At 66.6% G+C, this 55,056-nt stretch carries 62 protein-coding genes and 1 pseudogene (1 of these 63 only partly in view); 28 read left to right on the top strand and 35 right to left on the bottom strand.

What is annotated here, in order from left to right; translation table 11 throughout:
* Window positions 1-2,410, top strand: the 3' portion of a protein-coding gene (locus ACFVAV_RS18230; protein ID WP_379036099.1) for an FHA domain-containing protein. Its footprint begins 53 nt before the window's first position; the window shows 2,410 of its 2,463 coding nt (coding positions 54-2,463); the start codon falls outside the window, past its left edge; it ends in the stop codon at window positions 2,408-2,410.
* Here ACFVAV_RS18230 and ACFVAV_RS18225 read toward each other — a convergent pair.
* Complete coding sequence (locus ACFVAV_RS18225; RefSeq protein WP_379036098.1) at window positions 2,324-2,851, bottom strand: winged helix-turn-helix domain-containing protein; 528 nt, start codon at window positions 2,849-2,851, stop codon at window positions 2,324-2,326. The two genes, ACFVAV_RS18230 and ACFVAV_RS18225, sit on opposite strands and share 87 nt — an antisense overlap.
* On the opposite strand from ACFVAV_RS18225, the gene ACFVAV_RS18220 reads away from it, so the two are divergent.
* From ACFVAV_RS18220 to ACFVAV_RS18210, 3 genes are all read left to right on the top strand, one after another.
* The gene (locus tag ACFVAV_RS18220; RefSeq protein ID WP_379036096.1) at window positions 2,760-4,283 is read left to right on the top strand and encodes an FAD-binding oxidoreductase; all 1,524 of its coding nucleotides are present in this window, start codon (window positions 2,760-2,762) and stop codon (window positions 4,281-4,283) included. The two genes, ACFVAV_RS18225 and ACFVAV_RS18220, sit on opposite strands and share 92 nt — an antisense overlap.
* 280 nt (window positions 4,284-4,563) lie before the next feature.
* Window positions 4,564-5,751, top strand: a complete 1,188-nt coding sequence (locus ACFVAV_RS18215) for a serine hydrolase domain-containing protein (RefSeq protein ID WP_379036095.1) — start codon at window positions 4,564-4,566, stop codon at window positions 5,749-5,751.
* Window positions 5,752-5,818: 67 nt separating this feature from the next.
* Window positions 5,819-7,330 (top strand): alpha/beta fold hydrolase, encoded by a 1,512-nt coding sequence (locus ACFVAV_RS18210; protein ID WP_379036094.1) that lies wholly within the window; start codon window positions 5,819-5,821, stop codon window positions 7,328-7,330.
* Between the two features lie 9 nt (window positions 7,331-7,339).
* On the opposite strand, the gene ACFVAV_RS18205 is transcribed toward ACFVAV_RS18210, so the two are convergent.
* The 3 genes from ACFVAV_RS18205 to ACFVAV_RS18195 form a co-directional block, all read right to left on the bottom strand.
* Window positions 7,340-7,984, bottom strand: a complete 645-nt coding sequence (locus ACFVAV_RS18205; RefSeq protein WP_379036093.1) for a response regulator — start codon at window positions 7,982-7,984, stop codon at window positions 7,340-7,342.
* A complete protein-coding gene (locus ACFVAV_RS18200; protein WP_379036091.1) occupies window positions 7,972-9,231 on the bottom strand; it encodes a sensor histidine kinase in 1,260 nt (419 codons plus the stop codon). Before ACFVAV_RS18200 ends, ACFVAV_RS18205 begins: the two co-directional genes overlap by 13 nt.
* 169 nt (window positions 9,232-9,400) lie before the next feature.
* Window positions 9,401-10,177, bottom strand: a complete 777-nt coding sequence (locus ACFVAV_RS18195; RefSeq protein WP_379036090.1) for a histidine phosphatase family protein — start codon at window positions 10,175-10,177, stop codon at window positions 9,401-9,403.
* Between the two features lie 346 nt (window positions 10,178-10,523).
* Between ACFVAV_RS18195 and ACFVAV_RS18190 the strand changes: the two genes are divergently transcribed.
* Entirely contained in the window at window positions 10,524-10,997 is a 474-nt protein-coding gene (locus ACFVAV_RS18190; protein WP_379036088.1) for a hypothetical protein, read from the top strand.
* A 306-nt stretch (window positions 10,998-11,303) separates the two neighbouring features.
* On the opposite strand, the gene ACFVAV_RS18185 is transcribed toward ACFVAV_RS18190, so the two are convergent.
* The 6 genes from ACFVAV_RS18185 to ACFVAV_RS18160 form a co-directional block, all read right to left on the bottom strand.
* Window positions 11,304-11,867 carry a hypothetical protein gene (locus ACFVAV_RS18185; RefSeq protein WP_379036087.1) on the bottom strand — a complete coding sequence of 188 codons (564 nt, stop codon included), beginning with the start codon at window positions 11,865-11,867 and terminating at the stop codon, window positions 11,304-11,306.
* Between the two features lie 129 nt (window positions 11,868-11,996).
* Window positions 11,997-13,202 (bottom strand): IS30 family transposase, encoded by a 1,206-nt coding sequence (locus ACFVAV_RS18180; protein WP_379036243.1) that lies wholly within the window; start codon window positions 13,200-13,202, stop codon window positions 11,997-11,999.
* 78 nt (window positions 13,203-13,280) lie between these two features.
* Entirely contained in the window at window positions 13,281-13,406 is a 126-nt protein-coding gene (locus ACFVAV_RS18175) for a hypothetical protein (RefSeq protein WP_379036086.1), read from the bottom strand.
* Window positions 13,407-13,771: 365 nt separating this feature from the next.
* Complete coding sequence (locus ACFVAV_RS18170) at window positions 13,772-14,281, bottom strand: hypothetical protein (protein ID WP_379036085.1); 510 nt, start codon at window positions 14,279-14,281, stop codon at window positions 13,772-13,774.
* A gap of 202 nt (window positions 14,282-14,483) precedes the next feature.
* A complete protein-coding gene (locus tag ACFVAV_RS18165) occupies window positions 14,484-15,692 on the bottom strand; it encodes an FAD-dependent oxidoreductase (RefSeq protein ID WP_379036084.1) in 1,209 nt (402 codons plus the stop codon).
* A 788-nt stretch (window positions 15,693-16,480) separates the two neighbouring features.
* Window positions 16,481-16,633 carry a hypothetical protein gene (locus ACFVAV_RS18160; protein ID WP_379036083.1) on the bottom strand — a complete coding sequence of 51 codons (153 nt, stop codon included), beginning with the start codon at window positions 16,631-16,633 and terminating at the stop codon, window positions 16,481-16,483.
* Between ACFVAV_RS18160 and ACFVAV_RS18155 the strand changes: the two genes are divergently transcribed.
* Window positions 16,626-17,195, top strand: coding sequence for a hypothetical protein (locus ACFVAV_RS18155; protein ID WP_379036082.1), 570 nt, complete (start codon window positions 16,626-16,628; stop codon window positions 17,193-17,195). The two genes, ACFVAV_RS18160 and ACFVAV_RS18155, sit on opposite strands and share 8 nt — an antisense overlap.
* Before the next feature lie 5 nt (window positions 17,196-17,200).
* Window positions 17,201-17,827, top strand: coding sequence for a class F sortase (locus ACFVAV_RS18150; protein WP_379036081.1), 627 nt, complete (start codon window positions 17,201-17,203; stop codon window positions 17,825-17,827).
* Between the two features lie 5 nt (window positions 17,828-17,832).
* On the opposite strand, the gene ACFVAV_RS18145 is transcribed toward ACFVAV_RS18150, so the two are convergent.
* Complete coding sequence (locus tag ACFVAV_RS18145; RefSeq protein ID WP_379036080.1) at window positions 17,833-20,658, bottom strand: AAA family ATPase; 2,826 nt, start codon at window positions 20,656-20,658, stop codon at window positions 17,833-17,835.
* 42 nt (window positions 20,659-20,700) lie between these two features.
* Window positions 20,701-21,066 (bottom strand): hypothetical protein, encoded by a 366-nt coding sequence (locus ACFVAV_RS18140; protein ID WP_379036079.1) that lies wholly within the window; start codon window positions 21,064-21,066, stop codon window positions 20,701-20,703.
* A 376-nt stretch (window positions 21,067-21,442) separates the two neighbouring features.
* Between ACFVAV_RS18140 and ACFVAV_RS18135 the strand changes: the two genes are divergently transcribed.
* From ACFVAV_RS18135 to ACFVAV_RS18120, 4 genes are all read left to right on the top strand, one after another.
* Complete coding sequence (locus tag ACFVAV_RS18135; RefSeq protein WP_379036078.1) at window positions 21,443-21,580, top strand: lasso RiPP family leader peptide-containing protein; 138 nt, start codon at window positions 21,443-21,445, stop codon at window positions 21,578-21,580.
* Window positions 21,581-21,729: 149 nt separating this feature from the next.
* Window positions 21,730-23,586 carry an asparagine synthase-related protein gene (locus ACFVAV_RS18130; RefSeq protein ID WP_379036242.1) on the top strand — a complete coding sequence of 619 codons (1,857 nt, stop codon included), beginning with the start codon at window positions 21,730-21,732 and terminating at the stop codon, window positions 23,584-23,586.
* Entirely contained in the window at window positions 23,567-23,827 is a 261-nt protein-coding gene (locus ACFVAV_RS18125) for a lasso peptide biosynthesis PqqD family chaperone (protein WP_379036077.1), read from the top strand. Before ACFVAV_RS18130 ends, ACFVAV_RS18125 begins: the two co-directional genes overlap by 20 nt.
* The gene (locus ACFVAV_RS18120; RefSeq protein WP_379036076.1) at window positions 23,824-24,234 is read left to right on the top strand and encodes a lasso peptide biosynthesis B2 protein; all 411 of its coding nucleotides are present in this window, start codon (window positions 23,824-23,826) and stop codon (window positions 24,232-24,234) included. The genes ACFVAV_RS18125 and ACFVAV_RS18120 overlap by 4 nt, the downstream gene beginning before the upstream one ends.
* A 132-nt stretch (window positions 24,235-24,366) precedes the next feature.
* On the opposite strand, the gene ACFVAV_RS18115 is transcribed toward ACFVAV_RS18120, so the two are convergent.
* Both ACFVAV_RS18115 and ACFVAV_RS18110 read right to left on the bottom strand, forming a co-directional pair.
* Window positions 24,367-24,834, bottom strand: a complete 468-nt coding sequence (locus ACFVAV_RS18115) for an NUDIX hydrolase (RefSeq protein WP_379036075.1) — start codon at window positions 24,832-24,834, stop codon at window positions 24,367-24,369.
* Between the two features lie 287 nt (window positions 24,835-25,121).
* The gene (locus ACFVAV_RS18110; RefSeq protein ID WP_379036074.1) at window positions 25,122-25,910 is read right to left on the bottom strand and encodes a helix-turn-helix transcriptional regulator; all 789 of its coding nucleotides are present in this window, start codon (window positions 25,908-25,910) and stop codon (window positions 25,122-25,124) included.
* 120 nt (window positions 25,911-26,030) lie between these two features.
* Here ACFVAV_RS18110 and ACFVAV_RS18105 point away from each other — a divergent pair, with 120 nt between their 5' ends.
* The 3 genes from ACFVAV_RS18105 to ACFVAV_RS18095 all read left to right on the top strand — a co-directional run bounded on the left by ACFVAV_RS18105 (window position 26,031) and on the right by ACFVAV_RS18095 (window position 27,333).
* The gene (locus tag ACFVAV_RS18105) at window positions 26,031-26,387 is read left to right on the top strand and encodes a VOC family protein (RefSeq protein ID WP_379036073.1); all 357 of its coding nucleotides are present in this window, start codon (window positions 26,031-26,033) and stop codon (window positions 26,385-26,387) included.
* Between the two features lie 13 nt (window positions 26,388-26,400).
* On the top strand, window positions 26,401-26,820 hold the full coding sequence (locus tag ACFVAV_RS18100; protein ID WP_379036072.1) for an SRPBCC family protein: 420 nt from the start codon (window positions 26,401-26,403) through the stop codon (window positions 26,818-26,820).
* A 198-nt stretch (window positions 26,821-27,018) separates the two neighbouring features.
* Entirely contained in the window at window positions 27,019-27,333 is a 315-nt protein-coding gene (locus ACFVAV_RS18095) for a hypothetical protein (RefSeq protein ID WP_379036071.1), read from the top strand.
* A 58-nt stretch (window positions 27,334-27,391) separates the two neighbouring features.
* Here ACFVAV_RS18095 and ACFVAV_RS18090 read toward each other — a convergent pair whose 3' ends face one another.
* Window positions 27,392-27,616, bottom strand: a complete 225-nt coding sequence (locus ACFVAV_RS18090) for a hypothetical protein (RefSeq protein WP_379036070.1) — start codon at window positions 27,614-27,616, stop codon at window positions 27,392-27,394.
* Between the two features lie 99 nt (window positions 27,617-27,715).
* Between ACFVAV_RS18090 and ACFVAV_RS18085 the strand changes: the two genes are divergently transcribed.
* Genes ACFVAV_RS18085 through ACFVAV_RS18075 form a run of 3 tightly spaced genes read left to right on the top strand, consistent with a single transcriptional unit; the run spans window position 27,716 to window position 29,119 of the window.
* Complete coding sequence (locus ACFVAV_RS18085) at window positions 27,716-28,198, top strand: fluoride efflux transporter FluC (RefSeq protein ID WP_379036069.1); 483 nt, start codon at window positions 27,716-27,718, stop codon at window positions 28,196-28,198.
* On the top strand, window positions 28,195-28,560 hold the full coding sequence (crcB, locus tag ACFVAV_RS18080) for a fluoride efflux transporter CrcB (RefSeq protein WP_379036068.1): 366 nt from the start codon (window positions 28,195-28,197) through the stop codon (window positions 28,558-28,560). The genes ACFVAV_RS18085 and crcB overlap by 4 nt, the downstream gene beginning before the upstream one ends.
* Window positions 28,561-28,570: 10 nt before the next feature.
* The gene (locus ACFVAV_RS18075; protein ID WP_379036067.1) at window positions 28,571-29,119 is read left to right on the top strand and encodes a universal stress protein; all 549 of its coding nucleotides are present in this window, start codon (window positions 28,571-28,573) and stop codon (window positions 29,117-29,119) included.
* Window positions 29,120-29,307: 188 nt separating this feature from the next.
* On the opposite strand, the gene ACFVAV_RS18070 is transcribed toward ACFVAV_RS18075, so the two are convergent.
* Window positions 29,308-29,616, bottom strand: coding sequence for a hypothetical protein (locus ACFVAV_RS18070; protein ID WP_379036065.1), 309 nt, complete (start codon window positions 29,614-29,616; stop codon window positions 29,308-29,310).
* Between the two features lie 182 nt (window positions 29,617-29,798).
* Between ACFVAV_RS18070 and ACFVAV_RS18065 the strand changes: the two genes are divergently transcribed.
* Window positions 29,799-30,539 carry a DUF6585 family protein gene (locus ACFVAV_RS18065; protein WP_379036064.1) on the top strand — a complete coding sequence of 247 codons (741 nt, stop codon included), beginning with the start codon at window positions 29,799-29,801 and terminating at the stop codon, window positions 30,537-30,539.
* 172 nt (window positions 30,540-30,711) lie between these two features.
* Here ACFVAV_RS18065 and ACFVAV_RS18060 read toward each other — a convergent pair whose 3' ends face one another.
* The 3 genes from ACFVAV_RS18060 to ACFVAV_RS18050 all read right to left on the bottom strand — a co-directional run bounded on the left by ACFVAV_RS18060 (window position 30,712) and on the right by ACFVAV_RS18050 (window position 33,082).
* A complete protein-coding gene (locus ACFVAV_RS18060) occupies window positions 30,712-30,915 on the bottom strand; it encodes a type II CAAX prenyl endopeptidase Rce1 family protein (RefSeq protein WP_379036063.1) in 204 nt (67 codons plus the stop codon).
* 374 nt (window positions 30,916-31,289) lie between these two features.
* A complete protein-coding gene (locus ACFVAV_RS18055) occupies window positions 31,290-31,946 on the bottom strand; it encodes a response regulator (protein ID WP_379036062.1) in 657 nt (218 codons plus the stop codon).
* Window positions 31,943-33,082, bottom strand: coding sequence for a sensor histidine kinase (locus tag ACFVAV_RS18050; RefSeq protein ID WP_379036061.1), 1,140 nt, complete (start codon window positions 33,080-33,082; stop codon window positions 31,943-31,945). Before ACFVAV_RS18050 ends, ACFVAV_RS18055 begins: the two co-directional genes overlap by 4 nt.
* Window positions 33,083-33,241: 159 nt before the next feature.
* On the opposite strand from ACFVAV_RS18050, the gene ACFVAV_RS18045 reads away from it, so the two are divergent.
* Window positions 33,242-33,730, top strand: a complete 489-nt coding sequence (locus ACFVAV_RS18045; RefSeq protein WP_379036060.1) for a DUF6326 family protein — start codon at window positions 33,242-33,244, stop codon at window positions 33,728-33,730.
* Between the two features lie 117 nt (window positions 33,731-33,847).
* On the opposite strand, the gene ACFVAV_RS18040 is transcribed toward ACFVAV_RS18045, so the two are convergent.
* Window positions 33,848-34,705 (bottom strand): alpha/beta hydrolase, encoded by an 858-nt coding sequence (locus ACFVAV_RS18040; RefSeq protein ID WP_379036059.1) that lies wholly within the window; start codon window positions 34,703-34,705, stop codon window positions 33,848-33,850.
* Window positions 34,706-34,770: 65 nt separating this feature from the next.
* Window positions 34,771-35,457 (bottom strand): helix-turn-helix transcriptional regulator, encoded by a 687-nt coding sequence (locus ACFVAV_RS18035; RefSeq protein WP_379036058.1) that lies wholly within the window; start codon window positions 35,455-35,457, stop codon window positions 34,771-34,773.
* A 593-nt stretch (window positions 35,458-36,050) separates the two neighbouring features.
* Between ACFVAV_RS18035 and ACFVAV_RS18030 the strand changes: the two genes are divergently transcribed.
* Entirely contained in the window at window positions 36,051-36,737 is a 687-nt protein-coding gene (locus tag ACFVAV_RS18030) for a recombinase family protein (protein WP_379036241.1), read from the top strand.
* On the opposite strand, the gene ACFVAV_RS18025 is transcribed toward ACFVAV_RS18030, so the two are convergent.
* Both ACFVAV_RS18025 and ACFVAV_RS18020 read right to left on the bottom strand, forming a co-directional pair.
* On the bottom strand, window positions 36,686-37,519 hold the full coding sequence (locus tag ACFVAV_RS18025) for an LLM class F420-dependent oxidoreductase (protein WP_379036057.1): 834 nt from the start codon (window positions 37,517-37,519) through the stop codon (window positions 36,686-36,688). The two genes, ACFVAV_RS18030 and ACFVAV_RS18025, sit on opposite strands and share 52 nt — an antisense overlap.
* A 356-nt stretch (window positions 37,520-37,875) precedes the next feature.
* Window positions 37,876-38,226: a DoxX family protein gene (locus tag ACFVAV_RS18020; RefSeq protein WP_379036056.1), complete on the bottom strand. Its 351-nt coding sequence runs from the start codon at window positions 38,224-38,226 to the stop codon at window positions 37,876-37,878.
* A gap of 337 nt (window positions 38,227-38,563) precedes the next feature.
* Between ACFVAV_RS18020 and ACFVAV_RS18015 the strand changes: the two genes are divergently transcribed.
* Complete coding sequence (locus ACFVAV_RS18015) at window positions 38,564-38,905, top strand: winged helix-turn-helix transcriptional regulator (protein WP_379036055.1); 342 nt, start codon at window positions 38,564-38,566, stop codon at window positions 38,903-38,905.
* Between the two features lie 243 nt (window positions 38,906-39,148).
* Here the strand turns inward: ACFVAV_RS18015 and ACFVAV_RS18010 are convergent, their stop codons facing one another.
* On the bottom strand, window positions 39,149-39,589 hold the full coding sequence (locus ACFVAV_RS18010) for a hypothetical protein (RefSeq protein ID WP_379036054.1): 441 nt from the start codon (window positions 39,587-39,589) through the stop codon (window positions 39,149-39,151).
* Here ACFVAV_RS18010 and ACFVAV_RS18005 point away from each other — a divergent pair.
* Both ACFVAV_RS18005 and ACFVAV_RS18000 read left to right on the top strand, forming a co-directional pair.
* Window positions 39,582-39,908: a hypothetical protein gene (locus ACFVAV_RS18005; RefSeq protein ID WP_379036053.1), complete on the top strand. Its 327-nt coding sequence runs from the start codon at window positions 39,582-39,584 to the stop codon at window positions 39,906-39,908. The two genes, ACFVAV_RS18010 and ACFVAV_RS18005, sit on opposite strands and share 8 nt — an antisense overlap.
* 440 nt (window positions 39,909-40,348) lie before the next feature.
* On the top strand, window positions 40,349-40,846 hold the full coding sequence (locus ACFVAV_RS18000; RefSeq protein WP_379036052.1) for a MarR family winged helix-turn-helix transcriptional regulator: 498 nt from the start codon (window positions 40,349-40,351) through the stop codon (window positions 40,844-40,846).
* Here ACFVAV_RS18000 and ACFVAV_RS17995 read toward each other — a convergent pair.
* The 6 genes from ACFVAV_RS17995 to ACFVAV_RS17970 form a co-directional block, all read right to left on the bottom strand.
* Window positions 40,773-41,789 carry a hypothetical protein gene (locus ACFVAV_RS17995; protein WP_379036051.1) on the bottom strand — a complete coding sequence of 339 codons (1,017 nt, stop codon included), beginning with the start codon at window positions 41,787-41,789 and terminating at the stop codon, window positions 40,773-40,775. The two genes, ACFVAV_RS18000 and ACFVAV_RS17995, sit on opposite strands and share 74 nt — an antisense overlap.
* 89 nt (window positions 41,790-41,878) lie before the next feature.
* Window positions 41,879-42,175, bottom strand: a complete 297-nt coding sequence (locus tag ACFVAV_RS17990) for a hypothetical protein (RefSeq protein WP_379036050.1) — start codon at window positions 42,173-42,175, stop codon at window positions 41,879-41,881.
* 50 nt (window positions 42,176-42,225) lie between these two features.
* Window positions 42,226-43,467, bottom strand: coding sequence for an oxygenase MpaB family protein (locus ACFVAV_RS17985; protein WP_379036049.1), 1,242 nt, complete (start codon window positions 43,465-43,467; stop codon window positions 42,226-42,228).
* A 541-nt stretch (window positions 43,468-44,008) separates the two neighbouring features.
* On the bottom strand, window positions 44,009-44,437 hold the full coding sequence (locus ACFVAV_RS17980; protein ID WP_379036048.1) for a nitroreductase/quinone reductase family protein: 429 nt from the start codon (window positions 44,435-44,437) through the stop codon (window positions 44,009-44,011).
* Window positions 44,438-44,515: 78 nt separating this feature from the next.
* Complete coding sequence (locus tag ACFVAV_RS17975) at window positions 44,516-45,421, bottom strand: hypothetical protein (RefSeq protein WP_379036047.1); 906 nt, start codon at window positions 45,419-45,421, stop codon at window positions 44,516-44,518.
* A gap of 529 nt (window positions 45,422-45,950) precedes the next feature.
* Window positions 45,951-46,367 (bottom strand): winged helix-turn-helix transcriptional regulator, encoded by a 417-nt coding sequence (locus ACFVAV_RS17970; protein ID WP_379036046.1) that lies wholly within the window; start codon window positions 46,365-46,367, stop codon window positions 45,951-45,953.
* A gap of 98 nt (window positions 46,368-46,465) precedes the next feature.
* Here ACFVAV_RS17970 and ACFVAV_RS17965 point away from each other — a divergent pair, with 98 nt between their 5' ends.
* Complete coding sequence (locus ACFVAV_RS17965; protein WP_379036044.1) at window positions 46,466-47,338, top strand: alpha/beta fold hydrolase; 873 nt, start codon at window positions 46,466-46,468, stop codon at window positions 47,336-47,338.
* Window positions 47,339-47,409: 71 nt separating this feature from the next.
* On the opposite strand, the gene ACFVAV_RS17960 is transcribed toward ACFVAV_RS17965, so the two are convergent.
* The gene (locus ACFVAV_RS17960; protein ID WP_379036043.1) at window positions 47,410-47,841 is read right to left on the bottom strand and encodes a carboxymuconolactone decarboxylase family protein; all 432 of its coding nucleotides are present in this window, start codon (window positions 47,839-47,841) and stop codon (window positions 47,410-47,412) included.
* A gap of 10 nt (window positions 47,842-47,851) precedes the next feature.
* On the bottom strand, window positions 47,852-48,784 hold the full coding sequence (locus tag ACFVAV_RS17955) for an MBL fold metallo-hydrolase (RefSeq protein ID WP_379036042.1): 933 nt from the start codon (window positions 48,782-48,784) through the stop codon (window positions 47,852-47,854).
* A 350-nt stretch (window positions 48,785-49,134) separates the two neighbouring features.
* On the opposite strand from ACFVAV_RS17955, the gene ACFVAV_RS17950 reads away from it, so the two are divergent.
* Both ACFVAV_RS17950 and ACFVAV_RS17945 read left to right on the top strand, forming a co-directional pair.
* Window positions 49,135-49,569 (top strand): Tn3 family transposase, encoded by a 435-nt coding sequence (locus tag ACFVAV_RS17950; protein ID WP_379036041.1) that lies wholly within the window; start codon window positions 49,135-49,137, stop codon window positions 49,567-49,569.
* A gap of 163 nt (window positions 49,570-49,732) precedes the next feature.
* Window positions 49,733-50,677: a CPBP family intramembrane glutamic endopeptidase gene (locus tag ACFVAV_RS17945; protein WP_379036040.1), complete on the top strand. Its 945-nt coding sequence runs from the start codon at window positions 49,733-49,735 to the stop codon at window positions 50,675-50,677.
* Window positions 50,678-50,827: 150 nt separating this feature from the next.
* Here the strand turns inward: ACFVAV_RS17945 and ACFVAV_RS17940 are convergent, their stop codons facing one another.
* A complete protein-coding gene (locus ACFVAV_RS17940) occupies window positions 50,828-51,856 on the bottom strand; it encodes a helix-turn-helix transcriptional regulator (RefSeq protein ID WP_379036038.1) in 1,029 nt (342 codons plus the stop codon).
* An 84-nt stretch (window positions 51,857-51,940) separates the two neighbouring features.
* Between ACFVAV_RS17940 and ACFVAV_RS17935 the strand changes: the two genes are divergently transcribed.
* Together ACFVAV_RS17935 and ACFVAV_RS17930 are read left to right on the top strand one after the other, a co-directional pair.
* Window positions 51,941-52,408 carry a VOC family protein gene (locus ACFVAV_RS17935; RefSeq protein ID WP_379036037.1) on the top strand — a complete coding sequence of 156 codons (468 nt, stop codon included), beginning with the start codon at window positions 51,941-51,943 and terminating at the stop codon, window positions 52,406-52,408.
* Between the two features lie 932 nt (window positions 52,409-53,340).
* Entirely contained in the window at window positions 53,341-53,898 is a 558-nt protein-coding gene (locus ACFVAV_RS17930; RefSeq protein WP_379036036.1) for a hypothetical protein, read from the top strand.
* 175 nt (window positions 53,899-54,073) lie between these two features.
* Here the strand turns inward: ACFVAV_RS17930 and ACFVAV_RS17925 are convergent.
* A pseudogene (locus ACFVAV_RS17925) lies at window positions 54,074-54,806 on the bottom strand (transposase).
* A partial coding sequence (locus ACFVAV_RS17920) for a hypothetical protein (protein ID WP_379036035.1) occupies window positions 54,766-55,056 on the bottom strand: 291 nt, incomplete at its 5' end. The pseudogene ACFVAV_RS17925 and the gene ACFVAV_RS17920, both read right to left, overlap by 41 nt.

Below are 55,056 nucleotides of genomic sequence, written 5' to 3'. Positions count from 1 at the left end.
GCAGACGCGAGAACGCGTCTATCGACTACGCGCCGGGGGTGCATACAACGTCGGCCGCGATCCGGGCGCCGACATTGTTGTCACCGATCCGCGCGTCTCGAGCGTGCACGCGGTGCTGGAGCAGGGGTCGCACGGTTGGGAGATCGAGGACGCGCACAGCCTCAACGGCACCTTTTTCGACGGTCACCGCGTCGAGCGGATGGTGATCGACCACGACGAGACCTTCCAGCTCGGTCATGCCAAAGACGGTGCGCAGTTGTCCTGCTCGCTGGAAACATCACCCGGCCTCGAGCCCGAGACCGATGGCGATAGAGGTGGGGACACGATGGTCGTCCCGGATCCCGGCTATGACCTCGACGATGACGCCACGATCACCAAGTTCGAGCCGGGCCTGCCCCGGCGAGTGTCGCGGTCCTCGCCTCCGGCCGCCCATCCCAGCGCGGTAGTACAGATCAGCTCGGACACGCTGCGGATCGGGCGCGCCGCCGATAACGACATCGTTGTGCCCGACCTCATGGTCTCTCGCCATCACGCCGAACTGCAGGTGATCGCCGAAGGCAGGTATCGAGTCGTCGACCTCGACAGCCACAACGGCACCTACGTCAACGGACACCGGGTCGACGCCGCGGACCTATCCGAATCCGATCTGATCGGCATGGGCCACACCACCTACCGACTCGTCGGCAACGAACTGCGCGAGTCCGTCGACACCGGTGACATCTCGGTCTGCGTGCAAAACCTCATCGTGCGGACACCGGAAGGCAAAGTTCTCCTCGACGATGTGACCTTCCCTATCCCGCAGCACTCGCTCGTCGGGGTCATCGGACCCAGCGGAGCGGGCAAGTCGACCTTGTTGGGCGCGGTCACCGGGCTGCGGCCCGCGACCGAGGGGACCGTCCGCTACGACGGACGCGACCTGTACACCAATTACGACGAACTCCGGCACCGGATCGGGCTCGTTCCGCAGGAGGACATCCTGCACAACCAGCTCCCGACCCGACGCGCCCTGCTCTACGCGGCCGAACTGCGCTTCCCCGGTGACACACGCAGTGAGGAGCGCGAACAGCGGGTCGACGAGGTCCTCGACGAGCTCGGTTTGACGCGACACGCCGACACTCGCATCGATCGACTCTCCGGCGGGCAACGCAAACGGGTGAGCGTCGCACTCGAGTTGCTGACCAAACCGTCCCTGTTGTTCCTCGACGAGCCGACCTCCGGCCTGGACCCAGGCCTGGACAAGACGGTCATGGAAATGCTGTCCGAACTGGCGCACGACGGACGGACCGTCATCGTCGTCACCCACAGCGTGGCGAATCTCGATTCGTGTGACCGCCTGCTGGTCCTGGTGCCCGGCGGCAGGCTGGCCTATTACGGACCGCCCGCAGAGGGGTTGCAGGAATTCGGGCAGCGCACCTGGGCCGAGGTGTTCCAAGCATTCGATCGGGAGGAGGACCGCGACTGGGCCAGTGAATTCCGGGACTCCCCGCGCTACGAGAACTACGTCGATGTCGGGCCGATCGACGACGTCGGACAGGCGGAAGTGCAGCGCCCACCGGCACCGCCGCCCGCGCCGCAGTCCAAGCTCAGCCAGCTCAGCACACTGTGCAGGCGCTACTTGGCGGTGATCGCCTCGGACCGCAGCTATTTGGTGTTGCTCGGCGTAATGCCGCTGCTGCTGGGCGGTTTGATCGCTGCGATCCCGTCGGGCGAGGGGTTCACCGGGGCACCGGGAACCAACACCGACGCCCCGACCAAGCTCATGATCTTGATATTCGGTGCCTGCTTCGTCGGCACCGGCAACGCGATCCGCGAGATCGTCAAGGAACAGACGATCTACCGCAGAGAACGCGCGGCGGGCCTGTCGGCCGGAGTCTATTTGATGTCGAAACTGCTGGTCTTGGGCGTGATCACCATCCTTCAGGCGGTGGTGTTGTTCTTGATCGGCACTATCGGTGAGAGTTTCCCGCCGAAAGGGATATTCACCTCGGTCGAGGTGGAATTGATCTTGGCGATGGCGATGCTCGGCATCGCGTCGCTGGCGATGGGCTTGCTGGTGTCGGTCTCGGTGAACACCTCGGAAAAGACACTGCCGCTGCTGATCGTGCTGTCGATGGCACAACTCGTGCTCACCGGCGGTCTGGTGCGGCTGCCCGGCACGCCCGTTCTGCAACAGCTGTCCTACCTGTCACCGTCCCGCTGGGGCTACGGCGCTGGAGCGGCCAGTCTCGACCTGGACACCCTCTCACCGCACGATGGTGGACCCGACCCGCTGTGGAAACACACCCTCGGCACGTGGCTGCTCGACATGGGAGTCGTCGCCGCTCTAGCGGCCGTCTTCCTCACACTGGCCTGGTATCGCCTGTACCAGATGCGGCCACGGCGGCGCGGTGCCCGCCCTGCGCGGATTTGACACGACAAGCACAGAGCAGCCTGTGTACCAGGATCCAGGCACCGATGACGGGCGCAGGTCAGCGGCAGCAGTTCGGGTCGAGCACGCCGCACAGCGCCGCGAAAGTGTCTCGGCGGCCACCAGCCCAGCCTTACGGAGCCGGCCGAAGTGATGACTGACCGTCGACTCCGACAGACCGGTGGATTCGAGCAGCGCGGTGAGCAGGGCCAGGCCGACCCGTGGCCGCGGTGTTCGCCGAGATGGCGCGGGTGCTGGTGCGGGGCGGGCGGATCGGGATATCCGACGTCGTCGCCGAGGACGCCCTGAACCCGGCCGATCGTGGCGTAGACCGATTGAGAGGATCTGAACCTTGAGCGATCTTTCTCGCCGTGACCTGCTCAGGACGTCGGCGGCCGCTGGCGTCGGAGCAGTCGTTGTCTCGGGCCTTTCGGCCGCAGACACGCCGGGTATTGCGGACACAAGCGCCCCGGGAATTGTGGCCGCGGACCACCCGAGTAAAAGCCCGGGATGCCCGCCCGCGACGCTGACCGGCCACATCGTCCACCCGGGTGACGCGTCGTACACGGAGGCGCGACTCGGCTGGGACCAGCTCTTTTCTCACTATCCGCTGGTCATCGTCTTCGCGCAGGAAACCCAGGACGTGGTGAACGCCCTGACGTGGGCGCGGCAGCACGACATCGCGTTGCGGGTGCGGAGTGGCCGCCACGCCCTCGAAGGCTGGTCGAATGTCGACAACGGCATCGTCATCGACGTCAGCCAGCTGAAATCGGTCCAGATCGACCCTGGCGCTCGTATCGCGACGGTCGGCGCCGGGCTGAACCAACTGGAAGGGGTGACGACGCTCGCGAAGCAGAACTTTGCCGTCACAACCGGAAGCGAGGGCAGCGTCAGCCTGTGTGGTGCGACGCTCGGCGGTGGCCTCGGGCCCCTCAACCGCTGGCTCGGCATGGCCTGTGACAGCCTGGTGGCGGCCGAGGTCGTCGTCCCGGCGGGTCACGACTGCGCCACGGTGATCAACGCGGACTTGGAGCACCACTCGGACCTGCTCTGGGCGCTCCGCGGGGCGGGAAACGGCAACTTCGGGATCGTCACACAACTCACCTATAAGGTGTATCCGCTCGAGCATCTCGCCTATGTACAGGCGACCTGGGATGGACTTGGGGACCTTTACGGGGTATTCGAGGCGTGGCAGCGTGCGGTACCGTCCGCCGACAGCCGTCTGGGATCCGAGCTCGAGATCCACAAGTCCCAGATCCTGCTGACCGCGTGGCTTGTGGACGGGGCAGCGGCACAGGCCAGAGAGATGCTGGCTCCGATCCTGTCGGTCGGCACGCCCGATGTCACGGTGCAGGTCGGTAACTGGGGCGACATCTATGCGCGAGCCCAGCTCCCGCTCGCGCAAGAGCCCGCGAACTGGAAGTTCTTCTCGGAGTTCGTCAAAGAGCGGTTCCCGAAGAAGGCGATCGACATCATCGGCGACTTCCTGCGAAACGCTCCCACAGAGGAGAGCAACTACTTCGTCGATGCCTTCGGCGGGGCGATCAAGAGGGAGCCCCCCGGCGGCACGGCGTTCGCGCATCGTGACGCGCTTTTCTACGGCGAGATCGGCGCAGCCTGGGGAACTCGTTCAACACAACCAGGCGTCGGCGACCCGCTGACCTCACAGGCCCAGGCCTGGACCGCTGAGTTCAGCCAGGCGCTGCGGCCCTACGCGGACGGCGCCTACGTCAACGTGCCGAACGTCGGAATGCAAGAGTGGGAGACCGCCTACTGGGGGAGCCAGCGATTCGAGCGGCTGCGCGAAATCAAGGCGAAGTACGACCCCCACAACGTCTTCCAGTACGAGCAGGGCATCCCGCCCGCGTCACACTGATCGACCACTGATAATCGGCTTCGATCGAGCCGATAATGCGCGGCGATGCTGTCGGTGAACGACAGTCCGTCAGCCACGGTGGCGCTCCGGTCCAAATGAATCCCTGAGATTTCGTGACGACCAACTGCCGTGGTGGTGCTAGCACTATCACGGCACGCCAGCAGACAGTACCCAGCATTCGGGTGCGCGCGGCATGGGCGCGAGGACTCCCGATTCCTAGGCTCGAATCGTCGGGGACGCACCCATGCCTTCCGGCTCGAACAGGAGGAAGACACTGCTCATGAACCCATTTCGGCGCAACTCCGGTAAAGCGGCCCTTTCGGTTGTAGTGGTGGGCGCGGTGCTCGCCGCGGCCGCGTGCGGTGAGGCATCGGTGGGCGCACCGGAAGAGGCGGCGAAGACGCCACCGCCCGCGGTGGCCACCGCAATGGAAAAGCTGGTGCGCCAAGGGTTTCCCGGTGTGCAGGTCGTAATCGACGGACCCGCCGGACATCGGACGTTCACCGCGGGGGTCGGCGACCTGAACACTCGCGCACCGTTCCCGGACGACGCGCGCGTCCGGATCGGCAGCAACACGAAGACCTACGTGGCGACGGTGATCATGCAGCTGGTCGCCGAGGGCAAGGTCGACCTGGACGCGTCGATCGAGCGCTACCTGCCCGGTCTGGTGCAGGGCAACGGCAATGACGGCAACCGGATCACGGTGCGGCAAGTGTTGCAGCACACCAGCGGAGTGCCGGACTATCTCGGTCGTAGCTCCGGCGACGGCATCACAACCCAGAATTCCGAACAGATCGACCCAGACGAGGAAACGCTCCGGTGGCAGCACTTCGAGATGACCGAGCTGGTCCGCCGGGCGATGACGACGACGCCGCAGTTCGAACCGGGCGCGAAATCAACCTACACGAACACCAATTACCTGCTGGCCGGTCTGCTGATCGAGCGGGTGACCGGCAATCCGGCCGCCGACGAGATCGGGCGCCGGATCCTCGAGCCGATCGGCCTGCGCGATACCTATGTGCCCGCTGCCCGCGACACCATCATCCGTGGCCCGCACGCCCGCGGGTATCACCGGATCGACGGTAAGCCAGTCGATTTCACTGACTTCGACCCGTCCTGGGCCGCCACCGCGGGTGACATGGTCGCCACCGCGACCGACATGAACCGGTTCTTCGCCGCACTGCTCGCCGGAAAGCTGTTGCCCCCTGCGCAATTGGCCGAGATGAAACGCACCGTGCCGTTCGACCGCATGCCGGGCGCGGATTACGGCCTCGCCCTGATCCACCGGACCGCGCCGTGCGGCAAAGAGGTCTGGGGGCACGGCGGCAGCATTCCCGGCTTCGAGACACGCAACGGCGTGACGGCCGAAGGCACCGCGGTGACCGTCACGGTCAACCAGCTGCCGACCACCGAGGAGGAGGCCGATGCCGTCAACGGTGTACTGGACGCCGCCCTGTGCGCCTCGTGATCGCCCCGCCCACCAGCAACCATGGCCCCCATATTGCTGGCGGCCGAACAACTTCCGAGGAGAGACAGTGCAACGCACAAGAAGGCTGACGGTCGCCTTGACCGGCCTGGTGGCCTGTGCCGGACTGATCGGCTGTGCCGGTCCCGAGGACGAGGCGAAGCCGCACACCGCGGTGCATGACCGGCTCGCCAGTCAGCAGTTGGATTGGAAAGACTGCGGGGTTCCGAAATTGGATGAGGCCGGGGCACAGTGCGCCGACGTCACTGTGCCGGTGAATTACGCCGACCCACAGGGGCCTACGCTCACGGTGGCGATCTCCCGGATCGCCGGCACCGATCCCACACCGCAGCGCGGCGTCATGCTGTCCAACTCCGGCGGTCCCGGCGGCGAAGGCCTGGACTTCATGGTCGATGTCGGCAAGGCGATGACGCCCGAGGTACGGGCACGCTACGACCTGATCGGCATGGATCCGCGTGGCGTCGGGCGCTCGTCCGCCGTCGACTGCCGGTGGCCGATCGGCTTCGGGCTGCATTCGGCGGGCCTCGACGCGGCAGGCTTCGCGGAATCCGTTGCGATACAAGGGGACCTGGCCGCCCGCTGCGCCGCTGCCGAAGCGGCTCGACTGCCCCACATCACCACCCGTAACACCGCGCGGGACATGGACGTCATCCGCGGCATTCTCGGCGCGGAGAAGATCAGCTACTTCGGCACCTCGTACGGCACCTACCTCGGTGCGGTGTACATGCAGATGTTCCCCGAACGCAGCGACCGGATGGTGTTGGACAGCGCGGCCGACCCGGACGCCTACGGGACGGTCGACATGATGCAGGCAATGGGTCCGGCCAACGAGGCCGCGCTCGACCTGTGGGCGGATTGGGTCGCGACACGCGACGGTGAGTACCACTTCGGCACCAGCCGGGCCCAGGTTCGCGGCGCTGTCCAGGACCTGATCGAACAGGCTGCGGACAAGCCGATCCGGTTGGGCGAATATGAGATCGACGAACATTGGCTCCCGGTGGTGCTGTTCGTCGGGCTGGACAGCCCGGACCAGTACGGGATGCTCGCCGGTCAGATCCGTACCATCGCCGATGCTGCCGCCGGCAAACCCGCCCAGCCCGACGAAACATTGAATGCCACACTCGGATTCGCGTTGAAAGCACGGCCGAACGACAATTCGGCACAGATGGCCATCATGTGCGGTGACGTTGCCGCACCGCGGGATCCGGGATTCTATTGGCGCAACATCGAGGCTGCCCGCGCCACCGAACCCGTATTCGCCGGATTCACCAACAACATCACACCGTGCGCGTTCTGGGCCCCGCCCACCGAACCGACCACGGTGGTGCGCAACGCGGTGCCCGCCATGATCGTGCAATCCACCGGTGACACCAGGACCGCGTACAGCGGAGCGGTCGCCCTGCACAACGATTTGAGCGCGTCCCGCATGGTCACCCTCCAGGATGTGCCGATCCACTGGATCTTCGGGCGCTACCAGAACTCCTGCGTGTATTCGGCGGTGAACACCTACTTCCGCGACGGCACGCTGCCGGCCGGCGATATGACCTGTCGAGTCGGCTGACCGGAGCCTTCACGCGTTCAAGTAGGTCAAGACGGCGAGCACCCGACGATGGCCGACCTCCTCGGTGGAGAGCCCGAGCTTCGCGAAAATGCTCCGAATGTGTTTGTGCACAGCGCCTTCGCTGACCACCAGCCGCTCCGCGATGGTGGCGTTGTTGTGGCCCTCGGCCATCAGCGCGAGCACCTCGCGCTCGCGGGCGGTCAGCGTGGCCAGCGGGTCATCGGCCTTACGCCGCACCAGCAGTTGCGAGATCACCTCGGGGTCCATCGCAGTGCCGCCCGCCGCGACCCGGCGCAGCGAATCGAGGAAGCGATCCACCTTGCCGACCCGCTCCTTGAGCAGATAGCCGACACCGCCCATGCCGTCACCGAGCAGTTCCGCGGCGTAGCTGTCCTCCACCCAGGACGACAGCACCAGCACCGGCAGGCCGGGGTGCAGCTTGCGCGCACTGACGGCCGCGCGTAAACCGTCGTCGGTGAACGTCGGCGGCAGGCGCACATCGACGACGACCGCGTCCGGCCGATCCGCGGCCACCGCCGTGAGGAAGTCGTCCGCGTTGTCCACGGCGGCCACCACCTCGATGCCCGCCGTGCTCAGCAGCAGCACCAGGCCCTCCCGCAGCAAGGCATTGTCCTCGGCGATCATGACCCGCACGGCAACTCCACCCGCAATACAGTAGGGCCACCGGGTGGACTGGTCAGCGCCACCCGGCCGTCGAGCGCCTCGGCCCTGCGCCGAATACCGGCCAGCCCGCCGTCGTAGGTCTCCACGGCGCCGCCCACCCCGTCGTCGTGGATCTCGATCGTCAACAGCTCGGACGCACCGCCGAGCACCAGGGAGATGCCCGTGGCGCCGGAGTGCTTGGTGGCGTTGGTGAGTGCCTCGGTGATGACGAAGTACGCCGCCGCCTCCACCGCGGCGGGACGCCTGCCCACCTCACCGAGATCGAGCACACAGGGGATCGGGTTGCGGGCGGCCACCGCCGAGATGGCACTCGCCAGGCCACGATCGGTGAGCACCGGCGGGTATACGTTGCGCACCACATCACGCAGCTCGGCCAGTGCGGCCGTCGCGGTGTCCTGCGCCTTGCGCACGAGACCCTGCGCCGTTTCCGGATCCTGGTCGCGCAGTTGGTCGGCCAGTCCGAGCTGCATGATCACCGCCGCGAGCCGGGCCTGCGCGCCGTCGTGCAGGTCACGCTCGATCCGGCGCAGCTCGGCACCGTGCGCGTCCAGCGCGGCGGCCCGGGTCGCGGTGAGGGCCGCGACCCGATCGGCCAGCATGGCGCCCTCGGTCGGTTTCAGCAGGGCACGGGTGGCCATTGCCTGCCAGCGCGCGGCGACCGGAAGCTGCAGAGTCACCAGGGCCACCGGGAATGCGAGGAAGAAGCTCAGTATCGCCTTCGGCCACGAGTCGACCACGAAACCGAAACTGGCGAACTCCTCCCCCGCCGGCATCAACTGCCAGAATCCCGGGATCGCCAGCTGAACGAAGGTGCTGATCGGCAGCGCGATGGCGAACACCGCGAGATAGATGCCGGTCAGCGCGTGTGCGACCAGCCAGCCGAAGTCCCGGCGGTTCGCCGGATCGGTGAACACCGTCGCGACCCGCTGCCGCAAGCCGCCGGTGAACGGCTGATAGGCCTGCACCGCCTGTTCACCGAGATAACGTGCCGCCCTTTGCCGATCGAACGACACCAACGGCCGGGCCAGCCGAATCACCTCGGGCAGCGCCGGTATCCCTACGCCGATCAGGCAGAAAGCGCAGACGATCAGCAGGCCGACCACCGCGAACAGCGCGAACAGCGCGGTGACACCGCCGACCGCCAGGTACGAGACAGCGCCCGGCAGCCGCCGTGCTTTGTCTCGCGCGGAGCGCAGAGCCTTGATCACGCTCGTCATGCTGTCAGAACAGGACGCGACCGCGTCCGGCCGGTGCTGTCATCGCCACGACATGGGCCGCCCAGCACTGCTGGCAGCGGCCCATGCCCTGGCGCCTCGCACCGCGTCGGGCAATTGCCCATCAACTCACCTGCCGACGCAGACCGCGGGGGACGACGAGACGGCGGGTTCAGCCGGCGGAATGGCCGTCCCACGAGACGAGCTTCCAGCCCTTCGCCGGGGTGCCCTTCACGACCACCCGGCCGGTGTTGTGCAGCGGATCGGACTGCAGCTTGCTCATGTCAGGATCGGAGACGGACATGAGCGCCCAGAACATGATGGCACCGCCATGGGAGAAGATCACCGCACGCTTGCTGCCGCGGTCCTGGATGTCCTGGATGGAGTCGTCCATGCGCTTCTTGAACTCGTGGCCGTTGATCGAGCCGGGGATCCGGGCATCGAGGTTGCCCTGCAGCCACTGGATCGGTGCGGCCAAGTAGCCCTCACGCGCGTCCTTCTCCGGCGTGCCCTCGTAGATGCCTGCCTCGATCTCGTGCAGTCCCGGTTCGACGACTGTCGAATGACCACACAGCTTCGAGGTCGGCTCTGCCGTCTGCTGGGTCCGAACCATCGTCGACGCGTAGACGCCGTCGAACTTGCAATCGTCGAGCAGCTCCGCCACCGCAGCGGCTTGCACCCATCCCTTCTCGGTCAGGCCGGGTCCGGGGACGGAAGTGTCGATCAGACCGGAAGTATTGCCTGCCGATTGGCCGTGGCGGACAAAGGTGAGGAACATTTCACCGGTTTGCGGCGCTGCGGCCGCGCCACCTGCTCCGGTTGCCATGAGCGCCACCGCCGCGATGATCGCTGCGATCATCGCGAACAGGCGAGACTTCATCAGATTCATAGAGACTCCCTCATAAATATGGTGCAGGCCACACTGAAACGTTCCAGTGGCCGGAGTCACATTAGGATCGACACGACAGGCCCCCAAGAACGTCTCCCGGTGGACGGGAACCTTCGGCCACGTTCTTATCCGCCCGCACCGCGGTGCGGCCGGATGTCCGGGCACAGTCCGTGGAGAACGTCCATGCAGCGAGGACGAATCCTCACAGATCAGGAGTCAACCAAGGCTCCGCAGGGTCGGGCGTCATCGCGAAGCCGGGGCCCTACTTCGCGATAACGAATGAGGCCGCGGCGGCATAGATTCCGTGGCCAGTGGTTCCAGCGACGGCTGAATAGTCGGCGTGTGGGCGTTCGGAAACGGTCTTCCGAACCGGCCTGCAGCAATGGTGAGGTAGGTTGTGGCGGCCATGAGGAGTCGCGATGAGGTCACGCACCGAATCGATCAGGTGTTCACGGGCTCGCTGCCGCTCACCGAGGACGAACTTGCACCGCCGAGCATCGACGCGCCGTACGTCATCGCACATTTTCACGGCCGCTCGCGGGCGGAGATCGACCGCTCGAGCTTTCTGCCCGGCCTGCACATGGAAGACTTCACGTACATGACCGCGCAGGCCGTCGAGTACTACCTCCCGGCGGTGCTGAAGCTGATGCTGATCCAACCGTACGACTTCGAACTCTGGATCTATCTCAGCAGCTTTCTCGGCAGTGCGCGACGCGACGACGAGACGACCCTGCGCGGCCTCCGCCCCGCACAGCACGCGGCGATCGCGGACTGGCTCGAGCTCCTGTCCCGCGAGATCGACGAGGGGATCGGATTCGATCGCAAGAACGCCGCGAAGCTGGCGCGGCTCTATCGGCAGCTCGCGAACGCTGCGGCGTAGACAGGCGCTCGCGCGCCCGTGTTCGGCGGATGGTCTTGGTCTCAACCGGTCAGCGCATCGTTAGCTGTCAGAATAGCGGTCGATAACCTCCACGATTGAGTGTGATCGGCGCGATTGGCTACATCGGCGAATCCTGACGTCGTTCAGCGGTGAGTCTCGACGGCGGTCACAGCGAGTCAGATGCCCTATCGGCGAAATCGACGTCACGATCGGACTTGACATCCACTGTGGTCGTTTCGAACCGCGCGATATGCGGCACTGTCGGATGTTTCGCCTCGCTCCGCCCGGCGCCACACTATCGGAACGCTAGCCTCCCCAGAAGCCTATGAGGTCTTTGTCGGCTGCCTTGGATTCGCGAAGCCACGCAACGACCCAACTGCCGAGATCATTCGGGTCGTCGGGTGTGTAGCCTGCGTACTCCTCAAGTTCCTCGGCGCAGTCTTTCTTGCTCATGTGGCCCCACCCGTTCCACTCGGCGGCGTTGATGCTGGCCGCCAAGCCCGGGGTGTCCGGAAAGGGGTCCTCGCCCATCATGCTTGTGGCCAGGTCTTCGATGACGAATGGCAGATACTTGTCTCCGAACCGGAACTGCACATCGCCGCCGTCCGAGGCCAGCTCGTCGCAGATCAATTCCAGCGCTTCGACGTAGTGCTCTGCGAGCTGCTCCTCGAAAAGCCCACCCGCCAATATCGCCCGAAGCGCATCCTTGTTCCGCTCGACATGACCATCCTGATCCTCCGAGGGCAGGGTTACCAGCAGATGGTCACGTCCTCTCGCCAGGATCCGATTGAGAAGCTTCTCGTCCTCTGATCCGATGACGGCCTGGAGCTCGGCCAAATCGAGGGAGTAGACATGCAAGATCTGTGACACGCCGCGAAGCCTAGTCAGCCGCTACGACAGTCGAGTCCTCACACTGCTGTGGTCAAAATGCCCTCAACCCGGTAGGAGCGTGCGTTCACCGAACAGGTCTTCGGACACGCTCGTCCATGACGTCAGACTTCATCGATACCAACGGATCTCAGCTGCGCCGGCGCTACCGACCCACCAGCGGCAGCTGCGCGCGCGGCCACGAACCTTTCGGCGGGTGTGGCCCAGTCGAGCACCCGCCGGGGCCCGATGGTTGAGTTTCTCGGCGATCTCGTCGAGGTCGTGCTGCGTAAACGCAGACAGGTCAGCATTCTTGTGCAGGTACTGACGTAAGAGACGGTTCGTGTTCTCGTTGGTGCCGCGCTGCCAAGGATGATGAGGATCGCAGAAGTACACCGGCATCGCCAACTCCTCGGTGATCACGGCGTGAGCGGCCATTTCTCTACCTCGATCCCAGGTCAGCGACCTGCACTTGGACCCAGGTAGCCCGCCCATGCACTCGACCAGCGCCCTGGCGACCGCATCGGCTTTGTACCCGTCGGGCAGTGCAACAACCAGTGCGTAACGCGTGGCGCGATCCACCAGCGTCGCCACCGCCGAGGGACGTCTCCCGAACACCAAGTCCCCCTCCCAATGCCCAGCCAACTCGCGCGTATCCGCTTCGACGGGACGGTTATGAATGGAGACCATGTTCCGGATCCGGCCGCGCCCTTGCGAGCTGGCTTTGCGACGTGGCCGCCGAAACGGGCGGTCGCTACGGAGGCGATGAAACATGTTGTGGTCGAACACGTTCCGTGACGGAATGTACAAGTCGCGGTAGATCGATTCGTGCGGGACCTGTGGCACCGCATCGCCGTGATGGCAGTGTCGCAGCCACCCCGCGATCTGCTGCGGCGACCAATCCTCGCCCAGCTTCGCGGCGACCATCTCTCGCAGCACCGGATTGGTGGCGAGCTTGCTAGGTTTCGGTCGCAACGCGCGTTCGTAGGCGGCCGCATCGGCGACCGCGGCCCGGTACACCTCTCGACCGCCGTTGCGGGTGATCTCCCGCGACACCGTCGATGATGCCCTCCCGATCTGATCGGCGATCGTTCGGGCCGAGCGGCCTGCGGCGATGCCACGTGAGATCTCCTCACGCTCACCAAGAGACAGATGACCCGCACGCCGACACCGAGACGCCGGGCGGATCCCGCCACTCACACGCAGAAACCGTGAGACACGCGGATGGTTGCTACCTACTACACCGGCGATAACCCCGAGCGATTCCCCGCCGCGCCAACCGTCCCAAATCCGCTCTCGCTGTTCAACACTGAACCCACTACCCACCACACGCACCATCGCCTCCACAACCGGACATCATTCACCAGCGGTGATGCATTGACCGGTTGAGACCAAGGTCGTTTATCGAAGACTGACCTACACCTGAGGATTCGGACGATCGCGCAGTGACCGGGCCGCGGGGACACCGCCATCGGCCCCGATCTGCTCGCGCAGGATGTCACCGTGGCCGGCATGTCGGGCGAACTCGACGGTCATGGACATATAGATCCGGCGAAGGCTCCCATGCGTGGATGCTCGCGGGTCTCGTCCAGGGGAATCCCCGCTGTGATGGAACTGGCTCGGGCGCTCGCGCGTTCGAACTCCGAGATCACCTCAGCCACGGTCTCCTCATCGCCCACGCGGGAACTGCCATGTGCCCGCAGCGGGCCGTCGTAGTCGGCATCGATGAGCTGTCCGAGCGTGCGCTAAAACCACATTCGCTCGGCGAACGCGGCGTGTTTGACCAGGGGTATGTGGCGGGCGTACCGCTCCAGGGAGCCGACCGAGGCATGGCGGGAGCGGGCCGGCAGCATTGGCGACTACAGAGAGCTACTTGTCGCTTGGCTCGCCGTTCGCCAACGGTGCCCCTAGTTGGGCAAGAATCGACGAGCCCAGTCGGCGAACTGCTGCCCGAACTCCGCCTGTGCCGTAGCGACAACCGCCTCCGGATTTTCCGCCACCGGCAGGCCGAAGTGCTGTGCGAGCCAGGCCGTGTACTCGGCGTGGCCCGTGCTGTGCGGTTCGTCCGACTCGCGCCAGAATGAGACTTCGTCCCAGCCCACCATGATCTCCGAATCGAAGCCGATGAGCTGGAAGAGCTCCTGCGTATTGCGTGCGACCACGTGAAGTCCACCCTCGTCCCCGAAAACCACAACAGGCAAGGCAGCGAGTTCCGCCTGGTCGTCGTACCCCCAGAGCGCATAGAACGAACCAGAACCATTGGCCTGCGCGAAGGGAACCAACCGGGCGGTGAACTCCGGGTTCTCCGACCAAGCCTCGAGCTCGGAGGTACTCCCGTACTCGAGCAACCCGAATCCGTTGGCGTAGTTCTCGAAGCCGATCCTGTCCTGCAGGTCCTTCAACAGGTTGAGCTCCATAACAGGGGAGTACACGGTACCCATTACCTCTCCATGCGGAGATCCTGCGGGGGTACCTGCCGGCCTCCAGCGAAGCCGCCAGCGCCTCCAGGGATCACTGTCCGATCATCGTAGCTAGACGAGAATAGGGACCGGCCAGCCGGACTGGACCGGGCTCGCCGCCGAGTAGTCCGCTGAGCCCGGCCGATCAGCGACTCGGCGGCTAGTTGTTGGCGCGTTGGATGGAGCGTCGGACCAGGCTGCGGATGCCGGGGAGCTGGATTGCACGGAGCATTAGTTCACCCGCCCACACATGTGTGCGTGACGGCGGGGCGAATCGGCTGATTCCCTTCCGCGCCAGCGCCTGTCGCTTGTTCACCTCCGGCCGCAACGCCGTCTCCCAGGTGTCGAGGGCGGCGGGAATGTCGTCGCCGTGTGCCGCTAGCGCGGTGCCGAGCCGGTCGGCGCCGTCGAGGGCGAGGGCGGCGCCGTAACCGGCGAATACCGTGACGCACCAGGCCGCGTCGCCGAGCAGGACGACTCGGCCCTGGCTCCAGCGGTCCATCACGATCTGGCCGACCGAATCGAAGTAGGCGGTGCCTGGCTCGGCGTCGAGCTGGCGGAGTGCGTCGGCGACACCGCCGCCGAGATCACCGAACGCTCGGGTGAGGGCGGGTGCGACGCCGAGAGCGAGTTCGGTGTCAGGGGCGAGGCAGCGGTAGGCGAAGAACGCCGAGGACCTTTCCGGTCCCAGGTTCATCACCGCGGCCGTACGTCCGGGACCGATGTACGTGGTGCCGAGACCATCTGGCATGTGGGCGGAAGGTGATTCCAGCGGAAATGCGCCGACCATATGGCCCAGGTCCACGAAATACTCGGACTCGGCACCGAATACGAGCTCTCGAACCCGGGAGTGCACGCCGTCGGCGCCGACGAGGAGTTCGGTGTGGAGGTGGGTGTCGTCGCTGAGGGTGACTTCGACCTCCCCCGGGGTCTGGGTAATGGCCCGCACCGTGGTGCCGAAACGGATATCGGCGAATTCGGCGACGGCGTCGTACAGTGCCGACTCCACATCGCCGCGGAACAAGCTCAAGGCCCGGTTCCCGACAGCGGCCTCGGTGACAGCGGCGGGAATTCTGAATTTCTCACGGCCGTCGGCGTGGACGAGGACCGAGGTGAAGAATCCGATGTCGCGCGGGGTCAACGCCGGTAGCAGCCCGAGCCGCTCGGTAGCGGCATATCCGGGTCCGTGCAGGTTCACCAGGTAACCACTACTGCGGCGACTCGGCGCGCGTTCGACCACGACGACGTCCCAGCCCTGCTGACGCAATCGCAACGCGGCAGCCAAGCCGGCGATCCCTGCGCCGACGACCGTCGCCCGCCTGCCCGATGACTCGGCTTGCTGGCGCGCAGCGCTTTCGAAGGCTTCCATTGCGACTCCTCGGTTCGATGTGCTGTCGGCGAAAACCACTCACGAACTATCGCCATGCGTCAACTAGTAGTTGACGCACCGCGCATCGTCAACTACTAGTTGACGCATGGTTCGGCAGGTACCCCTGGGCGATGCAATAGCCGCGATCGAGCACGCCCACCCTGATCGCTGCTTGGATCGATTAGCAGCAGGGGCGATGGTCGCCGCACAGTGGTTGTAGCTGGCCGATCAGTTGCTGGACCGTCTCGTCGATCAGGCCCGGCATGCTGGCATGTCCTGGACGGAAACCGGCACCCGCCCCGCCGCGTCCACCCGCGGCGGCGAGAAGTACTCGACTGCTCGCCAGTACCTGAGGATTCGCGCCTGTCGTTCCTGCTCTCGCATGATCAACCCCACCTCCGCGCCGCCACCCGCAAAGGTTCACCGGTATCGCAATTGGCTACGAAAGCGGCTGTGTCGAAGGCTATTTCAGGCTATCGGCATTGCCGTGCGGGGCTGTCACCGGCGCAGTCGAAATGCTGCGGTCGGTGCTTCGGTCGGACCACGTAGCTCGGCACCACTCGCGGCGCACACCATGGCACCGTGCCCATGGTGTGCGCCGCGCCGGTGTTGTCGCGGCCGAAAACGGTGGGCACAGCCGGAGATTCCGAGTGTGTGAGGGAAGCCATGAGAATTCGGTCCGCTCTCGTCCTGTCCGCCGTGATGTTCCTCGTGGCCGCGTTCTTGTCGTTCACGGCGGGATTCGGTGCCGCGGCGCCGCCGGCCGATTCCGACAACTGCGCGCCGAGTCAAGCGGGCTGCGAGGTGGAGCAGCCGGATTTGCCACCGCCGACGTCGACGCGGATACCGGGTACGTTGGTCCAGCCGACCATCACGTCGCAGCTGCCGCCGATAACATCGCTGAGATTGCCGCCGACATTCACCCTCCCGCCGGTGACCACGTCTGGAGTCCCACCGACCACGACGACGGTTCCACCGACAACCACCTCCGGCGTCCCGCCGACCACGACCTCGGGGCCGGAGGTCACCGGAACTACGACGACGACGGGCTCCGAACCCACGACCTCGGCGGAAACCACTCCGCCGACAACGACCCCGAAGCCGAAGCCGGAGTGCCGCACCGAAGGTGGATACCTGATCTGCGTCACCGGCGATCTCCTCGTCATCGTCCCCGAGATCCCGTCGTACTACGACAAGAAGTGCGGTTGCCACGTCTACACCTATCGAGCACCTTCCGGTCGCCTGTGCACCGGCTATCAGAACGGCAAGGACATCGTCTTCACCGGCTACTACCCGGAGAAGGTCAAGACCGTCGAGCAAGCGAAGGTAGCTCAGGAGGCCGGCGAAGTGATCCTGGAGACCCCACCGGCCGAGATCGTGACCGGCCGTGATCCGGGCTCGGAAGGCAGCACTGTCTCGGGCTGGTGGTGGATCACCGCCGGTGTCGGTGCCGCGCTGCTGGTCACCGCTGGTGTGTCGCTGCTGGTTCGCCGCGCCCGATAATGGCCATGTCGACCCTGGCCAAGGTGGCACTGTTCGGCGGGACGCTGTTGATCGGTGTGTCCGCCGCACAGGCAAGCGGGTTGCTGCAGAGTGTGCTGACGCCCGGCGTGGTCCAGACGGAGACATCGGCGCCGGAGACCACCCGACCGGCCAGTACTCGGCCGGTCAGGCAGGTCCGCCAGTCGGCGCCGATCTGGATCGCGATCGAACCGGGGGTGCTGGGGCGGACCACGTTGAACCCGGCCGGGATCAAAGCTGTGAACGGCCGGGTGGAACCGGTCGACAACCGGCCGGTCTTCCGCACCGACAGCAACCGGCCTGGAACCGATTCCAAGGGAACATCGTTCATCGTCGGCCACAACTTCGACGACGGGTCCGGCACCGAGGTACCTTTCGCTGCGCTGGAGCGGGTGCGGGTCGGGCACACCGTCACGGTGGGCACCGCCAACGGCACCCTCTCCTATACGGTCCAGGAGGTCTTCCGGGTGCCCAAACGTGAGATATCCCGGCGCACAGACCTGTTGGTGAACGTGCCGGGCCGGCTGATCCTCGAGACGTGCGACACCACGCCCGAAGGTGACGACACATTCGACAACCTGGTGATCATCACCCAGCTGTCGGGGGCGCAGTGAACGGCCTATCCGCGCAGCGCAACGGCGAGCTCGTTCCTGGACCGGATACCGAGTTTGAGATAGGCGCTGGACAGGTGCATCTCCACCGTCCGCAAGGTGACGAACAGCGACTGGGCGATCTCCTTGTTCGAACTGCCGCGCGCGGCAAGTTCGGCGACCCGGTGTTCGCGGCTGGTCAGGGCTTCGACACCGGCGCCTGCGCGACGGCGGGGACGTCCACCCGCGGCCCGTAGTTCCCCGCTCGCCCGCTCCGCCAGCCCCGCGGCGCCGCACCGGTGCCCCAGCTCCATGGCCTGACGCAGTGGCGGGCGGGCGGCCGTTGTCCGGCCGGATCGGCGCAGGGCGCTGCCGTAGTCGAGCAGAGCCTCGGCCCGCCATACCAGGGAGGGTGAGTCGGCGAGGATCTCGGCGGCGCGGTGAAGCAGGTCGAGGCCCTCGGCGGCGTTGCGGAGCAGCCCGGACACCCGTAGCGCGCCACCGATCGCGCGCCGTGACTGCGCGGCGGTGGCCGCGGCGAGCGCGGCGTCGGCCAGTTCCCGCGCGCCGCGATCGTCGCCGAGCGCGGCCAGCACGGGGACGAGGGCGATTCGGGTGTCGTGGTCCCCGGGCAGCAGTCCACGTGCCGCGGTCAGCCGGTGCAGGGCGTCGACGAGATCGTTGTGGGCGGAAGCGAATTCGCCCCGCGCGGCGCGTAGCCGACCGCGCACGATCTGTGAGGTGATCGACGTCGGCTCCGGGTCGAACTCTCCGTCGAGTCCGTTGCCGGTCAGCAGCGCGGCGGCCTCGTCGAGCCGACCCTGATCGATGAGGACATCGATCAGCGGGAAGATGACCATGTACTGGAAGTGGGTGTGGGTCAGGCCCTGCGCGTCGACGGCGGCCCGCAGATCGGTTTCGGCGCCCCGCAGGTCACCGCACCGATGGCGGGTGAGCCCGCGCAACCACAGCACCCGCGCGGTCCACTGCGGCGAACCGGTGCGTTCGGCATGACGTGCGGCCCGGGTGAGCAGATCCACGGCGATGCCGTAGCGCTCGGCCGCGATCAGGCAGAACGTGATGTTAATGCGCCACAAAGGATGTCCACCGTGACTGGTCAGCGCCGGATGCGCCGCCGACTGCTCGGCCAGGTCACCCGCCTCGGCCACCGGCCCGCCCGTGGCCAGTGCGCGCCGGGCCACGAACGACAACAGCAGGCATTCGGCCGCCGACTGCGCGGGTAGCGTACCGAAGCGCGCCGCTTCGTCCTCGAATCTGGTCGGCAGGCCCGGATTACCCAGCAAGGCACCGAGTTTGGCAGCTTCCAGGTGGAGAGCGAGCTCGCGATCGTGGTCACCGACATCGTCGGCCGCGCGTTCGTAGAGGGCGATCTGGTCACGCTGACACGACGGATCGGCGTGGGTCGTCCAGGCCAGCGCGATGACGGCGCGGGCCCGGTCGACCGGGTCGACCGCGGTCTCGCCTGCCAGGCGCAGATGCAGGGAGGCGTCGCCGGCGCCGATCTCGTGCTCAGCGGTGCCGAGTTCGAACAGCAGCTGTGGGCGGTCCACCGCGGCGGGTGGTTCGTCGAGCGCGCGGCGCAGCAGGGTGGCGGCGGCGTCCGGTGCTCCCGCCGCGGCGGCCCGCTGGGCGGCGCCTCTCAGTAGCGTCACCACGTGTTGGTCACCGGACGGACTGGTGACCAGCAGATGCGCGGCGACGGCCGTGGGGTCGGCGCCCTGCGCAGCCAGCAGGCCGGCCGCACGGGCATGCAGGGCAGCGCGCTCGGCACCGGGGATATCGCCGTAGATGGCTGCGCGCACGACCGGATGCACGAACCGCAACGGTTCGCCGCGCTCGAGCACCGCGACAGCGGCCAGCGTGTCGGCCAGCGCACCTGCCGCGGTCGGGTCGAGCCCGACGAGGCGCGCGCAGTCCTCGACACGGGCGCTGTCGCCGAGCACAGCGAGGGCCCGCGCGAATCCCGGTGCCGCTGCATCGATCCGGCTCACCCGGGCCAGCACCGCTGCCGCGACCCGCCGGGGCGCCAGCGTCGCCACCGCCGACGGATCGACCGCACCGGCGTCGTCGCGCCGGTGCAGCGCGCCGAGCAGCTCGGTGAGCAGGAACGGATTGCCCCCGGTCGCCGCTAGGCACGCCCGCGCCAGGTCTGGCTGATCCTGCGCACCGAGCCTGTCCCGCAGCAGCGTCGCGACAGCGGGCAGCGACATCGGCAGCGGACGCAGCACCGCAGGCCGCGCTTCGAGCAGAAACTCCTCGACATCGCGGCGGTGGCGCTCACCACCGGGGCCTGCGGTCACCACGATGAGCGCAGGCAACCCGTCCAGACGCAAGGCCAGATGCCGCAGGAATCGCAGGGAAGGCTCATCGATCCAGCCGAGGTCGTCGATGGCAATCAGCACCGGCGATCGTTCGGCGATGTTGGCCACCAGCCAGTACAGGCCGTGCAGGGTTGCGAAGGCGATGTCACCGCCTGCCGCGGGGTCCACCGAGGTGAACACCGCCTCGGCCAGACTCGCCGCACCCGACAGCAACCGGGCACGTTCGCGGGGTTCGGCACGAGAAAGTCCGGCCTCGAGCAGCTGACGAACCACACCGAACCCGAAGCCACGCTCGAGCTCGCCGCCGCGCGCCGAACGCACCTCCCACCCCTTGACCTGCGCGCGCCTGCGCAGCTCGTCGAGCACGGTCGTCTTGCCGATACCCGCCGGTCCCTCGAGGAGCACGACGTGCCCCGCACCGGCACCCGCCTCGTCCAGACACAACTCCAGCCAGGACAGTTCATCGGTCCGGTCGACGAGAACGGGCGCACGGAAGAACAATTCAGCAGTCACTTCGGCGCCACCCCTGTCGCGAGCCGGTGAACACTACGATGATCACATGTGATCGCTGCGCCTCGGCCGCTTTTTCGTTGCGCCACACGGGGTCATGCCACTATTTCGTGGCAATTCAGTGCAGGAACAGCTCTTCCCGCCCAGTGGGACATCGTGCGGCAGCCCGACGACTCCGAGGCCACCGCCGGGGCACGCCGAGCGCAGCGCCTGATTCATCGACTCGCTGGTCCCCACACATTCGAGGACCGCATCCGCTCCGATGCCGTCGCTGAGGTCGGTGATCAGGGCGGCGCCGAGTTCCCCCGCCGCCGGCACCGCGCGCAGACCGACAGCTCCGTCGCCGACGACTGCCACCGTCGAGCCGGGCCGCACGCCGGCGGCGACCGCGGCGTACCAGCCAGTGACCATCACATCGACAGCGCGAGCAGGCTGGGGATATGGCGAGGTTCGGGAGTGTCTGCGATGACGACGACTCGAACCAGAACCCTGCCGGTTGACATTCTGAACATTGACAGCCGTCTGGCCCTCGGCGGGTGAAGTGTGGGGGCGGGGAGATTCGTCGTAGCGGTGGGACGGGGCCCATCAAGGTGCCGGACGGGTGAGGCCGCCGAGAAACAACGAGTATCCCTGACCTGTGGTGATGGGCTTCGGCGATGGTGAGGCCGCGGGGTGCGCGGGCGGACACTGTGATCATTCGGTGATGGCTGCCCCTGCGCCACAGTGAAGTTATGCACCTAAGGTATCAATGGGCGGATGGCCCGCCCGCGAGATCTGGAGGTGAACGATGAACGAGACACTGAACATCGAGCCCGCCGAGGTCTATGAAATCCCGCTGCTGGCCGAGGCCGGCGACTTCGCCGACCTCACCCAGGGCGGAGTACGAGGCGCTACCGAGGGAGAGCACTCGTACCTGCATCTCTAGCAGTTGAGTGATGTGAGGCACCCGTCGACCCCGGCGGACTCTCTGGACCGGAATCGGCGTCGGGGCTCGGCCGACGGGCCGGATAGGTCCGTTGATCGAAGTCGCGGGCGAGGTGCCCGATGTCAGGAGCTGACTGCCAGGTGAGCGATATGTCGGCGTGCTGGTTCGTGATGGTCCCGGACCGGGCGGCGCTACCCCCCGTGCTGGCCCAGCTACTGGCACGGGCCACCAGCGTGGTGTCCTACCCGTCGGGGCGGCCGTGGCTGCTGGGTTCCTGGCCGCCTCACGAGATAGTCCTGGCGTCGGCGGGCGAGCGGATGCTGGCGGTGGTGGGCACCTCCTCGACAACCACCGCAGACCTGACAGCCCGCCTGAAACGCGTGCACACGGTCGCGAACCTGGAAGCGGCGCTACACAGTATCCACGGCAGCTTCCACGTCGCCGCCACCCTGGACCGACACCTGTACCTACGTGGCAGCGCCTCCGGGGCCCGCCGCGTGTACCGGGCCGATATCGACGGGGTGACGGTGTGCGCGGACCGGGCGCACACCGTAGCTTGGCTCACCGGCGCCGAGCCGGATACCGCCCAGCTCGCGGCCCGCCTCGCCGTGGGATTGCCACACCCGTTGGCAGATACGGCGATGTGGCGCGGCGTGGATACCGTCACGCCCGGTGAGGCACTGCACCTGGACACAGACGGGGCCTGCCGCACCATCGAGTGGTGGCACCCGCCGGCTGCGGAACTGCCCCTGGCGCAAGCGGCCAGTCTCCTGCGTGAGGCCCTGCGTAAGGCGGTCGCGCTGCGGGCGCGCCCCGGCCGGGTGCTGGCCGTCGACCTATCCGGTGGCATGGACTCCACCTCCCTGTGCTTCCTGGCCGCCGAAGCCGGGGCTTCGCTGGTCACCGCGACCCTGCACTGGAGCGCCCCCGGCAACCAGGACCACCACTACGCCCGCTACGCCGCCAACCACCTACCCCGCATCGAACATCTGACCTTCCCCTCTGCCGAGTTGCCCGCCTGCTTCAGCGGCCTGGACCGGCGACACGACCCCCTCGGCGAACCCTCGGCCTTACTGCGCGACAGGGAGATCCGGCGCCACCTCGCTCACGCGATGCGCGCCCGGGGAGCCACACTGCGGCTGTCCGGTCACGGCGGCGACCACGTCGTCTCGCCCCCCGCCTCCTACCTCCACGGCTTGGCGCGCCGCAGCCCCCGGCTCGCACTGCGCCATACCGCCGGCTTCATGGCCCACCGCCGGTGGCCGCTGGGCGCGACCGCCCGGATGCTGTTGGGCGGTGGCTCCTACCCGGCCTGGCTCACCGCGGCCGCCGGCCGACTCCGCGAACCCGCCGTGTCCGCATCCGCGCCCGAGACGTGGGGACCGCAGACAGTCCTTCCAGCGTGGTCGAGTACGGGGGCCGACGACCAGCTCGCCGGGTTGCTGCTCTGCGCCGCCGAACAGGACGGGCCGCTCGCCGCCGACTTCGGCCGCCACGCCTGGATCCATCAGATGAGGGAAGCCGGAAGGTTGGCCGGACTCATCAAAGACGCCGGCACAGCCGCAGGGCTGCCCGTCGACAGCCCGTTCTGCGACGACGCCGTCCTGACTGCTTGCCTGTCGGTGCGACCCGAGGAAGCGGGCCACCCCTGGTCCTACAAACCACTGCTGGCCGCCGCGATGGAGGGCTTGGTGCCCGAACACCTCCTGGCACGCACCACCAAGGACCACTGCGGCCACGAATGGCACGAGGGCCTGAAAGCCCACTCCCGCCAACTCGCAGACTGGGCCGACACCTCGCACCTGGTGGCCGCGGGCCTGGTCCAGGAAAGCGGGCTACGCCGCGTCCTGCTCAGCCCGGGCCTGCACATCGGCGGCGCCCCGCAGTTGGAGAACACCCTGGGCACCGAGGAGTGGCTGCGTGACCTGGCCGCCCATCCGGTCCCCGACTACCTCACCCACCACCAGCCGCACAAGGAGCATCCCGTTGACACAGCTACGCACTGACGTCTCCTGCTGCCCCACCCAGGACGGCATGGTCCTACTCGACGAACGCGACGGCCGCTACTGGCAGCTCAACACCACCGGTGCCGCCGTCGTCTCGGCGCTGCTCGACGGCGCCACCCCCGCACAGGTCGCCGACCGGCTCGCAGCCACCCGCCCCGTCGACCACGACCGCGCCGCAGCCGATGTCGCGGCCCTGCTCGACCACCTCACCCGCGCCGGCCTGTTGGCGAGCGCCCTGTGAGCCAGATCCTCGACACCGGCCAAACCCGCCCACCGCTGGGCCGCCGCATCGCCGCACGCACCGCCGTCGGCGCCGCACGGCTGCTGGCCCGCCTCCCACCCCGGCGCCTACGCGCCGTCTTGCACGTGGCACGCCGTGGATCGGTGCCCGCCGACTACGCCACGGCGCTGCGGGCCCGCCAGGACGTGACCGCCGTGAGCGTCATGTGCTCCGGCCGGTACTGCCTGCAGCGTTCCCTGGCCACCACCCTGCTGTGCCGACTCGGCGGCACCTGGCCCACCTGGTGCACCGGAGTACGCACCTCACCCTTCGCCGCCCACGCCTGGGTCGAAGCCGAAGGACGCCGCGTCGGCGAACCCGAGGACACCGCCACCTATCGCACCCTGCTCACCGTTCCCCCACGCTGAACTCGACCTTCCCTCTACAGGTTTCGGGCGGAACCGGGCGTTCTGCGGCGTTTGCCGCGCGCTTGACCGGAGTCAGCTTTGTGGTGGCCGAGTCGCGACCGCGTGCCAGCCGGGCAGATTGCCGGGAGCATTTCAGTGCTGGATCAAACCGCCGACCGGAGTGGGCGTGATGTGACCGGTTGCCGGAAGGATCTGGGCCAGAGCCAAGCCGTGATCGACAAGCGATGCTCGGCGCAGAGAAGCCACCTCCCCGATCAGAGTCCAGGTCGGCTCGACAGTTGCCCCGTTCAGTTCTGCTCGAAGCCGACCGCCGGTGATGCGTACGCTGTAGAAGATTCCAACATTCTGATGCTCGACTCCCGCACGAGCAACGGCCGCGGGGATCACCCTCGAATCCACGCCCAGCAAGCGTTCGACAACCCCGTCGTAGCCGGTCTCTTCAGAGAGCTCCCGGGTCACCGCATCGTAGGGATCCTCCGCATGCTCGACCCCACCGCCTGGAAGTGTCCATGTGGTCTCGCCGCATGCGGCGACGTGACGGGTGAGCAGCACCTGGCCCTGTTCGAGGCAGACGGCGTAGGTCGCGATTCTGAAACTCACCCACTGAACCTTAACCCGTCGCCAGGGTTGCTTGGATGATCGTCACAGCGAACCTCGAACTATTGCGGAAGGTTCCCCGGCCACTGACCTGTGAAGGCCAGCTTTACGGCCCTGGATAGGTTCGAGGACGTCCTTTTGTGGACACCGTTCAGCTGTCTGGAGTTGCGTGGCCGGCGTCGTTGTCGACGCCGAACCACTCACCACATGGTGAGCATGGCCCAGCGCCCCCGCGGCCGGGCGCCCAAAGCTTGCGTCGGCCACGATCAGCGTCGCTCCGGTGCGGCTTTTCAGCGGCGCGGTTGGAGGGTGGGGGTCAGTAGTCGGTGCAGGGCGGTGGGGGTGTGGCCCAGGTGTTCGCGGACGGTGCGGGTCAGGTGTGCCTGGTCGGCGAAGCCGAGGTGTGCGGCGAGGTCGGCGAGGCTGGTTTCTCCGTCGGTGATCCGGTCGAGGGCCTGCCCGACTCGTATCCGGTTGCGGTAGCGGGTCAGCGACACTCCCATGTGCTGTGAGAACACCCGGCTCAGCCGATACGGCGAAACCTTCAGCAATACGGCCAAAGAGCGCAGCCCGGCCGACTCCGGCGCCCCGTCGATGATCGCCTCGCGGGCCGCCGTGACCAGCATTCGATCGGCGGGCCGCGGCCGTGGGACCGGCCGTCCGGCGGCGAGTGCGACGAGCCGGACCAGTTCCTCGGTCACCGCGTAGTCGATATCGCCGCCCGCGGCAGCGGTGAGCATTCGGCGGTGCGCGAGCTCGATACGGGCATCGACGTAGACCGCGCGCGGGCTCACCGCTCCTTCCAGGAGGCTGGGCTCGATGGTCACCGCGGTGCAGACGTCACCGCCGGCGGGGTGGGCGAACCCTTCCTCTTCGCTCGGTGTGCCGAGGTAGCCGACAGTGCGGTCCAGATATACGAGGTCACCGTCGGCTTGTCGCTGGAACCGGCCCTGGCGCACGAGCACGAGCCGATGGTCGTCGCGGACCTCCGGAGCCGAGAAGCGGGTGTGATCGGAGCGGCAGTTCACGGTGGTCACAGTGAACTCCGGCCGGGAGGCGAGGATCGTGGCGGACAGCACCCACGGACCGTACGCCCAGAGTACGACAAGAAAATGCCCGCAAAAATCTTCAAGACCTGTGGGGGGCCGGGCATGGATGCTGAGACGGCAACACCGACTACACCAGGGAGATAACGAGATATGACCATCCACGCGAGCCTCGCCTCGATCACCCTCGACTGCGCTTCACCGAAGGTGATGGCGGAGTTCTACCGCGAGGTCACCGGCTGGAAGATCACCCATCTCGATGACGATTCCGCCTATCTGGGTGAGGGCCCGATCCAGCTCGCGTTCCAACGAGTCGAGGGATACCAGGGTCCTGGCTGGCCCGATACCGGTAAGCACGCCCACCTCGACTTCACGGTCGCCGATGTACCGGCCGAAACCGAGCGGCTGCGCACGTTGGGCGCGACCGCGCCCGATTTCCAGCCGGGGCAGGGTCAGTGGACGGTTCTCGCCGATCCCGAAGGCCATCTGTTCTGCCTCGCTGCGGCCTGACCAGGAGAATTCCATGGCATCCATTCACAAAGAATTCGTCGTCGACGCCACCCCGGAGCAGGTCTGGGATGTTCTCGCTGATTTCGGCGCGGTGCATGAGCGTCTCGCCCCGGGCTTCGTCACCGATACTCGCCTCGACGCCGACACCCGCACAGTCACGTTCGCCGACGGCACGATCGTCGCTGAACGCCTCGTCGACCTCGACCCGGCGAGCAGGCGGGTGGCCTATTCGGTCGTCGGCGGGCACCTTCATCCCGCCCACCACCACGCCTCGATGCAGGCTCTGCCCGCCGAGAACGGCAAAACTCTGTTCGTCTGGCACACCGATGTCCTGCCCAACGCTCTCGCCACACCGATTGCCGAGTTCGTCGACCAGGGATCGACCGTCATACATCGGGCACTGGAGACGGCAGCAATCGCAGACAAACGATAGCGGCGTGGCCGGCATCATCACCTCTTCGCAGACACCGGGAGTCGTTGGGATCTTTCTGCATGGTGAGAATCGGCCTCGCGACACCGGACGATCTGGCCTTCGTACGAGTCGCGGGTCATTCGGCTGCGTCGGCGCATCAGCACGGCTACACCGCGTCCAAGGGCCGGATCCGGGAGGATGTGGTGAAAGACGTACCGGATGTTCGCCAGACTGCTCCAGATGATCCATGAGCGGCTGAAACTGGTTGTGCTTGACGAGGTTCGAGAATTCTACAGCGTGGGCTGCGATGACTCCGGCCGCGGCATCGTCAACGAGGACGCCTACCAGCGCAACGTGCTGGCTCTGGCGCCGAAGAACAAGTTTCGGGCCTCGCTGCTCTGGCTGGTCAAGTCCGAAGCCATCGCCATGGCGCAGGCGGATCGGCTGAACGATATCTACGACCATCGGCACGAGGGCCCCACGAACTCATCAAGTACATCGTCGATCCGGACGAGCGGCTCGACACCGATCTGATTGTCGAGGCAGTGGAGACCCTGAAGGCCATCAAGCGGTTTTGGACAGGCATCGTGGTCTACACGACGATCGACAACCCGGCGGAAGTCGATCGAGATGAGGTTTTCACGCTCGACATGTCCCAGTCGGGCAGGGCGATCTGCTGGATCTGCGCCCACCAGGCCAGGTTCGGGCCAACCTGGTGGTGCTTGATCAGCCATTCGCGCCACCCCTCGAGACATGGCCGACCGCAGCGGCGGGACGCCATGTCGTAGCCCTCGATGTAGGTGAGGACTCCACGCATCGGTGTAGCCGATGTACATCCCGGTCCTCTTGGCGAACAAGGCGAAGAACTCGCGGTCGGTCAGTACGCGTCGGCGGCGCCCGGCAGCCCCGAGAACAAATGGGCCGCAAACCCTCAGCCGTTCTGCGGGTCGATCCCGAACCCGCCCCACCAGGTCCACTGCACGTCCGGCCGTCGGCGATCGCGGCGGTCGCTCTCGGTGGCTTGATCGGCGCTCCCACCCGCTACGGACTCGGTGTCGCATTCCCCCACACCCCACCCGGACATTGGCCGGTGACCACGTTCGCCATCAACATCGTCGGCGCGTTCATCTTGGGTGGGCTGCTGGAAGCGTTGGCCCGCCTGGGCCCGGATACAGGGTGGCGGCAACGAGCGCGCCAGTGCGTCGGCACCGGGATGATCGGTTCGTTCACCACCTACAGCACCCTCGCGGTAGACACCGACCTGCTGTTGCGTGGCCATCACCCGTGGGCGGCGATCAGCTACGCCCTCGGCACCGTGATCGTCGGGATGGTCGCGACCGCGGTCGGGATCGCCACCGGTGCGTGGATGACGTCGCGACGAGGCGAGGAACAGCGATGATGGTGTTGTGGGTGTCGTTGGCCGGCAGCGCAGGTGCGGTAGCACGGTTCGTTCTCGACGGGATGATCCGGTCGAGACGGGCCTCGGAATTCCCGTGGGCGACGGTCATCATCAACGTGACCGGGTCGCTGCTGCTGGGGATCCTGACCGGGCTGGTCCTGTTCCACGCGACGCCAGGTTCGGTGCAGGTGATCGTGGGGATCGGGTTCTGTGGTGGGTACACCACCTTCAGTACCGCCAGTTTCGAAACAGTGCGTTTGATCCAACGCCAGAACTATCGCGCCGCAGCGGCGAACGCGTTCGGCACGTTGGCGCTGACCGTCCTAGCCGGCGCGGTGGGACTGGCCGTGGCCGGATGGTGAGGAGAAGGCGATGAGCGATTCCGAGCCTCAGCCCGGCGTCCGGGACTGGCGAGACCCGCTACGTGTGGACGGCCCGCCCGGACCGACCACACCGGCCACGCACCTGGTGGTCGGGTTCGACCGGCACAACGCCAGCCACGTCGCGCTCGACTACGCGATCGGGTTGGCCAGTGCACTGAACGCGCACCTACATGTCGTCCATGTCATCGACACCGACGACCTGCCCATCGATCCCGACGCCGCCGACTGGGACCGCGCGATCAGCGAGGTCGTCGAGCGCGAACGCGCCTCTGCGTGCTCGATGCTGGGCGCACTGCCCGGCAACTGGTCCTACCACGCACACCGCGGCAACCCTGCGCATCTGCTCAGCTCGATCGCCGACGCCAACGACGCGTCGATGATCGTGCTCGGTGCGCCCCGCCACGGCCGGGCATCGCTAGTCGACCGCCTCCTCGGAGAGTCGGTCTCGGCCCAATTGATCCATCACGGACACCGGCCCGTGTTGCTGGTCCCCGAACACAGCCCAGCCTCAGCTCGACTGTCGCGGACCGCCGAGTAAACCGCCTGACCGGCCAATTCCGTCGACGAACTCGAGCATCTCCGATCCGGGTCGTTCACCGCGAGGTCTCGCCACCCCTCGGCCACCGCCACCTGATGACTGAATCGTGCATTAGATGCTTAAATCTGGGCAACAGCGCAGATAGATCGGCATCCACCACAACCCGCCAGGTATCGTGGCTGCCCTGGCTATCTGCCGAATTGGTCAACTTGATCGTGCATTCGATGCAATTCTTCGCAGAAGACCGCGCCGACGATGATCGCCTCGGTCGTGAGTCTCAGGACCACTTTCGTCCAGGCCGACGAGCGGCATCCCGGCTCGTAGATCGAGTCGGCCTTCTTGCAGACGATGCCCTCCAGCCCGGTACCGGCCGCGGTGTGCAGCAGCTGCTCGGCGTCGTGGTCGTCCAGTGACCAGTTCGGTGGAACCCGCACGCGGGCGCCACCGAGCACGAGAATCGCATCGGCGCGCCGCGGCTCGTCGACCTGCGGCCGCACCTACACCGGCCACAGCGCGAGCACGAACAGCAGCGCTGCGACCAGGCCACCGACCAGCAGATCGCGGCGCATCCGCCGATAGTACGTCCGACGCCGTCACCCCAGTCCGCGAGCATCGCACGCGGACGCACCACCACTGGCCGAGCGACGCGATCACGGCTAGGTTGGGCGGACGATCGAACATGTTGCTGCACAGCAGCATTGGTAGCTTTCGGGGGGATTTCATGGGAACAGAGCTGCGCGGACTGCAAGAACGCGAACCGGTACCGTCCGCGATCGAAGAACTTGCGGCACAACACGACCTCGGTCGGCTACGCGAGGTCTTCGGACCTTATCAACGCTGGGTCTTCACCCGAAACAACACAGCCCGCCTGTACGTGTACGAGGCCGGACTCGCCTTCACCGGCGAGCACATGCCGGTCGCCTTCGCCTGGCGCTCGACGTCGGTATGGAACTATCGAGAGACGATCAACGGAGGCCTCTCCGCCGACCGTTGGATCCTCGTCGGTCCCAACCGTCGAGCCTTCTCGATCGGACGCGGTGCGCACATCCGCACCCCCCGTCTGGACGGACAGCGCGTGACCGATATCCGCCGCGGCGCACCATTCGTCTTCGAAGGCGTGTGGGGACCGGTGATGCAGGAAGGCATCACCCGCGCCCAGCTTCCCGACGCCTTGGCGGCCCTGCAGCGCGGCGAGACTCTGGACTTCGACAAAATCGCCATCAGCGCTACGGAACTGCGTGTCGACTCGGCTTCATTGAAGTGGTCCGAGCTGAATACCGTCAGCGCCGCCTACGGCATGCTGCACTTTCCGAACACCGCAGGAAAGCGTATGCCGACGCCGACCCCGGACCGGGTCCGCAACCTCGGCCTGGTCTTGACCCTCATCGAGGCTCTGCGAAAGCACCACCAAGCCCGCTGATCATTCATTGCGGTGGGCCGCGCGGGATGTTCGGAAAACGACCTTGGGCTCAAGGGATCACTGCATCACCGCGTGGATGATCATGTCGGCGTGGAGGTTTGGGTGCGGGAATACGGGATGTCTGCTGCTCGTCAGGACGAGGTGTGGAGCCGGTGGCGGGCTGGCGGGTCATTCAGCGCGATTGCCCGGTCGCTCGGGCTGCCGTTGCAGCAGGCAGGTGCCAGACAATCCAGACCACACCGCTGACAAAGGCCAGCGACCAGAATCCCCATGACGCGGCCCGGGTCGCCAGCCAGCCGCGCCAGCCGAACTCTTCGCCGATAGCGAAAACCGACTGCATGAGGAAGACCGGAATGACCCATACCGTCGCCGCCAATATCTGGTCGAGCGGGTTGAGCGGCCAGATCCCGAATGCCAGCGCGATGGCGGCCTGGACGGCGGCGATCGCGGTGATGAGGTCGACGGTCGCTGCGAGCAGCGGGGTCAGTTGCAGGATCTGTTTCGGTCTCCGGATCCCGGAAAGACCCGGAAGTTCACCCTGAGAGGCCCCTGCCCGACATTCTGCGCCGATGAATCAGCCGCCGAAAGTAGACAACTGACACGTGGTTGACAACCGGTTGCCGGTTGCAAGCCGCGACGAGATTTCAACAAGATCATCCGCCGTGGACTCCACAGCCTGAGCGCTGCCCACTGGACGCCGAAGCAACCCGGCACGTGACCAGCACGGCCGAACTCTCCCACCGGCACCCGCTAATCGGCTCTCACGCGTCTGGTGTCGTATGCCCACATCGCGATCTCGACGCGGTTGCGGGCGCCGAGCTTGCTCATCAACGATGCGACGTGGGTCTTGACCGTGCTCAGGCCGACGAAGAGCTCGATGGCGATCTCGGCGTTGGTCCGGCCCCGTGCCACCAGCGCGAGGACCTCCTCCTCGCGCTCGGTGAGCGGGTCGATGGGCTGGACCGGTACCACCGGCGCCTGGTCGGCGAAGGTCGCCAGCAGCCGGCGGGTGACGTTGGGGGCGATCAGCGCGTGCCCGTTGGCCGCCGCGTGGATGGCCTGCACGAGGAGCTCCGGCCCGGCGTCTTTGAGCAGGAAGCCGCGGGCGCCGGCGCGCAGGGCGCCGAGGACGTACTCATCGAGGTCGAAGGTGGTGATCACGACGACCGCCATCGGGTCCGTGACACCTGGCCCGGCAAGGCGTCGCGTCACCTCGACGCCGTCGAGCCCGGGCATCCGGATGTCGACCAGGAGGACATCGGGACGCAGCCGGGTCGCCAGGTCGAGCGCTGCGAGCCCGTCTGCCGCCTCCCCCACGACCTCGAGGTCGGGTTGCGCGCCGAGGATCATCACCAGCCCGGTCCGGACCAAGTCCTGGTCGTCGGCTACGACCACACGAATGCTCATGCCAGCTCATCCACGGGCAGCACCGCCTCAACCACCCAACCACCCTCGGGCCCCGGCCCCGCGGACAGCGATCCGCCGAGGAGCTGGGCGCGTTCGGCCATGCCCAGCAGGCCGAATCCAGGCTTCGGGACCGGCCCCGGCTCGGTCTGTCCATCGTCGCTGACCCGCAGCCTGACGGTGTCGCCCTCCCGGCATACGTCGATCCCGACGCGGGTCGCGCTGCGGGCGTGCCGTACGGCGTTGGTCAGCGACTCCTGCGCGAGCCGGTAGAGCGCGGCGTCCACGGGTCGTGCCAGCCGGGTCAACGAACCGTCCAGCGAGACCTCGACGGTGGGCGTCGCGTCGGCGCGCGCCAGAGCAGGCAGGTCCGCGACACCCAGTTGCGGTGAGTAGGCGACGGCTTCCTCCTCACGCAGCACCCGCACCATGGATCTCATCTCTGCCAGGGTTCGCGACGCTTCGGACTCTATCGCGGCCAGGACCTCGGCGGCCTTCTCAGGCTGGATGGCGGCGACCACGCCACCGGCCTGCGCCTGCACCGCGATGGCCGAGACGTGGTGGGCCACGGTGTCGTGCAGCTCGCGCGCCAGCGCCACCCGTTCCTGATTGCGGATCTCGCGCCGTTGGCGATGCCAGAGGTCCGCGCGGTAGCGGAACACCGCCGCCAGGGCGACGAACAACAGCAAGAGGACGCTTCCGCCGAAAACGTCGGCCCAGCCCGCGGAGGAGGCGTACATCCCCAGCGCGACGACGACTGCCACGAACGCCATCCCCACGACGATCTCCCGTCCCGAACCCCACCGCACCAGGGAGTAGAGCAGGATCAAGTCGGCCATCATGGAGTAGAGGCCGAGGTCCCCGGCCTGCGCGGTCAGCTGCAGGACCGAGAGCAGCCCAGCGACGCCCCACCCGACCAGGGCGGCCATCAGGGGGCGGCTTCGCCGCCAGAGCAGGGCAGGTATTAGTGCCAAGGCGAGCACCGCCACCAGGGGGCGCCAGGCCAAGCCCGGCCGAAGGATGCTCTCGACCAAGGTGGCGGCCGCGAACACGCCCACCAGCAGCCAGTCGAGACGACCGATGGGTGGGGCGTCACCAGGCCGCGGCTCGTGCCAGAGGGAGCGCCGGACAGTGACCACGGCTTCAGCATAGGGATCGGCGCGCCTCGGCGTACCCGCCGAAAGTACGAGAGAGAGATCATGCCATCGGCCAGGCGAACTCCAGCCTCCGGGCCGGTGTGCCCGCCGCCGGGCTCAGCGATCGTGGACCTACCGATCCGCCCCACAACGGAGCCCATGATGAGAACACGTCAACCCACCACCACCCTGGAAGACCAGCCGATGCCGGTGCGAGCCAAGCTCGCCGCCGCGTGGACGAGCTTCATGTTCCTGTACGCCTACGTGGACATTCTCAACTTCTTCACGCCCGGCGTCGTCGAGGACATCCTCGACGGCAGGGTCTTCGAGTTCGCTCTCTCCCAGACCTTTTCGACCGCGGCGCTGACCCTCATGGCCGTCCCGATCTTCATGGTCATACTGTCGATGACGCTGCCCGCCGGAGTGAACCGCATCGCGAACCTCATCGTGGCGTCGCTCTACGTCCCCGTCACGGTATTCAACGTGGTGGGCGCGTCCTGGCTGTACTTCTACGGCCTCGGCATCGTATTGGAAGTGTTCCTTCTCGCCCTCATCCTGCGGTACGCCTGGACCTGGCCCCGCACCGCACCTTCGGCGACCATGGCGACCAGCCCGGACCCCGAAACCGTTCGCGCGCAGCAGCAAGCGTGAACCAAGAGCAGTCCCCGTCCTGTTCGGAAACAGCTGCCTCGGTGTTGCAATGGCTTTCGCGACTTCATGCACATCAGGAGCATGAAGTCGCGAGATCAGCAGAACTATCCGGAGTGGTTACCCCGGAACCCTCTCGCCGTGAAGCGTCCGGTCGATCCATGCGATGACGTCGGCCAGGATGACCGGCCCCTCGGGTTCATCCTCCAACCCGTGGTAGACGCCCGGACAGGTCCGCAGTGTCGCCGACGGCACGAGGTCGACCACCTGGCGGCTGGCGGAGACCGGATTGATCAGATCGGCGTCTCCGTGAACCACGAGTAGTGGTACAGCGACTCGGGTGGCAGCCGATGCCACGCGATCCATCTGTGCCAGGACGTCGATCGCGAAGCGTGCGGTCGCTCGCCCATGGACCAAGGGATCGGCGTATCGTTCGGCGACGACGTCGGGGTCGCGATTGACACGCTCGAACCGCAGCCCGTTCGGCAATGTCAGGGTGGCGAAGGCGCGGCCGAGGCTCCTGACCACGGCCACCTTGAGACGCTGGTTCCGCAGCTCCGAGTCGAAAGCGGGTCCGGTCACCACCACCGCGGCCACGTCCGTCCCCGGCCGGTCTGCTGCGTAGAGGAACGCGTAGAGCCCGCCCAGGCTGTGGCCGTACAGCACGACCGGTGCGCCGCCCGTTCGCGCACGCTCGTGTGCGATGAGATGGTCCACGGCCCGCGCCGTCGACTGGTATCGGACGTCGCCGCGGCGTCCTTCGGATCGCCCGAATCCTTCGTAGTCCATGGCAAGCACGGAGAAACCCGCCGCGGTGAACAACCGAGCCGTGCTGTCGTAGCGGGCGGCGTGCTCGCCGAGACCGTGCATGATGACGACACTGGCCCGCGCAGGCCCGCTCGGGACCCAGTGAAGTGAGGTGAGTCGGGGGCCGCCGCCGTCCGGTGTGAAGGAGTCGAAGAGGGGTGATGTGTTCACGAGCAGTTCCTTTCGGTCTGCTCGAGCCTCGCCCCTTCCCCTGCGTCCAGGATTGGACCAACCTGCTAGGTCGGCAGGATCTCCCAACTGATCGTGCTGAACGCGGTGGGCGGGCCGCCGAAGGTTCGGCGACACGTCCTCGTGAGATGGGAGCTGTCGGTGAACCCCGCCAGATGAGCCGCATCGGTGAGCGTCCGGCCCTGCGCGACCGCTGCGGTCGCCCGGAGCAGCCGGAGCCATCTGACGTAAGCCCGGAAGGTGATTCCGAGGTCCTGGGCGAAGAGATGGGACAGCCGGCTCTCCGACAGATGAACGGTCGCGGCGAGGTCGCGAAGCCGGATGGGTCGTGAGTCCAGCTCGGTCTGAAGGCGGGTGCGTGCGGCGGCGACTCCCGGATGAAGCGGGTGCGAGGTGTTTCCGGGAGAGCGCAGGCGCCCTTCCACGTACGCACTGTGACCCTTTGTCAGGGTCTGTCCCGCGTGATGCCAGGCGCGAACGTGGGACGGATCGTCGACCAGCGCGATCAGCTCGGCACCCAGGGCAGACTCGGGCTCGACGTGCGCCACGACGCCCCAGGCGCCGGCCGCGCTGAACGCGTGCGTCTGATCGGCGGGAACGATCGCCGCGTTCGTACGTCGCTGACGACCCTGGAAATCCTCGATGACGAACGTGCCCCGGTGGGCGACGGCCACCTGCACGGAGTGGTGAGAATGCCCCGGCAGACTTCCCAGCGGACCCTCGATCTCGAGCACACCGGGACGCAAGCGCCCTATGCCAGACCACCGCGAGATCAATGGCTGTCGCTCGTCCGACGCGTGCATCGGCTGAAATATACGCGGCACGGGAGCGCTGCGACACCGCCGCGAAACAGTGGCCCCTGAATCGTCACCGTGGATGGCCATTCGAGATGGATGGCCATCTGGTCGGGATGGATGACGGGTCCGGCAGCAAAGCGACCCACTACCCCGCAGAACGCCGAACACCCTCGCTCGCAAGGAGTTCAGGGCGTCCGTGATCGGGTAATCAGCCTCGCACAGCCCTGACACAGGCTAAGTGGTTGGCGTTCAACAGCGTAAGGACCTGGCCCGAGTAGCTTCCAGTAGGCGATGTCCAGTTCCCGCACAATCCGCTGTGCGCGCTCACATGTGCGCGCTCACATCGTGGACCCAAAGCCCTCAGACGGACCCCTGCCCTCACCGCCCTATGGCTACCGACTCGCCGACGCGAGCCCACACCCGCACCCGGGCAAGGCTTCTGAAGGCAAGCATCTTCACCGGCTCGAGGCCGATCCTGTCGCCGCGCCCGTGGTTCAACGGATCTTCCGAAGCTACCTGTCCGGTGTCGGATCTTCGCCATCGCACAGCAACTGACAGCCGATGACATCGCCAGCCCATCGGCCCACGACCCCGCCCATAACCGTCACCGATCAGGAATCGCGTGGTCCAAGAGCGCGGTCCGAGCGATTCTGACCAATCCTCGCTACACCGGCTACGAGGAAGAGATCGGTAGTCTCATCGGATCCCTGGGCGGACTAGTCGACGCCCTCCGACGAGCCGATCCAGCTGACAAACATCTGGTGTTGCGGGGGCTCGGCCTGAAACTGACCTATAACGACAACACCCGGGTGGTGGTCGCCGAAGCGATTCCATCCGTGTGCGTAAAGAACGTGTCCGGAGGGGGACACACTCGCTATCCACAGACATCGCACTCAGACGACATCGCTGATTCAAACTTTGTTGCAGCCCAGTGCTCTTCACTTTCATCTCGATCGACACCGCCATCCCAGCGGGCAAACCTAGGCGCACCTGCCGACCGCTGCAACCGCGTGCAAGCTGCACGCACGCGGTTGCACATCCCAGCCCGCGCGGGGACACCCGCTATCGAACGGGTAGCGGGTCGAGGATTCCCGAGCGGTGGCGGTTGCGGCGTAGGGCGCCAACGTCGTACGCAACCCGGGTCGCCGGAGCGGCGGCCGTCATCTCACCGTGTGAGGGGCAGCACGGTCGCCAGGGTGCGCAGGGCCGCGAGGTAGTCCTCGTTCAAGACCTGGATCGCGACGTGGCCTGCCCCCGCAGACAAGTGCTCGGCCAACCCCGCAGCGACCCTGCCGGGTTCGCCATTGAGCGCGAGCACGTCGACGAGCCGATCACTGCCCGGAGCCGCCAGGTCCTCCTCGGTGAAGCCGAGCCGGCGCAGATTGCTGACATAGTTCACCAACCCCAGATACATCGGGACCATCTGCCGGGCGACAGCTCGTGCCCGGTCGGGGTCACCGTCGAGGACCACCTTCTGCTCTGCGACAAGAAGTGCGTCCGCACCGACGATCTCGTGGGCGATTCGGGTGTGCTCCGGCGGGGCGAGATAAGGCAGCGCACCGGCGGTCCGGTCGCGTGCCAGTTCCAGCACTCGCGGCCCGAGTGCCGCCAGCGCCCTGCCACCCTTCGGCACCCCCGCCGCGTCGAGTTCGTCCAGATAGCTCACCAGGGCGTCATACGGCTTGATCGCCTCAGCACCATTGGCCTCGCGATGACCGACTCCGATGCCGAGCAGGAACCGACCGGGAAACCTCTGTTCGATCCGATGGAAGGACTCCGCCACCTCATCGGCCCGCGCTGTCCAGATGTTGACGATGCTGGTGCCGACGATCAGCGATTCCGTCGATTCCAGCAGCGATTCGGCTGCCGACAGATCCGCCGGCGGCGAGCCTCCCAGCCACAGCGCCCCGAATCCCAGCTCTTCGATCTCCCGCGCGGCCTGCGGGGTGAACCCCTTGTATCCGCGCCACACACCGTATTCTCCGGCAACCTTTGTCATGCCGGACGCAACCGTCCGCCCGCCCCGTCCTATTCCCACTACATCGACGAGTGGAGTACCAGCCGCGTCTCGCGCGAAGTCGGGTGCGGCCGCTCGGCGGCCGGCCGGATCCTGCGACGCCGAATGGCTGCGTGCGCAAGGCTATGTCGACCCCTCTCATGCGGCAATGTCGTTCAGGTGCAACGGATCTACTCGCCGAACTACGGCCAGCCGAGCGACGGCCGGTGCGGAGGCCAAGCGGCCGGCCACCAGAGAGACGGCTACACCAGGAGCCCTCGTCGCATCCCGTAACCACGCCTACAACGCCTCCTGCCTCCGCCAGGGGCGGTGCGCTCCTACCGGAGAGTGGAAGGCTGTCACAGGGTTACGGAGCGTGCTGCGGCGAGAACGATGGCGACAGCGGTGAGGACGGCTGCAGGGAGGGCTCCCTTGTAGTCACCGACACGCAGGTGTGTGGCGACTGCACCGATGAAGTAGAGCGCCAAGCCGACGGCAGCGGCGATGCCGACAGGCTCCCACCAGAGTCCGATGATCAGACCACCGCCGCCGGCTATCTGGGCGAGGCCCAGGAACGGCAGCACGCTGTACGGCAGGCCGAGGGTGGACACCTGGTCGACGAGCCGCTGAGGCCGGGTGAATTTGGCTCCGGCGGAAGCCAGGAGCACCACTGACATCAGAGCGGCGATGATGGCATAGACGATGAACATGGTGAAACCTCAATTGTTGAACGAGCGGAGTGGGGACATGCGCCGACCTGGCACGTTTCGCCGGTCAGGCACTTTCGAACAGCCGGGTACAGAGTTCCGCGGGCTGGGAGATCACGGCGTCGTGGTCGGCGGTCCGAGTGTGGACACGGAACGGTTCGGTCCGCCGTTGAACTCGGGTTTCAGGATCGGCCGAAGCGCAAGGTCCTCGACTCCGACGTCTTCGAACGTGGTGTGCTGCATACGTTTGAAGGTAGGCATCCGTTAGGCACCAAAAGGTACCCTTCGGCTTGTGAGCCTCCGCCCCGGAACCGTGTTCCTCGCCGACTGCCCTGCCCGCATGGCCATCGAGATCATCTCCAGCAAATGGGCCGTGGTCACACTCTTCGCTCTGAGCGACGGCCCCCTGCGCCACGGTGAGCTGGTCGAACTGATCGGTGGTGTCTCGCGCAAGGTGCTGACACAGACACTGCGCCGCCTACAGGACAACGGGCTCATCGAACGGCGCGCGTACGCCGAAGCGCCACCCCGAGTGGAGTACAGCATGACCGAGCTCGGGCGCACCCTGGAGGAGCCCATCAGAAAGCTCACCGAGTGGGCGAGAATCAACGGTGAGGCGGTCGTCGCCTTTCACGAGGCCGCCAAGGAGAGGCGGCTGTCAGCGACGTCGATCGGTCCGTGATCAGCCGTGGCGGCCGGGCGGTGTCGGCGTCGCACCGGCCCACCGCCTCAGCCGACCGCCGAAATGACTGCGGTGTCACTGATTTCGAGCAAGCGACGACGCGCCTTCGGATCGTCGGCTTGTGAATGTGGCCGGCGCGATATAGCTGCCGACGTAGCCGCACATCCCTGCCAGCGGCGGACTCCGTCCGGCGCCGGCGAACAATTCGAAAGCTTTCCGGAATTAACTATTCGGAGTAAATATCTAATCGCGAATAATGATAATCCCGACATGTTCGGATTCACGATTTCGGCCACAGAAAGCGCAGCGCGGGCTATATTTTTTGAACACCCATTTGCGGCTCGACATCCCGTCACACCGCTGCTCGATATTTCTGGAGATCGCCATGAGATCGACCTCTTCCCTCTTTCGCGCCGGATTTCTCGCTCCGGTGGCCGTCGTAACCGTATTCTGCTTGGCCGCACCGGTAAATGCCGCCCCCGTCAGCGTGAATTGGAGCTGCCGGGGCACCATCTTCGGTATCGGCCAAACCTCGAGCATGAACACATCGGTCACCGGCACCGCGCCGAGCTCTGCGGTGTCGGGTTCCGCGGTGGCCATCACGATCACGCCGGGCGCCTCGTCGGTTCCCAGTTCGGCGTCCGGCTTCACCGTGAACAACATCAGCAACCTGAAGATGACCATTCCGACTCCCGCGAATTCGACCTTGGTCTCGGCGACCGCCTCCGGGGGTACCGTGGCCGGCTCGGTAGCGACGTCGGGTGGGAATGTCGTGCTGACCGTGCCGGGTCCGATCGCGGGCGGCACCAGCTTCACTCCCCCCGCGGTGACCATCAACGTCACCGCCGGTGTCGCCGGAACGCCGATCACCAGCAAGTACGCGGGGACCAGCTACGCCAGTCCCGGTATGACGATGACGACCAACGTCTCCTTCGTCGGCAACGTCGCGACCTCGTGCTACCCGAACCCATCCCCGACCCTCACCACCACCAACGTGACCTGAGCCCGCGCACGAGCGCCGGCGTGCACACGTCCGGCCTGCGGCGAACACCTCCGGACCGGGTTGCGCAAGCAACCCGGTCCGACCTCACCCGACCCGCACCTGGCGACTACGGTTTCCCGATAGTGCTTGCCCCACTTGGCGTTTGGTGCACAGCAGTCACTTCGACCGAATATTTCGATGCGCGGTGTCGCATCCCCGGCCATGTCGTACAGTGCATGTCCGACACCGCCACGAACGCTCCGACGGCCGGAGCGGGTGCCGCTTTCGTGATGTTCGTCAGCCACGGGTCCGAGCTGCCGGTCGATCGATTGACAGGAGCCACCATGCCCGATTCACACCCCGACTCCGCCGGCCGGAATCGGACGCCCGGCGATCGAGCACGCCCTGATCGGTGAGTTCTGGTGAGCGGTTCTAGGTTTCACGTGATCGATGGAAAGCCTGTGTGCCCGACAACAAGCGAACCCGCCAGGATCCCGGTCGAGCTGAAAAGGGCGCTGGAGTTCTATCACGGATCCGTCGAGGATCTGATCCGCGAGGTGATCAGAGTGCTCGGCGTGAACGAGACCGATCGGCGCGCACTGGAGATCGTCTTGCTGGAAGACGAGAAATCCACGACGCCCGGAATGCTTGCCGGACGGCTCGGACTCACCTCCGCCGGTGTCACGATCATGCTCAACCGGCTGGAGAAGCAAGGCTATATCGCCCGCTCGCTGCACCCGACCGATCGTCGTCGCGTGATCGTGATGGCCACCGAACTCGCGGCCCATCGCGTACAGGAACTCGTCGTACCGATGATCGTCGAGAGCTACAAGATGTTGCTGAGCTATTACGACACCGCCGAACTCGAAACAATCGCCGACTTTCTCACCCGCGCCGGCGAGTTGCAGCGAATACACCGGCAACGGCTGCGTGAGGTCGATCCCTACTCGAATCCCTGACACATGCCCACGCCGACCGCGATATGTGCCGTCGTCGATAATCACGGTCGGCACAGTTCCAGGGAGAAAGCAGGAGCTGGATGCCCAACGTCGACAACACCGAAGAACCGGTGACGGAGCCGGACAGCGACCCGACAATTCTCCGGCGACACGACCGGCCTGCCACGACGTCAGCAGCCGACCGGCTTCGACGACAGCTGACGCGCGCGGGCGTGGCGGCGGCGTTGGTGGCCACGGCCATCGGGACGACGCTCGCCGTCCGAGCCGACTCGGGCCCGCCGGTCCGGGCGAACGAGGCGAAGACCTTCTCGTGCGAACCCGCCGTAGCCACGTCGGATCCCAGCGTGGCCGGAAGCGAGGCTGCCGTGCTGCCCCCGAGCGCGGCCTCCGACATACCGAGCGAGGCCGTCGCCCCGGGCGACATCGCCGGCGGCGACACACCGACCACCGACCCTGCCCCCGCGAGCACAGTCAGTTCGACGGAAACACCGACGGTCGCGCCGACCGAAACCGCCCCGGGGAACTCGACGGTGATCTCGGTGAGTGCGAGTTTCTCTGCCACGGCGAGCATTTCGCTCGAGAGCACATCCAGTGTGCAGGACCCGGGCGCGATTCCCACGACCTCGACATCCACGGTGACTGTCCCCCTGACCCCGACGGACACGGTCACCCCCGGCCCGAGCACGGTGACGGCCGATCCCTCGACCATCACCGTCACCGCCACGACCGCGGTGCCGACCACCACGAAGCCCGCGCCGTCCAGCACCACGACGATCACGATCCCGGCCGGTTCTGCCACGACGTCGGCGTTGCCGACGTTCTCCACGCCATCACCGACGCCGGCAAGCACCTCGGCACGGCCCCCGGCGACTCCGACGACGACCATGCCGCGGCTGTCGCCGAAGCCCCCACCACCGACGACATCGCGATCGATTCCGTCCATCGCGCGCCCACCGGCCCGGTCGCCCCAGGCGACGCCGACGGGGTAGACAGCTCGTCGGACCTTGCGGTGGTGTCGATATCGACGTGCCCTCAGTACCGGGTGGGGCTACAGGGATTGGACGACCCCGCGCCGACTGCCAGGTCGCACACGCCTCCGGTGACCATCTGGATCGGGGTGATCGCCATCAGCACGATGAATCCGATGAGATCACCCCGCTGAGCGAGTTCGACCGCGGATTGCGCGGCCCTGGAGGCGGAGTCGACGACCGACGAACCGGTGCCGGCGTCGGCGACGGGACCGGCCGGCTGAGCTGTCGCGTTCGGTGCGGCGCCGAGAACGGCCACCGATGTGAGTACGGCACCGGCGAGAAAGAGCGATGGACGCATCGTGCGTCTCCTTACTTCGGGGGATCGGAACAGCGGGATAGGACACGGTTTCAGCGGTGCGGCCTGCTCATGTCGCGGTTCATCGTTGGGATCTCGATGCTGATCGGCATGCGCAGTTCGGCCAGGTAGATCAGGGCCGCCTTGCGCAGGAACTCGTCGAGCAGCCAGTACGGATCGCCGATCGGCGGGACTGCGGTGAGCAGGCCCTCGCGCACAGCGATGAACGGACCCCAGGAGACACGCAGCAACGGATCCCAGACGGGTTCGCGGGGAATGGCCAGCCCGTCGGCGATGGTGTCACCGAGCAGGAAGCGGGTGAACGCGCCGAGGACCGGCTTGCTCAGGATGGCGAAGTCGATGTTGGCGCCCAGCCCCAGCAGCCGGTCGGCGAGTTTGACGCCTTCGGGAGTCACCGCGAGGATCGGGTCGAGAACCTGCGCGGCTTGACCGTTCGCCTCCGGCCAGGAGTTCGGGATGTACTCGTCACGGACGCCGAGCAGATGCGCGGCCACCTGCCAGGAGTGCAGAAAGCCCTCGGACTCGTTCGCCGGGATCGGCACGTTCCACGAGAGCAGGTACTTCATCACCGTGGTGGCCAGGCTGTGCCAGGTGACCATGATGTCGTTCTGGCTGATCGGTATGTCCTCCTCGGCGGAGTGCACCCAGTGCGACGACTGCGGCAGCAGGTGCCGCACCGCGGCGTGCACCAGGCGGGTCTTGACGCACGTGACGATCATTTCCCCGTCGGCGGCATACGAATTCGCGGTGCCGATGTCGTAGCCGAGCTTGGCGGTCTTGGTGATGCGGTCCTTGAGATCGTGCCCGCCCTTGGAGTAGTAGACCGCCTTGGCCTCCTTGGGAATGACGGTGCTCATCATGCCGCTGGCGAATCCGTACAGCACCCCGAGGTAGAGGCCCCGCTTCTTGTTGAATTGGATCGCCGCGTCGAGCTTGCCGGGGTCGGTCCAGGGCGGCAACCTGCGCGCGTTTTCCATGAAATCCCGGAGATCGGCGGGCAATCCGGCCGGTAGTGGTTGCCCGTTGGTCTTCCACGTCCGTAGCAGTTCGTTGACCCGGGGGACGTCGCCCCGGTCGATCAGCCCGGGGACCAGGGCATCGGCTTCGGGATCCCACACCGTCATCGGATCCGCGCCCGAGCCCGAGCCCGCGATGGATCCCTCCGGTGACCAGCTCCACGGTTCCGAGCGTGCGGGCGTGGCGAAGGCGAAGGCGCCCACCACCCCCAGCATCCCGCCGAATTTCATTGCATTGCGCCTGTTCAGTGCGTCCATGGCGCCACTCCTCGTTGAGTATCAAGCCGACCGCCGTAGCACGATGAGCTTCCACCCATCACGCAACGACGGAATAGAGATTAACTTAACACCGCAGACTGACACAGGAGCGCGTTCCGATTCACACCCTTCAACAGCCGAACTATTGCCATATTCACAGGAGAAGACCGGAGATTTTCTGGCAGACCGCCCGTTGACCCGTCCTCCCATCACCCATGCAAACCCTCGTTCAATCTCGAAACGAGAAGTAACTTATAACGCGGTAGTCCTCAGAACACGCACTAGCGCTGTCGGACGCGCTCCCCCACTGGCCAACTCGTGCCGCCGTCGATCCGCGCCTATCTTCGATCGAACCAAGGCTGTCCCCGGCGCATCGGCCGAGCGGCTACCGTCACGAGTGCGCTGACGCGTCGCTCCATCGAGACCGAGAACTCGGTCCCGCGCTGTCGGGCGCCCGCGACGGACCGATCGATCTCGGCGGCAAGCAGGTGATGGTTGATCGCCACGGCCGATGCACCCGCACGGCACGCGCCTGTCGAGGTCAGGCGCGGCGGAGGGCGAGGACAGGGATGGTGCGGATCCCGGCGGTCTTCTCCGCGTAGCCGGCGAATCCTGGATAGCGGTGGGCTTGTTCCGCAAAGATGCGGTCACGGTCAGCGCCGGTGATCTCGGCGACGGTGACCGGGTATGTGTCAGTACCGATCTCGATGTCGGCGGCGCCTGCCGTGGTGAGGTTGTAATACCAGGCGGGGTTGGTGGGTGCGCCGGCCTTGCTGGCGAAGACGTAGATGGTGCCGGGGTCGTGCTCGTCTGCCAGATACATCATCGGGCTGATGAGTTCGCGGCCGGTTTTGCGGCCGCGGTGATGGACCAGCACCATCGGGGCGCCTTCGAAGTTGCCGCCGACGCGACCCTGGTTGGCACGGAACTCGGCGATGATCTCGGTGTTCCAGTCCTCGGGTGTGCTCATGGTCCGGATTCTCCCGTCGGGTACCTCCATGACCTCGGACCCGCTGCGGCGCGGCGACGAAAGTGCTGGGCCGTCGCGTCAGAAGCCGCCACCGCAGGAGGAGAAGCCGTCGTAGCCGGAGTGGCCGCCGTAGCTGGAGTGGCCGCCGATATATGGGCCGGAACGGGTCGGCGGGCGGGCCGGGATGCGCCGGAAATCGGTCCAGTGGCCGGGAGCAACTACGGCCCACCAGATTGTGAAATCCGCGCCGCTGACCCGCTCGATCTCGGCGCGATCGGCGACGGCCCAGTGCACGGTGTAGCCGGTGAGATGGTGGGTGGGGCGCTGGAGCTCGTCGATCAGTTCACCGGTGGTCAGGGTCGAGTCGTCGGCGCGGAAGACGTGAACGGTTCGATCTGATTCCGTGACGCGGTAGCTCCATCGAGTCTGGACGGCCAGCACGATGAAGCGGTCATCGCGTTTTTCCCGCTCGCGCTGGGCTTTCCAGAGTCGCGCCTGTTCTTCCTGCGCGCGTGCGTCGGCCTCCCGCACGCGGCGCCCGATCTGCTCGTGGACGGGGCGATAGCGCACGGCGATGTCGTGCAGCCGCTGTTCGAGTCCGTCGAATGCCTGCCGTGACGCGCCCCGGCTGCGGCGGCGGGCCGCCGCCCAGCCCGAATCACGCCGCAGTCCGGGTGAAAAGCCGCCCTCGATCCGCATGCCGAGCTCATGGACGAGCTGCTGTTCGGCGATCCACAGCGCATCCAGCGCCTCGGTCTGGGCCCGGATCCACGCGGCGGAGTCCCCGGCGGTGGCCTCGACCCCGATACTCCGCGTCGTCGTTCTCCGGTCCAGACAGGTCCACCCGCGCTCGTCGCGGCCTTCGGGCGTGTCGACGGCATAGATCTCGACGAATGCCCGGCCCGGGTCGAAACCCGCCATCTGCCGGTCGTTCAGGGCATAGCGGAAATTGAACGAATAGCGGTACAGCGTCACCGATACCATCGTGTTCCTCCCCCACAGGTACCTCCACGGTAGCGCCGGTGCGGTCAGGACGGGTGGGCTTCGCAGGTGAGCCTGCCAGAGGCATGGCGGGCGCGCCCAGCCTCCGGTCGTCCCCGCTGCATTCGCGGCCGCGACTCGACTTCCTATTTCCGGCACGCCGGATTCCGGCGATGTGCAGGGGGCGAAGCCGTCGGCACACCGCCACAGTCAGAACAGAGTGTCGCGCACCCGCAGTACGACAGCGCCGAAAACCCAGCCCTACCAGCCGACTACGGCACATCCGCCCCGCCACACGCTGGAGACCGCGTCGGCCTGGTGACACTGGAACAGGTGAGGCGCGTGCACATTCATGTCGCCGTCGTAGCCTCTCGTACTCTGCGGAATCCCGTACCGAGCAGGCATGCCATCGTCACGAATGTGTAAGGTAGGCAAAGTAATTCGGATCCGCCGTTCCCAGGGACTCGAATCTACGGCGGGTATCGCCGGATCGAGCTTGCCGACGTGTGCGGCATGGGCGTGTGTCGGGAAGCTACTTGGTGACGGTTGGGTCGGCTTGTGCGTCGTTGACGGTGTTGGCGTAGTCGATCTCGGCCATATGATCCTCGGCCCAGGTGCGCAGTGCCGCCAAGGGGACCTCCAGGGACAAGCCCAGTTCGGTGAGCCGATAGTGCACGCGCGGTGGCACTGTCGGCTCCACCCGGCGGGTGACCAGACCGTCCCGGACCAGATTGTGCAGGGTCACCGACAGCATCTTCTGGGACACACCGGGCATTCGCCGCCGCAGCTCGGCAAACCGAACCTCGCCCGGAGCGGCCTGCGCGAGCACCTTGACCGCCATCGATGTCCATTTCGTGCCGATGCGGTCCAGCAATTGACGTGTCGGGCATTGGCAATCGAACAGATCGCCGCGAACCGGCGTCTTCGCCTGCGCTGCTCGAGTAGTCACCTAGACCTCACCACCTGTAGTCGAAGTGCCTTCTTGGCAGCGCAACCGACGTTACCTACCGTTTCCTGGTAACTAATAGTAACCATACGGAGGGTTCCATGGCCCACACGCCACCGGTCCACACCGCCCCTATCGAGCTGCGCCAGATCGAGACCAACGGCATCCGTGCCAACGTCGCCCTGGCAGGCTCCGGCCCCGCGATCGTTCTGCTGCACGGTTTTCCGCACACCTGGCGACTGTGGAGCGAGATCATCGGCCCGTTGTCCGCGCACTGCCGGATCATCGCCCCGGACCTGCGCGGGTTCGGCGCCACCACCCGTGCGTCGGACGGCTACGACGCCGGCACGCTGGCCGCCGATATCGCCGGGATCCTCGATGCCCTCGGCGAACCCACCGCGGACGTGGTCGCGATCGATGCCGGCACCCCGGTCGCAGTCCTGCTCGCCCTGCGCCACCCCGACCGGGTACGACGGCTGGTGGTCATGGAGGCACTACTGGGCAGGCTCCCCGGTGCCGAGGACTTCCTCGCCGCGGGTCCCCCGTGGTGGTTCGGATTCCACGCCGTCCCCGGTCTCGCCGAAACGGTCCTGCTCGGCAACGAGGCGCGGTATGTCGATTGGTTTCTCACCACCGGTACTCGGGGCCGGGGTGTGCGGGCAGATATCCACGATGCGTTCGTCGATGCCTACACCGGAGACGACGCCCTCCGGTGCGCCTTCTCCTATTACCGCGCACTGCCGACCAGCGCCCACCAGCTCGATCTCGCCGTGGCGGCCCACCGGCTCACCACACCCACGCTGGCGATCGGTGCCCACCCCGTCGGCGACGCGCTGGAGCGGCAGCTTCGACCCATCACCGACGACCTTGTAGGACAGGTCATTCCGGATTGCGGTCACATCATCCCGCTGGACAGGCCGCGCGAACTGCTCGACCTCATGATGCCCTTCCTCGCCACAGAACGACCCACCTGACCATCGCCATTTCCACCGGAATGCCAGCTTTCGCCGCCGTGCTCGAGTGCTGAACGCGGCCGCCACGCCCGTCAACCATCGTCCCGGTGGTGGAAGCCGGAATCGGCCGCGCGCTCGATGGTTTCCATCACCGAGGACGCGCGTGGGTAGCCGATGTAGGTAGCCAGCAGTGTCATCAAAGCGGTGAGCCCGTCGTGGCTGATGCCGTGCGCGCCGGCCTGTCTCAGGTGGGTGGTGAGCCGGTCACCGGAGATACCTTGGGCGGCCGGCGCCGTGATGATCGCTATGCTGCGATCGCGACCGGTCAAACCGGGCTGGGTCCAGGCCGCTCCCCCGGCGGCGACAAATGCCTCCGCGGCGAAGACCGGCCCGACCCGGGCAGACATGACCGAGGCCACGTCGTGCTCGGGAACCTCGAAGATCCGGGAATACACCCCGATGCCGCGTCGGCGTCTCAACTCCGTCGAGTTGTCGGCGCCCTGGTTATTGTCGTTGTCGTCCATGGCGTCGGCCTCAGTCGGCCGAGCCGGGCACGGTGTTCGCCGGCGCGTGGTGTCGTGCGTGTTCGGCGCACAGGCAACCAACACCGCGCTCGATCCACTCCCGCATCGTCCAGTCCGGGTGCCGTTCGATCATCAGCGAGCGGACCTCCTCGGTGATGTCTTGCTCGCTCATCGCCGAGTCGCGTCGCCGCCAGGTCTCGTCCCGCAGCTCACGCAGGTAGTCGCGCACGTCTGCCAGGAGCTGGGCATCGCCGATCGCACCATGTCCTGGCACTACCACCCGAGGTGCTTCGGCGGCGAGTCGCTCCATCACCTCGATCCAGGCCACCCCGGAGACGTCGGTGTCGTACGGCGGGAACCACGGGAAGATCGCGAACTGGCCGGCTTCGGCCAGGTCACCGGTGAACAGCACGCCGGCATCGGGGACAGCCACGACCTGATCGCCGCTGCTGTGCGCGCGCCCGGTCGGGCGCAACTGCACGATTCGCCCGCCCAGGTCCAATTCGAAGGCGCCGTCGTACACCCGGTCCGGCGCAGGGAGATCCACCCCTTCGAGCTCCCGAGCCACCGGTTCTCCGAGCTGCCGGAACATCGCGAGATAGCTCTCACCCTTGTGCGCGAGGTCTTCGGCCTGGGCCCGGTTGACCAGGTAGGTCGCCTCCCCGGCGAATACCTGTGCGCCGAACGCGTGCTCGGGATGGAAATGCGTGGTCGTCAGATAGAGTTTGCGGCCCTTGGCTTGCTCGGCGGCGAAGGCGAGCACCTTCTCGGCGTTGCGCGGGCCCATCCCGGTGTCGACCACCAGCACCGAATGCGTGCCGCCGATCACGCCTATGTTCGGTACGAGATCGACGCCGCGATTCGGAATCGCGAGCACATCGCGTGCCAGGTCCTGCACATCGGCGATCTCGACGACAGGGTCTGGATGGTTGTCAGTAGGCATGGTCAACTCCGATGCTGGGCGGGGGCAGTCCCTCGAACGATCGCTGCCTGATGGCCGATCCGATCACTTCCACTCCAGCACCAGCTCGCGCCTGCCGTCCAAGACCGATTGAGCACGACCGATACCGTGCGGGTATCGACCATGCTTACGCCCGGAATGGGCTAGGCGAGGGAGAGCGGGCACTATTGGCGCCACTGTGTGGTCTCGTGATGATTCGGGTACCGGACAGCAAGTCGGGCCGGCATCGGCGCCGGGCAGGATGGCGTCGGCGACGATGTCGAAAACGTGCGCAGTGGGCGGGCTGATCGGCGATCGTCTGCGGTTCAGGCGGTCATCGCGACACGTCATGGATGGCGTGCGGAATCCGAGGGCTTGTTCCCTACCGGCGTGAAGGCAGGGCCCAGGCCAACCTGACCGAGGGCCGTCTCGGCCTGGGGCACAACATCTTCCACGGCCGCAAGGATGAGATCGCCCACGCCTGTCTCGACGGCATCGAGAACCAGCTCTCCGCCCTCGGGCTGATCCTCAACTGCGTCGTGCTGTGGAACTCGGTGTACCTGGATCGCGCTCGACGCGCCCAGGACTACCCGGTCCGCGACGAAGACGCCGCCCGGCTGTCGGCGTTCATTCGCAAACACATTCGGCTGCAACGCCACTACAGCTTCCACCTGCCCGACCTGGGCGGTGCCCACCCGGCCACTGCGCGACCCGGACACCCCCGACGAGGACGACTGACATCGGCGGTTCGAAGACAGCGAGCGGTTCTAGTCCGAGTGACTCGATGACACCCTGCGCACCTCTGAAGCTATCCGGCACCGTCGTCGTCCCCCGCCAGAGCTACCGCCATCGCCCCCTCCAGCGTGATGTCACGGTGGGCTCCGGCTGCCTACTGTCGGTTGCGCCGTCCGTGGCCATTGCGAAAACCTCCAGCAGACAGGGATCGGAATCATGAGACCCATAGATCGTGCGGGCAGCGCGCTCTCACACGCTGAACTGTCCACCGGCCGGCGCCGGTTGCGCAGGTTCCGGTTCCCCGTCCTGGTGCTGGTGTTGCTCAGCGTGATCGCGGCGTTCGCCGGGATCGACCGGCTCGTCGCGCCCGTTCCGGCGCTCGCGCTGCCGGTGGGGATCGGTCTGGCCGGCGCCGGGGTGGTCGGCTACCGCTGGCTGTCGCGAACCGTCGAGTCACGCCCGAGCGTCCCCGAACTCGCGACCGCGGGCACGTGGTCCTGGTTGTGGCGTGGGATGTTGCTGGGGTCCGGCCTGTTCACCGCGGTGATGCTGCTCATCGCGGCGTTCGGTGGCTGGCAGGGCCTGTCCTGGGGCTCGGTCGGCGGGTTCCTCGCGACCGCTGGCGCGATGGCGGCCGTTGCGGTCGCCGAGGAGACCCTGTTCCGCGGGATCGTGTTCCGCATCGTGGAGGAACGTACCGGCACCGTGGTGGCGCTGGTCGTGTCCGCGCTGCTGTTCGGCGCGGCACACCTGGTCAATGTCGACGCCACGCTGCTGGGCACACTCTCGATCGCCGTGACCGGCGGAACCCTGACCGCCGCCGCCTACGTCGCGACCCGCTCACTGTGGCTGCCGATCGGCCTGCACTTCGGCTGGAACTTCATCCAGGCCGGTGTCTTCGGTGTCACGGTGTCCGGCTCGGGCACCGCGTCCCATGGCCTGCTGCACACCACACTGTCCGGGTCCTCCCTGCTGACCGGCGGCGCATTCGGGCCGGAGGCCAGCCTGTTCGCGCTGCTGGTCTGCCTGGTGCCCACCGCCGTCCTGCTGCGTCGGGCCGCCCGCACCGGACAGATCCGGCACCGCCCACGAGGCACTTCGGCGCGCGGCAGCAGCTCGCGCCCGAGCAGTCGCGTGATGTTGAACCCGATTTCCGATTGACCGTGCGTATCAACGCAATTCGCTCCCCAGCGCCGTTCCGGTGCCATGACGAATCGCGCCGTCGACCATCACGTGCACCTCGGAGGCGGGGCAGTCGGGAAGCCGGGAGGGATGACCAACTTTAGATCGACCCGACGGCGCGACCGGCAGTCAGCGGCCTCGTGCGGTGCGCTCGGCGCGGTGGGACAGGTCGGCGAACGCGTCGCGCAGTGTTTGCGGGCCGATGACCTCGATGTCGGTGTCGAACCGCATCAACGTGGCTGCGAGCCCGGCCCACGACCAGGACCCGATCAGCAGTCGAGTGCGGGCGGGCCCGAGTTCCTCGACGACGCCGTCACCGGCGAACGGTGCCACGCGAGCGGCGGCGAGATCGAGGATCACCTCGCCGCAGCACGGCCAATTGTCCGCGCCCTCGGAGCCTTTGAACCGGGCGGATACGAAGGCGGCAACGTCGCCACCCGGCAGCTGCCGGGGTGTGAAGCGCGGCCCGTGGGGGGTGCGCAACCTCATCCGGTCGACGCGGTAGATGCGCCAGTCCCCGCGCTCTGGATTCCATCCGATCAGGTACCAGCGTCCGCCCTGGATCACCAGGTGGTGGGGCTGCACTCGCCGCGGCGGCTGCAGGCCGGTTTCTGCTGCCGGTGTCGGCGACACGTAGTCGAACCGCAGCTCCTCGGCGGCTCGAATGGCCGCGCTCAGCGCGAGCAGGACTTCGGTGTCGACTCGGGGTCCGGCGCCGCGCCCGGCAGATTCGACCGCGGTGATCTCGAGGGCGTCGATGCGCTGACGCAGCCGTGCCGGCAGAACCTGGCGGACCGTCGCCAGCGCTCGCGTCGCGGCCTCCTCGATACCCGCCCCCGCCCCGACCGCGATCCGCAATGCCACGGCCAGCGCGATCGCCTGTTCGTCGTCGAACAGCAGCGGTGGCAGCTCGCTACCTGCGTCGAGCCGGTAGCCGCCCTCGGGTCCCTTGACAGCATGGACGAGGTACCCGAGCTCGCGGAGGCGATCGACGTCGCGGCGCACGGTGCGGTCGCTGACACCGAGCCGCTGGGCGAGTAGGCCGCCGGGCCAGTCGCGGCGGACCTGTAGCAGCGACAACAACGAGAGCAGGCGACGGGAGGTTGCTGTCGAGGTGGCGGTCGGCATGGTGGCCAGATTGCCATGAATAGCGGACATTCCCTGTCCTGTACTGCTGCGAGAGTGAATTCCGTTGCCGGAAGCCTCCGGCTGCGAAACCATGTGTGAAAGGACCAGGCCATCATGTCGATCAACGCAGTTGCCCACCTGAATTTCCACGGGCAGGCTCGTGCGGCTCTGGAGTTCTATCAGTCGGTGTTCGGTGGGCACATCTCGATTGCCACCTACGGCGACTTCGGGATGCCCGCGGAGGTGCCGGGTGCAAGCAATGTGGTGTTCGGCCAGGTTGTCGCCGACAACGGGTTCCGGGTCATGGCATACGACGTGCCCGGCCCGGACGCACCGGTCGCCGAGGACGCGCCGACCACCCGCCGCGAAAACGGCACCACCATCACCACGGACCCGTTCTTCCTGTCCGTACGCGGCGACACCGTCGAGGAAGTCGGCGCGTTGTGGAAGCTCCTCGTAGACGGTGCGACGGTCATCGAGGAATTCGCCGCAGCCCAATGGACGCCCGGTTTCGGCATGCTGCGCGATCGTTTCGGCGTCACCTGGATCCTCGACGTCACGGTCGACTACGCCCAGGCCTGACGGCATTTCGTCCCGCCTTCCCTGCGGGGTGCGACCGGATTCGGTCGCACCCCGCTCGGTCGGCCCGACCGAGCGTCGGACGCGAGAACACAGGAGCCCCATGCGCACTCGCCCACTCGGTCGGACCGGCATCCAGGTCAGCCCATATGCGTTGGGCACCATGAAGCACCGGTCATCTGGACGCGCCGTGTGCCCGACCACCGGCCTGGCCCATCGACCAGGTGCGGGCCGACGACCATCTGCGGGTCGACCCCCGCTTCGATCGCGGCGAGGTGGCGTTCGATCGTGGCTCGGGCGTCGCGGTGTAGCGCTTACGGGGCATCGCGACGAACCTCGGTCGAGGAGATCTCCCGGGTTCGGGTAAGGAAGTGGGCCACCGGGCAAGCCCTGAGCGTCGAGGACGTCGTGGTTGCGGCCGCGCGGCGAACTGGTCCAGATCTGCGGCAGGGTCTGTGAGCCGGAGCCCGCTGTTGGACATGCGGGGGTGGTGGGAATCGGGAAGAGTCCATCGGCAACCCCAGTAGCCCCGGGGAAGCTTCAGCCGGATGCCTATGCGAGCTGGCCAAGTGACGCCATGTGCTCGAACAGGATCCCTCAACCTCGGGCCTCCCGGGGCATTGCAGCCGACGTTGAGCGCGACCGCGGCCTGTGCCTCATCCGCCGGCTGGACGATGGGATCTGTCCTCGCGGAGCGGGGGTGCGGACTGCTCGGGCTCGACTTCTTGCGGTGGTAGATCGTTGTCGATAGCGTCACTGTCGAAGGGACTTGGGGAAATCGGGGAATCGTGGTCGGCGCCGCGGATGCGGAGTTCGGGGCGAGAGCGTTCCGGTGCAGAGGCAGGGGCGGGATCGTCATAGTGAGTGTCAGGGTGCGCATGGACGCAAAGGCGGCGCGAGGACTCGTTCTTCGGTGGGCGGTCACGGTATCGGTGATGATGACGCTCGCAGGATGTGGAGAACCCAGTAAAACCTCGGCCACAGCGGCCAGCGAACCCGCGGCCCCCACCGCGGTCCGAACACAGCCTCGCGGCATCGAGAGCATGAACCAACCGTGCCTTCCGCAACCGGGTTTCTATCCGGCGGCGGACGCTTTCGTCGGTCCCGCCCCGCATCCGGTGGCGGTATTCGACAGCGACAACGGCCCGATCTGGAATACCCCGCTCCAACCGCCCGAGTGGATGAACCAGTCAGACCCGCTGAGATATCAGCTCATCGTTTGCCTGGGGGTCAGCCAGGACGGTGGTGAGCTGATCCGGGCCTGCGAGTTCACCGGAATCGAGCCGATACGGTTGCCACTATTTCGTGGGCGCTACGCTGCCAGGATCTATGAGACGCGGACGGCAGAGCTGCTCGGAACCGAACAGATTCTCGGGCAGCCGGACCGCGGGTGCCCAACGGTGGTGCGGTTCGCACCGAACGAGCGACAATGGCTGTTCTCGAACCCCGACCTGATTGAATTGCAAAGGGTGCTGGGCAAATATGTCTACTGAGCCAGCCGTTACCGGTCTCCATTTTCGCGGAGTGACGGCTACTTGTCGTTGTCGGCGAGCAAGATGTTGGCGGCGGCCTCGTCGATTGCCCAGCACGGGAGCTGGGTAGGTTCGGCCTAAGGAATGTCCCGTAAGTCTGGGGTCGGTGACAATGATCGGTCCACCTAACAGGGAATCAGTAGGCGTGGGCGAGGTTGGCCAGAGCCGCTACCCCGGCCATCGCGACACCCACCCGCTCACCGCGTAAGCGGCAGTCGCGCAAGATCTTCCAGGTCTTCATCCGGGCAAAAACATGCTCGACACGGGCACGGACCTTACGGTGGGACTTGTTGTGGGCCTGTTTCCATTCCGGCCGCTCGACACCGGGCGAGCGGCGGTGCGGGATGATCCCAAACCGGTGCCCTGGTAGCCGCCATCAGCAATCACCACCGCGTTGCGGCAAGCATGGGAGGCACCGGAGTCGACCCAGGCCCGGCAGTCATTGCGGTTACCCGGCAACGGTTTTCCCAGCGCGACGACCAGTTCGGTGTCGGCGTCGATGACGACTTGGTGATTCGTCGAGTACCGGTAGTTCTTGCTCGGCGCGGCGACCTTGTGATCACGGGTCGGGACCAGGGCGCCGTCCACGCTCAACACCGCACCACGAGTGCTCCTGCACTGCAACCGGCACGAACAGCGGCTCAGCAACGCCGCCGATCGTCGGTCCGAAATCAGCGAGTTCGGCCAAGCGAGACCGCAGATTCGGATCTGACGCAGTTGCTGCCGCGTCTGCACTGGGTCTGGATTTCGTGCCCGAGCATCGGAACCCGTATTGGCATTCCGTGCAATGGTTCGACAGCCCCGACACGAACCGGAAACGTGAGGATTTCACCGGGTGTAGAGCCGCACTTGCGACTCACCGGTCCCATTCCTGATCGGGTCGGTGTACCTCGGAGCGATGACGAGGGTGTACTCGCCGTCGACCGGCAGGGCCGTGGTGTCGATGGAGCCGCTGCCGTCACTGCTGATGCATCCTGTAGCGATCTCCTTGCCGCCCGGCTCGCGCAGCGACAAGAAGCAGCCGGACGGCGTCAGGGTCGATAAGGCCACCTCGACGGATACCGTCTGCCCCTTGGTGCCGGCGAACCGGAACCGGCTCGCAGCACCGGGGGTGTCGAT

The organism is Nocardia sp. NPDC057663 (assembly GCF_042799895.1).
In the GTDB taxonomy this organism is placed as follows: domain Bacteria; phylum Actinomycetota; class Actinomycetes; order Mycobacteriales; family Mycobacteriaceae; genus Nocardia.
The sequence above is the reverse complement of the archived record's forward strand: the minus strand, read 5'-3'. Positions and strand labels throughout refer to the sequence as shown.

Bases quoted from the DNA above. Each gene is read 5' to 3' on its own strand.
- ACFVAV_RS18215 (WP_379036095.1), top strand. From the start codon at position 4,564: ATGAACCCATTTCGGCGCAACTCCGGTAAAGCGGCCCTTTCGGTTGTA.
- ACFVAV_RS18200 (WP_379036091.1), bottom strand. From the start codon at position 9,231: ATGACGAGCGTGATCAAGGCTCTGCGCTCCGCGCGAGACAAAGCACGG.
- ACFVAV_RS18190 (WP_379036088.1), top strand. From the start codon at position 10,524: ATGAGGAGTCGCGATGAGGTCACGCACCGAATCGATCAGGTGTTCACG.
- ACFVAV_RS18180 (WP_379036243.1), bottom strand. From the start codon at position 13,202: ATGGTGCGTGTGGTGGGTAGTGGGTTCAGTGTTGAACAGCGAGAGCGG.
- ACFVAV_RS18175 (WP_379036086.1), bottom strand. From the start codon at position 13,406: ATGTCCATGACCGTCGAGTTCGCCCGACATGCCGGCCACGGTGACATC.
- ACFVAV_RS18170 (WP_379036085.1), bottom strand. From the start codon at position 14,281: ATGGAGCTCAACCTGTTGAAGGACCTGCAGGACAGGATCGGCTTCGAG.
- ACFVAV_RS18165 (WP_379036084.1), bottom strand. From the start codon at position 15,692: ATGGAAGCCTTCGAAAGCGCTGCGCGCCAGCAAGCCGAGTCATCGGGC.
- ACFVAV_RS18150 (WP_379036081.1), top strand. From the start codon at position 17,201: ATGTCGACCCTGGCCAAGGTGGCACTGTTCGGCGGGACGCTGTTGATC.
- ACFVAV_RS18140 (WP_379036079.1), bottom strand. From the start codon at position 21,066: ATGGTCACTGGCTGGTACGCCGCGGTCGCCGCCGGCGTGCGGCCCGGC.
- ACFVAV_RS18135 (WP_379036078.1), top strand. From the start codon at position 21,443: ATGAACGAGACACTGAACATCGAGCCCGCCGAGGTCTATGAAATCCCG.
- ACFVAV_RS18130 (WP_379036242.1), top strand. From the start codon at position 21,730: ATGTCGGCGTGCTGGTTCGTGATGGTCCCGGACCGGGCGGCGCTACCC.
- ACFVAV_RS18105 (WP_379036073.1), top strand. From the start codon at position 26,031: ATGACCATCCACGCGAGCCTCGCCTCGATCACCCTCGACTGCGCTTCA.
- ACFVAV_RS18100 (WP_379036072.1), top strand. From the start codon at position 26,401: ATGGCATCCATTCACAAAGAATTCGTCGTCGACGCCACCCCGGAGCAG.
- ACFVAV_RS18095 (WP_379036071.1), top strand. From the start codon at position 27,019: ATGTTCGCCAGACTGCTCCAGATGATCCATGAGCGGCTGAAACTGGTT.
- ACFVAV_RS18090 (WP_379036070.1), bottom strand. From the start codon at position 27,616: ATGCGTGGAGTCCTCACCTACATCGAGGGCTACGACATGGCGTCCCGC.
- ACFVAV_RS18085 (WP_379036069.1), top strand. From the start codon at position 27,716: ATGGGCCGCAAACCCTCAGCCGTTCTGCGGGTCGATCCCGAACCCGCC.
- crcB (WP_379036068.1), top strand. From the start codon at position 28,195: ATGATGGTGTTGTGGGTGTCGTTGGCCGGCAGCGCAGGTGCGGTAGCA.
- ACFVAV_RS18075 (WP_379036067.1), top strand. From the start codon at position 28,571: ATGAGCGATTCCGAGCCTCAGCCCGGCGTCCGGGACTGGCGAGACCCG.
- ACFVAV_RS18065 (WP_379036064.1), top strand. From the start codon at position 29,799: ATGTTGCTGCACAGCAGCATTGGTAGCTTTCGGGGGGATTTCATGGGA.
- ACFVAV_RS18055 (WP_379036062.1), bottom strand. From the start codon at position 31,946: ATGAGCATTCGTGTGGTCGTAGCCGACGACCAGGACTTGGTCCGGACC.
- ACFVAV_RS18045 (WP_379036060.1), top strand. From the start codon at position 33,242: ATGAGAACACGTCAACCCACCACCACCCTGGAAGACCAGCCGATGCCG.
- ACFVAV_RS18025 (WP_379036057.1), bottom strand. From the start codon at position 37,519: ATGACAAAGGTTGCCGGAGAATACGGTGTGTGGCGCGGATACAAGGGG.
- ACFVAV_RS18020 (WP_379036056.1), bottom strand. From the start codon at position 38,226: ATGTTCATCGTCTATGCCATCATCGCCGCTCTGATGTCAGTGGTGCTC.
- ACFVAV_RS18015 (WP_379036055.1), top strand. From the start codon at position 38,564: ATGGCCATCGAGATCATCTCCAGCAAATGGGCCGTGGTCACACTCTTC.
- ACFVAV_RS18005 (WP_379036053.1), top strand. From the start codon at position 39,582: ATGACCATTCCGACTCCCGCGAATTCGACCTTGGTCTCGGCGACCGCC.
- ACFVAV_RS18010 (WP_379036054.1), bottom strand. From the start codon at position 39,589: ATGGTCATCTTCAGGTTGCTGATGTTGTTCACGGTGAAGCCGGACGCC.
- ACFVAV_RS17995 (WP_379036051.1), bottom strand. From the start codon at position 41,789: ATGGACGGAATCGATCGCGATGTCGTCGGTGGTGGGGGCTTCGGCGAC.
- ACFVAV_RS17990 (WP_379036050.1), bottom strand. From the start codon at position 42,175: ATGCGTCCATCGCTCTTTCTCGCCGGTGCCGTACTCACATCGGTGGCC.
- ACFVAV_RS17985 (WP_379036049.1), bottom strand. From the start codon at position 43,467: ATGGACGCACTGAACAGGCGCAATGCAATGAAATTCGGCGGGATGCTG.
- ACFVAV_RS17980 (WP_379036048.1), bottom strand. From the start codon at position 44,437: ATGAGCACACCCGAGGACTGGAACACCGAGATCATCGCCGAGTTCCGT.
- ACFVAV_RS17975 (WP_379036047.1), bottom strand. From the start codon at position 45,421: ATGGTATCGGTGACGCTGTACCGCTATTCGTTCAATTTCCGCTATGCC.
- ACFVAV_RS17965 (WP_379036044.1), top strand. From the start codon at position 46,466: ATGGCCCACACGCCACCGGTCCACACCGCCCCTATCGAGCTGCGCCAG.
- ACFVAV_RS17960 (WP_379036043.1), bottom strand. From the start codon at position 47,841: ATGGACGACAACGACAATAACCAGGGCGCCGACAACTCGACGGAGTTG.
- ACFVAV_RS17955 (WP_379036042.1), bottom strand. From the start codon at position 48,784: ATGCCTACTGACAACCATCCAGACCCTGTCGTCGAGATCGCCGATGTG.
- ACFVAV_RS17950 (WP_379036041.1), top strand. From the start codon at position 49,135: ATGGCGTGCGGAATCCGAGGGCTTGTTCCCTACCGGCGTGAAGGCAGG.
- ACFVAV_RS17945 (WP_379036040.1), top strand. From the start codon at position 49,733: ATGAGACCCATAGATCGTGCGGGCAGCGCGCTCTCACACGCTGAACTG.
- ACFVAV_RS17940 (WP_379036038.1), bottom strand. From the start codon at position 51,856: ATGTCCGCTATTCATGGCAATCTGGCCACCATGCCGACCGCCACCTCG.
- ACFVAV_RS17935 (WP_379036037.1), top strand. From the start codon at position 51,941: ATGTCGATCAACGCAGTTGCCCACCTGAATTTCCACGGGCAGGCTCGT.
- ACFVAV_RS17930 (WP_379036036.1), top strand. From the start codon at position 53,341: ATGATGACGCTCGCAGGATGTGGAGAACCCAGTAAAACCTCGGCCACA.